Annotated in this window: 46 protein-coding genes, 2 tRNA genes and 3 pseudogenes (1 of these 51 only partly in view); 28 read left to right on the plus strand and 23 right to left on the minus strand. The window is 73.7% G+C overall.

Annotated elements, in window-relative coordinates:
• Together AC07DA_RS18275 and AC07DA_RS18280 are read left to right on the plus strand one after the other, a co-directional pair.
• A protein-coding gene (locus AC07DA_RS18275; RefSeq protein WP_479129173.1) for a thiolase family protein crosses the window boundary here: on the plus strand, positions 1 to 1,048 show its 3' portion. Its footprint begins 140 nt before the window's first position; 1,048 of the gene's 1,188 nt are visible here — the last part of the coding sequence; its start codon lies beyond the left edge, outside the window; its stop codon occupies positions 1,046 to 1,048.
• A gap of 76 nt (positions 1,049 to 1,124) precedes the next feature.
• Positions 1,125 to 1,898, plus strand: a complete 774-nt coding sequence (locus AC07DA_RS18280) for a sulfite exporter TauE/SafE family protein (RefSeq protein ID WP_479129174.1) — start codon at positions 1,125 to 1,127, stop codon at positions 1,896 to 1,898.
• On the opposite strand, the pseudogene AC07DA_RS18285 reads toward AC07DA_RS18280, so the two are convergent.
• Positions 1,884 to 2,684 (minus strand): annotated as a pseudogene (locus AC07DA_RS18285) (HAD-IIA family hydrolase). The gene AC07DA_RS18280 and the pseudogene AC07DA_RS18285 overlap by 15 nt on opposite strands.
• A 341-nt stretch (positions 2,685 to 3,025) precedes the next feature.
• Here AC07DA_RS18285 and AC07DA_RS18290 point away from each other — a divergent pair.
• A complete protein-coding gene (locus AC07DA_RS18290) occupies positions 3,026 to 3,772 on the plus strand; it encodes a cobalt-precorrin-6A reductase (protein WP_479129175.1) in 747 nt (248 codons plus the stop codon).
• A gap of 46 nt (positions 3,773 to 3,818) precedes the next feature.
• On the opposite strand, the pseudogene AC07DA_RS18295 reads toward AC07DA_RS18290, so the two are convergent.
• The 3 genes and pseudogenes from AC07DA_RS18295 to AC07DA_RS18305 form a co-directional block, all read right to left on the minus strand.
• Positions 3,819 to 4,075: pseudogene (locus AC07DA_RS18295) on the minus strand (MFS transporter); the annotation flags it as partial.
• 6 nt (positions 4,076 to 4,081) lie between these two features.
• A complete protein-coding gene (cobF, locus tag AC07DA_RS18300) occupies positions 4,082 to 4,852 on the minus strand; it encodes a precorrin-6A synthase (deacetylating) (RefSeq protein WP_479129176.1) in 771 nt (256 codons plus the stop codon).
• A 254-nt stretch (positions 4,853 to 5,106) separates the two neighbouring features.
• Positions 5,107 to 5,640 carry a DUF309 domain-containing protein gene (locus tag AC07DA_RS18305; protein WP_479129177.1) on the minus strand — a complete coding sequence of 178 codons (534 nt, stop codon included), beginning with the start codon at positions 5,638 to 5,640 and terminating at the stop codon, positions 5,107 to 5,109.
• Between the two features lie 98 nt (positions 5,641 to 5,738).
• Between AC07DA_RS18305 and AC07DA_RS18310 the strand changes: the two genes are divergently transcribed.
• A tRNA-Pro gene (locus AC07DA_RS18310) sits at positions 5,739 to 5,812 on the plus strand.
• 82 nt (positions 5,813 to 5,894) lie between these two features.
• Here the strand turns inward: AC07DA_RS18310 and AC07DA_RS18315 are convergent.
• Positions 5,895 to 7,085, minus strand: a complete 1,191-nt coding sequence (locus AC07DA_RS18315) for an FAD-dependent monooxygenase (RefSeq protein WP_479129178.1) — start codon at positions 7,083 to 7,085, stop codon at positions 5,895 to 5,897.
• A gap of 240 nt (positions 7,086 to 7,325) precedes the next feature.
• Between AC07DA_RS18315 and AC07DA_RS18320 the strand changes: the two genes are divergently transcribed.
• From AC07DA_RS18320 to AC07DA_RS18330, 3 genes are all read left to right on the plus strand, one after another.
• On the plus strand, positions 7,326 to 7,988 hold the full coding sequence (locus tag AC07DA_RS18320) for an NUDIX domain-containing protein (protein ID WP_479129179.1): 663 nt from the start codon (positions 7,326 to 7,328) through the stop codon (positions 7,986 to 7,988).
• Between the two features lie 88 nt (positions 7,989 to 8,076).
• Positions 8,077 to 9,060, plus strand: a complete 984-nt coding sequence (locus tag AC07DA_RS18325; RefSeq protein WP_479129180.1) for an aldo/keto reductase — start codon at positions 8,077 to 8,079, stop codon at positions 9,058 to 9,060.
• 70 nt (positions 9,061 to 9,130) lie between these two features.
• On the plus strand, positions 9,131 to 9,958 hold the full coding sequence (locus tag AC07DA_RS18330) for a DUF427 domain-containing protein (protein ID WP_479129181.1): 828 nt from the start codon (positions 9,131 to 9,133) through the stop codon (positions 9,956 to 9,958).
• A gap of 539 nt (positions 9,959 to 10,497) precedes the next feature.
• On the opposite strand, the gene AC07DA_RS18335 is transcribed toward AC07DA_RS18330, so the two are convergent.
• The 6 genes from AC07DA_RS18335 to iolC form a co-directional block, all read right to left on the minus strand.
• The gene (locus AC07DA_RS18335; RefSeq protein ID WP_479129182.1) at positions 10,498 to 11,283 is read right to left on the minus strand and encodes a GntR family transcriptional regulator; all 786 of its coding nucleotides are present in this window, start codon (positions 11,281 to 11,283) and stop codon (positions 10,498 to 10,500) included.
• 21 nt (positions 11,284 to 11,304) lie between these two features.
• Positions 11,305 to 12,798 (minus strand): CoA-acylating methylmalonate-semialdehyde dehydrogenase, encoded by a 1,494-nt coding sequence (locus AC07DA_RS18340; RefSeq protein ID WP_479129183.1) that lies wholly within the window; start codon positions 12,796 to 12,798, stop codon positions 11,305 to 11,307.
• A gap of 68 nt (positions 12,799 to 12,866) precedes the next feature.
• A complete protein-coding gene (gene iolD, locus AC07DA_RS18345) occupies positions 12,867 to 14,741 on the minus strand; it encodes a 3D-(3,5/4)-trihydroxycyclohexane-1,2-dione acylhydrolase (decyclizing) (RefSeq protein ID WP_479129184.1) in 1,875 nt (624 codons plus the stop codon).
• On the minus strand, positions 14,738 to 15,631 hold the full coding sequence (gene iolB / locus AC07DA_RS18350; RefSeq protein WP_479129185.1) for a 5-deoxy-glucuronate isomerase: 894 nt from the start codon (positions 15,629 to 15,631) through the stop codon (positions 14,738 to 14,740). Before iolB ends, iolD begins: the two co-directional genes overlap by 4 nt.
• Positions 15,632 to 15,645: 14 nt before the next feature.
• The gene (locus tag AC07DA_RS18355) at positions 15,646 to 16,524 is read right to left on the minus strand and encodes a Cgl0159 family (beta/alpha)8-fold protein (RefSeq protein WP_479129186.1); all 879 of its coding nucleotides are present in this window, start codon (positions 16,522 to 16,524) and stop codon (positions 15,646 to 15,648) included.
• A 13-nt stretch (positions 16,525 to 16,537) separates the two neighbouring features.
• Complete coding sequence (iolC, locus tag AC07DA_RS18360; protein WP_479129187.1) at positions 16,538 to 17,515, minus strand: 5-dehydro-2-deoxygluconokinase; 978 nt, start codon at positions 17,513 to 17,515, stop codon at positions 16,538 to 16,540.
• Positions 17,516 to 17,837: 322 nt separating this feature from the next.
• On the opposite strand from iolC, the gene AC07DA_RS18365 reads away from it, so the two are divergent.
• From AC07DA_RS18365 to AC07DA_RS18385, 5 genes are read left to right on the plus strand one after another with little or no spacing between them, the layout of a single operon-like run.
• Complete coding sequence (locus AC07DA_RS18365) at positions 17,838 to 18,857, plus strand: sugar ABC transporter substrate-binding protein (RefSeq protein ID WP_479129188.1); 1,020 nt, start codon at positions 17,838 to 17,840, stop codon at positions 18,855 to 18,857.
• Positions 18,857 to 19,933 (plus strand): ABC transporter permease, encoded by a 1,077-nt coding sequence (locus AC07DA_RS18370; RefSeq protein ID WP_383336071.1) that lies wholly within the window; start codon positions 18,857 to 18,859, stop codon positions 19,931 to 19,933. Before AC07DA_RS18365 ends, AC07DA_RS18370 begins: the two co-directional genes overlap by 1 nt.
• A gap of 5 nt (positions 19,934 to 19,938) precedes the next feature.
• Positions 19,939 to 20,850: an ATP-binding cassette domain-containing protein gene (locus AC07DA_RS18375; RefSeq protein WP_479129189.1), complete on the plus strand. Its 912-nt coding sequence runs from the start codon at positions 19,939 to 19,941 to the stop codon at positions 20,848 to 20,850.
• A 1-nt stretch (position 20,851) separates the two neighbouring features.
• Entirely contained in the window at positions 20,852 to 21,754 is a 903-nt protein-coding gene (locus tag AC07DA_RS18380) for a sugar phosphate isomerase/epimerase family protein (RefSeq protein ID WP_479129190.1), read from the plus strand.
• A gap of 19 nt (positions 21,755 to 21,773) precedes the next feature.
• Positions 21,774 to 22,802: a Gfo/Idh/MocA family protein gene (locus AC07DA_RS18385; protein WP_479129191.1), complete on the plus strand. Its 1,029-nt coding sequence runs from the start codon at positions 21,774 to 21,776 to the stop codon at positions 22,800 to 22,802.
• Positions 22,803 to 22,983: 181 nt separating this feature from the next.
• Here the strand turns inward: AC07DA_RS18385 and AC07DA_RS18390 are convergent.
• The 4 genes and pseudogenes from AC07DA_RS18390 to AC07DA_RS18405 all read right to left on the minus strand — a co-directional run.
• Positions 22,984 to 23,804: pseudogene (locus AC07DA_RS18390) on the minus strand (Gfo/Idh/MocA family protein); the annotation flags it as partial.
• A 20-nt stretch (positions 23,805 to 23,824) separates the two neighbouring features.
• Positions 23,825 to 24,829, minus strand: a complete 1,005-nt coding sequence (locus tag AC07DA_RS18395) for a Gfo/Idh/MocA family protein (RefSeq protein ID WP_479129192.1) — start codon at positions 24,827 to 24,829, stop codon at positions 23,825 to 23,827.
• A gap of 48 nt (positions 24,830 to 24,877) precedes the next feature.
• Entirely contained in the window at positions 24,878 to 25,654 is a 777-nt protein-coding gene (locus AC07DA_RS18400) for an SDR family oxidoreductase (RefSeq protein ID WP_479129193.1), read from the minus strand.
• Between the two features lie 8 nt (positions 25,655 to 25,662).
• Positions 25,663 to 26,820: a phytanoyl-CoA dioxygenase family protein gene (locus AC07DA_RS18405; protein WP_479129194.1), complete on the minus strand. Its 1,158-nt coding sequence runs from the start codon at positions 26,818 to 26,820 to the stop codon at positions 25,663 to 25,665.
• A 110-nt stretch (positions 26,821 to 26,930) separates the two neighbouring features.
• Between AC07DA_RS18405 and AC07DA_RS18410 the strand changes: the two genes are divergently transcribed.
• A complete protein-coding gene (locus AC07DA_RS18410; protein ID WP_479129195.1) occupies positions 26,931 to 27,962 on the plus strand; it encodes a LacI family DNA-binding transcriptional regulator in 1,032 nt (343 codons plus the stop codon).
• A gap of 125 nt (positions 27,963 to 28,087) precedes the next feature.
• Here the strand turns inward: AC07DA_RS18410 and AC07DA_RS18415 are convergent, their stop codons facing one another.
• Complete coding sequence (locus AC07DA_RS18415) at positions 28,088 to 29,251, minus strand: Gfo/Idh/MocA family protein (RefSeq protein ID WP_479129196.1); 1,164 nt, start codon at positions 29,249 to 29,251, stop codon at positions 28,088 to 28,090.
• A 111-nt stretch (positions 29,252 to 29,362) separates the two neighbouring features.
• Between AC07DA_RS18415 and AC07DA_RS18420 the strand changes: the two genes are divergently transcribed.
• The 3 genes from AC07DA_RS18420 to AC07DA_RS18430 all read left to right on the plus strand — a co-directional run bounded on the left by AC07DA_RS18420 (position 29,363) and on the right by AC07DA_RS18430 (position 31,450).
• Positions 29,363 to 30,379: a LacI family DNA-binding transcriptional regulator gene (locus AC07DA_RS18420; RefSeq protein ID WP_479129197.1), complete on the plus strand. Its 1,017-nt coding sequence runs from the start codon at positions 29,363 to 29,365 to the stop codon at positions 30,377 to 30,379.
• A gap of 632 nt (positions 30,380 to 31,011) precedes the next feature.
• Positions 31,012 to 31,332, plus strand: coding sequence for a hypothetical protein (locus AC07DA_RS18425; protein ID WP_479129198.1), 321 nt, complete (start codon positions 31,012 to 31,014; stop codon positions 31,330 to 31,332).
• Between the two features lie 44 nt (positions 31,333 to 31,376).
• Positions 31,377 to 31,450 (plus strand) — tRNA-Pro (locus tag AC07DA_RS18430).
• A gap of 79 nt (positions 31,451 to 31,529) precedes the next feature.
• Here the strand turns inward: AC07DA_RS18430 and AC07DA_RS18435 are convergent.
• The gene (locus AC07DA_RS18435) at positions 31,530 to 31,739 is read right to left on the minus strand and encodes a hypothetical protein (protein WP_479129199.1); all 210 of its coding nucleotides are present in this window, start codon (positions 31,737 to 31,739) and stop codon (positions 31,530 to 31,532) included.
• The gene (locus AC07DA_RS18440) at positions 31,732 to 32,439 is read right to left on the minus strand and encodes a DsbA family oxidoreductase (protein ID WP_479129200.1); all 708 of its coding nucleotides are present in this window, start codon (positions 32,437 to 32,439) and stop codon (positions 31,732 to 31,734) included. Before AC07DA_RS18440 ends, AC07DA_RS18435 begins: the two co-directional genes overlap by 8 nt.
• 355 nt (positions 32,440 to 32,794) lie before the next feature.
• Between AC07DA_RS18440 and AC07DA_RS18445 the strand changes: the two genes are divergently transcribed.
• Positions 32,795 to 34,000, plus strand: a complete 1,206-nt coding sequence (locus AC07DA_RS18445) for an IS701 family transposase (RefSeq protein WP_479129201.1) — start codon at positions 32,795 to 32,797, stop codon at positions 33,998 to 34,000.
• Here the strand turns inward: AC07DA_RS18445 and AC07DA_RS18450 are convergent.
• The 3 genes from AC07DA_RS18450 to AC07DA_RS18460 all read right to left on the minus strand — a co-directional run bounded on the left by AC07DA_RS18450 (position 33,988) and on the right by AC07DA_RS18460 (position 38,790).
• Positions 33,988 to 35,952 (minus strand): helix-turn-helix domain-containing protein, encoded by a 1,965-nt coding sequence (locus AC07DA_RS18450; RefSeq protein ID WP_479129202.1) that lies wholly within the window; start codon positions 35,950 to 35,952, stop codon positions 33,988 to 33,990. The two genes, AC07DA_RS18445 and AC07DA_RS18450, sit on opposite strands and share 13 nt — an antisense overlap.
• Before the next feature lie 338 nt (positions 35,953 to 36,290).
• The gene (locus AC07DA_RS18455; protein WP_479129203.1) at positions 36,291 to 37,541 is read right to left on the minus strand and encodes an MFS transporter; all 1,251 of its coding nucleotides are present in this window, start codon (positions 37,539 to 37,541) and stop codon (positions 36,291 to 36,293) included.
• A 175-nt stretch (positions 37,542 to 37,716) separates the two neighbouring features.
• Positions 37,717 to 38,790 carry an alkene reductase gene (locus tag AC07DA_RS18460; RefSeq protein WP_479129204.1) on the minus strand — a complete coding sequence of 358 codons (1,074 nt, stop codon included), beginning with the start codon at positions 38,788 to 38,790 and terminating at the stop codon, positions 37,717 to 37,719.
• A gap of 146 nt (positions 38,791 to 38,936) precedes the next feature.
• Between AC07DA_RS18460 and AC07DA_RS18465 the strand changes: the two genes are divergently transcribed.
• The 11 genes from AC07DA_RS18465 to AC07DA_RS18515 all read left to right on the plus strand — a co-directional run bounded on the left by AC07DA_RS18465 (position 38,937) and on the right by AC07DA_RS18515 (position 55,787).
• The gene (locus AC07DA_RS18465) at positions 38,937 to 41,570 is read left to right on the plus strand and encodes an ATP-binding protein (protein ID WP_479129205.1); all 2,634 of its coding nucleotides are present in this window, start codon (positions 38,937 to 38,939) and stop codon (positions 41,568 to 41,570) included.
• A gap of 102 nt (positions 41,571 to 41,672) precedes the next feature.
• Positions 41,673 to 42,656, plus strand: a complete 984-nt coding sequence (locus tag AC07DA_RS18470; protein ID WP_479129225.1) for an NADPH:quinone reductase — start codon at positions 41,673 to 41,675, stop codon at positions 42,654 to 42,656.
• A gap of 104 nt (positions 42,657 to 42,760) precedes the next feature.
• On the plus strand, positions 42,761 to 43,300 hold the full coding sequence (locus AC07DA_RS18475) for an SRPBCC family protein (protein WP_479129206.1): 540 nt from the start codon (positions 42,761 to 42,763) through the stop codon (positions 43,298 to 43,300).
• A gap of 89 nt (positions 43,301 to 43,389) precedes the next feature.
• Complete coding sequence (locus AC07DA_RS18480) at positions 43,390 to 44,958, plus strand: class I adenylate-forming enzyme family protein (RefSeq protein WP_479129207.1); 1,569 nt, start codon at positions 43,390 to 43,392, stop codon at positions 44,956 to 44,958.
• A 132-nt stretch (positions 44,959 to 45,090) separates the two neighbouring features.
• Positions 45,091 to 46,494, plus strand: a complete 1,404-nt coding sequence (locus AC07DA_RS18485) for a nitrate/nitrite transporter (RefSeq protein WP_479129208.1) — start codon at positions 45,091 to 45,093, stop codon at positions 46,492 to 46,494.
• Positions 46,487 to 48,580: a molybdopterin oxidoreductase family protein gene (locus AC07DA_RS18490; RefSeq protein WP_479129209.1), complete on the plus strand. Its 2,094-nt coding sequence runs from the start codon at positions 46,487 to 46,489 to the stop codon at positions 48,578 to 48,580. Before AC07DA_RS18485 ends, AC07DA_RS18490 begins: the two co-directional genes overlap by 8 nt.
• Before the next feature lie 8 nt (positions 48,581 to 48,588).
• A complete protein-coding gene (locus tag AC07DA_RS18495; protein WP_479129210.1) occupies positions 48,589 to 49,980 on the plus strand; it encodes an FAD-dependent oxidoreductase in 1,392 nt (463 codons plus the stop codon).
• On the plus strand, positions 49,977 to 51,233 hold the full coding sequence (locus tag AC07DA_RS18500) for an FAD-dependent oxidoreductase (protein ID WP_479129211.1): 1,257 nt from the start codon (positions 49,977 to 49,979) through the stop codon (positions 51,231 to 51,233). Before AC07DA_RS18495 ends, AC07DA_RS18500 begins: the two co-directional genes overlap by 4 nt.
• 122 nt (positions 51,234 to 51,355) lie before the next feature.
• Positions 51,356 to 52,921: a carboxylesterase/lipase family protein gene (locus AC07DA_RS18505; RefSeq protein WP_479129212.1), complete on the plus strand. Its 1,566-nt coding sequence runs from the start codon at positions 51,356 to 51,358 to the stop codon at positions 52,919 to 52,921.
• A 52-nt stretch (positions 52,922 to 52,973) separates the two neighbouring features.
• Positions 52,974 to 54,827: an asparagine synthase (glutamine-hydrolyzing) gene (gene asnB / locus AC07DA_RS18510; RefSeq protein ID WP_479129213.1), complete on the plus strand. Its 1,854-nt coding sequence runs from the start codon at positions 52,974 to 52,976 to the stop codon at positions 54,825 to 54,827.
• A 99-nt stretch (positions 54,828 to 54,926) separates the two neighbouring features.
• Entirely contained in the window at positions 54,927 to 55,787 is an 861-nt protein-coding gene (locus AC07DA_RS18515; RefSeq protein ID WP_479129214.1) for an arylamine N-acetyltransferase family protein, read from the plus strand.
• Between the two features lie 65 nt (positions 55,788 to 55,852).
• Here AC07DA_RS18515 and AC07DA_RS18520 read toward each other — a convergent pair whose 3' ends face one another.
• Positions 55,853 to 56,374: a shikimate kinase gene (locus tag AC07DA_RS18520; RefSeq protein WP_479129215.1), complete on the minus strand. Its 522-nt coding sequence runs from the start codon at positions 56,372 to 56,374 to the stop codon at positions 55,853 to 55,855.
• The coding region (locus AC07DA_RS18525) for a chorismate synthase (RefSeq protein ID WP_479129216.1) at positions 56,371 to 56,850 on the minus strand (480 nt) is incomplete at its 5' end. The genes AC07DA_RS18525 and AC07DA_RS18520, both read right to left, overlap by 4 nt.

Genomic DNA, 56,850 nt, shown 5'->3' on the forward strand with positions numbered 1-56,850 from the left:
CCGCGTCGACGACGTCTACTGGGGCGCCGCCAACCAGGCGGGCGAGGACAACCGCAACGTCGCCCGCATGGCCGTCCTGCTCGCGGGCCTCCCCGAGTCCGTACCCGGCGCCACCGTCAACCGCCTGTGCGCGTCCGGGCTGGAGGCCGTGACCACGGCCGCCCGCACCGTCGCCGCGGGCGAGGCGGACGTCGTCGTCGCGGGCGGCTCCGAGTCCATGAGCCGCGCCCCCTTCGTCCTGTCCCGCCCCGACGAGGCCCTGCCGCACCGCGTCGAGACCGTCGACACCCGCCTGGGCTGGCGCCTGGTCAACCCGGCCATGAAGGACCTGCACGGCCTGCTGTCCATGGGTGAGACGGCCGAGGAGGTCGCCGCCCGGTACGGCATCCCCCGGGAGCGCCAGGACGAGTTCGCCCTGCGCAGCCACCAACGCGCCGCCGACGCCCGCAAGAACGGCCACTTCGACGACGAACTGCTGCCCGTCGAACGCCCCGACGGCGTGGTCGTCGACACCGACGAGTGCGTCCGCGAGGACACCTCCTACGAGAAGCTGGCCCGGCTCAAGCCGGTCTTCCGGGAGGGCGGCACGGTCACCGCGGGCAACGCCTCCCCGATGAACGACGGTGCCGCGGGACTGCTCCTGGTCAGCGAGGAGGCCCTGAACGACCTGGGCCTGGAATCCCTCGGCCGCTACGTCGCCGGTGGGTCGGCCGGCGTCCACCCCGACGTCATGGGCATCGGCCCGGTCCCCGCCACGCGCAAGGTCCTGGCCCGGGCCGGATGGGACGTCGGCGACGTGCAGGAGGCCGAGTTCAACGAGGCCTTCGCGGCCCAGGCCCTGGCCTGCGTCGACCAGCTCGGCATCGACCCCGACCTGGTCAACCCCAGCGGCGGCGCCATCGCCCTCGGCCACCCCCTGGGCTGCTCCGGCGCCCGGATCCTCACGACGCTGCTGCACCGCATGCGGCGCACGGGCGCCGGCAGGGGACTGGCCACCATGTGCGTCGGCGTCGGGCAGGGCAGCGCCGTCCTGGTCGAACGTCCCTGAGCGACCCCGCCAGCAGGCCCATCAGGCGAGACGCCGCTGAACCCACGGGTTCGTTGCCCATAGCATCGGTGTCCGCATGAACACCATGACGCTCTGGCACATCACCGGCTGGGAGTTCGCCGCCCTGGCCTTCGCGGCCCTGCTCGTCGGCTTCTCGAAGACCGCCGTGAGCGGGGCCAACACGGTCAGCCTCGCCATCTTCGCCGCGGTGCTGCCCGCCCGCGCCTCCACCGGCGTGCTGCTGCCGGTGCTGATCGCCGGTGACCTGCTCGCCGTCGCCACCTACCGGCGGCACGCCCACTGGCCCACGCTGTGGCGGCTGTTCCCGGCGGTCGCCGCGGGCGTCGTCGTCGGCACGGTGTTCCTGATGTGGGCGGACGACGCGATCGTACGGACCTCCATCGGCGCGATCCTGCTGCTCATGGCGGCCGTGACGGTCCGGCCCAGGCGCACGGCGGACGCGGAGGAGGAGCCGGAGTCGGTCACCACCCGCTCCGGCCGTCTCAAGGCCCGCTCCTACGGGGTGCTGGGCGGCTTCACCACCATGGTCGCCAACGCGGGCGGCCCCGTGATGTCGATGTACCTGCTGTCGGCCGGCTTCCGCAAGCTCGGCTTCCTCGGCACCTCCGCGTTCTTCTTCCTGATCGTCAACGTCTCCAAGCTGCCCTTCAGCGCCGGTCTCGGCCTGATCGACGGCCGCTCCCTCCTGCTCGACCTGGCGCTCGTGGTGTTCGTCGTGCCGGGAGCGCTGCTCGGGAAGTGGGCGGTCGACAGGATCAACCAGCGCCTGTTCGAGCAGCTGGTCATCGCCGCCACCGTCGTGGGCGGGATCCAGCTACTGCTGCGCTGAACCCCGCAGCAGGGCGGGAAGGTCCGCGAACGCGTCGACGACGTGGTCGGGCGTGCCGTCGGCGGCGTCGAGCGTCTTCTGCCGGAACTTGCCGGTCCGCACCAGGACGCCGGTGATCCCGGCCCGCTGGGCCGCCAGGACGTCGGACTCGACGTCGTCCCCCACCATCACGGCCTCGTCCGCGCCGACGCCCAGCCGGGCGAGGGCCGCCTCGAAGAACGCCCGGGCCGGTTTGCCCGTGATCTCGGCCTCCACCCCGCCGCCCGCTCCAGGCCCGCCAGGAACGTGCCGGAGTCCAGGCGCAGCCCCTCGGCCGTACGCCAGTACAGGTTGCGGTGCATCGCCACCAGGCGCGCCCCGCACTGCAGCTGCCCGAAGACCCGGTCGAGCGCCTCGTACCCCGAACTCGGGACCCGCCCCGCCCACCAGCACCACGTCCGGCACGGCCCCGCCGTCCGCCGGATCGACCACGGTCACCCCCTCCAGGTCCGCCGCGATGTCGCCGCTGTTCAGCAGGGCGCACCGGGCACCGGGACGGTGCGCGGCGAGATGGGCGGCGGTGGCCGCGGGCGCGGTCAGGATGTCCTCGGCGGACACCGGGAACCCCGCGTCCGCCAGCGTCCCGGCGATCGACGCGCGCGTCCTCGACGTCGTGTTCGTCACCAGCAGGACCGCGAACCCGGCCTCCCGGACCTCCCGCAACGCCGCCACCGCACCAGGCAGCGGCCGCCACGAGACGGTCAGCACCCCGTCGACGTCCACCAGCACGGCACGTACGGGCTCCATGCCAGGACGATAGCCACTCAGGGCCGCGCCCGCCGGGTGGCACCTACCGGTCTGCGGCCCGCCGGGTGGTACCTACCGGTCTGCGGCCTGCCGGTTGGTGCCTCTGGCCTGCGGCCTGCCGGTTGGTGCCTCTGGCCTGCGGCCTGCCGGTTGGTGCCTCTGGCCTGCGGCCGTCCGGTTGGTGCCTCCGGTCTGCCGCCTGCCGGTCGGCACCCCCGCCCGCCACCTACCGGTCGGTACCTCCGGCCTGCCGTCCGCCGGTCGGCACCCCCGGTCCGCCACCCGCCGGCCAGCACCCCCGGCCCGCCGCCCGCCGCGCGGGACCTCGTACGCTCGGCGCCGTGATCCCTCACGTCCTGATCCTCGGCGGTACGGCCGAGGCCCGCGCCCTGGCCACCGCGCTGTCCGCGCGCCCCGGTGTCCGCGTCACCACCTCCCTGGCGGGACGGGTGGCACGCCCGGGGGCGGTGGACGGGGAGGTGCGCGTCGGGGGCTTCGGCGGGGCCGAGGGGCTGGCCGGGTGGCTGCGGCGGGAAGGGGTGAGCGCGCTCGTCGACGCCACGCACCCCTTCGCCGAGTCGATCACGGCCAACGCGGCACGGGCCGCGGCCGCGACCGGCGTGCCGGCGGTGGTGCTGCGCCGCCCGGGGTGGCGGCCCGGCCCGGGGGACCAATGGCACCCGGTCCCCTCACTGGAGGCGGCGGCGGACCTGCTGCCCCGTCTCGGCCGCCGGGTGTTCCTGACCACCGGGCGCCTGGGCCTCGCCTCGTTCGCGCACCTGGCCGGCCTGCACTTCGTGGTGCGGTCGGTGGATCCCCCCGAGCCGCCGCTGCCGCCCGACACCCGCGTGCTGCTGGCCCGGGGCCCGTTCACCGTGCCCGGCGAGACGGCCCTGCTGCGCGGGCACCGCATCGACGTCCTGGTGACCAAGGACAGCGGGGGAGCGGCCACGGCGGCCAAACTGACCGCGGCCCGGGACCTCGGGCTGCCGGTCGTGGTGGTCGGACGGCCGCCGCTGCCGGACGGCGTGACGGCGGTGCCCGACGTGGAGAGTGTGCTGCGACGGCTCGGGTTCGGCGCGTCCTGAAGAGAGCGGGAGACCGCCCCGGCGGGCCCGGAGCCCGCGGCAGGGGTCAGACCGTACTGGTCGCCAGGGTCTGCGCCGGCCGCACCGGCAGGCCGTGGCTCAGGTCCTCCACCGGCAGCCGTTTCGCGATCCCGCCGACCGCGACGCGCAGGTCGCCGTCCGACGGGCGGCCGACGTCCCGCCCCAGCCGGTCCTCCAGCCACGCCGCCCAGGCCCTGCCGATCCCGCGGCCTCGCGGGCGCCCGCCTCCGTGTGGGAGAGCAGTGAGCCGCTGCGGCTGAGGAACCCCTCCTCGACCATCCGGACGGGTCAGCCGCGGGGATGCCGGCGCAGCAGATACGTGTCCATGATCCAGCCCTTGCGCGCGCGGGCCTCGGCGCGCAGCCGCTCGATGCGGGGGGCGGCCTCGGCGATCGGACCGGAGGCCAGGATCTCGTCCGGGGTGCCGATGTAGGCGCCCCAGTAGATGTCGACGTCCTCGTCCGCGTAACGCCGGAACGCCTGGTGGGCGTCGAGCATCACCACCACGTCGTCCACGCCCTCCGGGAAGCCCTCCGCGAGCCGCCGGCCCGTGGTGATCTGCACCGGCCGGGCGACGCGGTTCAGGCCCGTGCGGTGCCGGGCGACGAGCGCCGAGACACTGCTGATGCCGGGCACGACGTCGTACTCGAACGCCACGGCGCCGCGCTCCAGCACCTCCTCCAGGATCGCCAGGGTGCTGTCGTACAGCGAGGGGTCGCCCCACACCAGGAACGCGCCGGTCTGCTCCTCGCCGAGTTCCTCCGCGATCAGCCGCTCGTAGATGTCGGCCCGGGCGCTGCGCCAGTCCCCGACGGCCGGGGAGTAGGCGGCGCCGCCGGCCCGCCGGTCCCGCTCCGGGTCGCGTGCCTCGACGACCCGGTACGTGCCCTCCTCGACGTGCGTGCCGAGCATGTCCCGCCGCAGCGCGGTGAGGTCCGACTTCACCTCGCCCTTGTCCAGGATGAAGAACACGTCCGTGCTCCGCAGCGCCCTGACGGCCTGGAGGGTGAGCTGGTCGGGGTCGCCCGCGCCGATACCGATGACATGAATCTTTCGCACGCCCCGAGTCTGCCGCACGGGCGCGGGCGGCCTTCCACCGCGTCCCGGTCGCATCGCCCGGGAGGGAACGGCCGCGCGCGGGCGGGGCCGGCCGGGGCTGATGTCCCGGGGGTGGAGACCACGCCCGGGCCGGTGTTGCGCGCCCGGGCTGGGTGGTGGTGTGCGTCTGGCTGCCGTTTCCGTTCCCGTGCCTGAGCCGCTGTCCCGTGTCCGGCTCGCTGCGTACACGGGGCCCGGCGTCCCGACGCCGGGCGTCAGCCGTCCGCACCCCGCAGCCGAGGGGCCCGGCGCTCCGGGTTCACGGCCCGGCCCTCCCGCTCGACGTCCCCGGCCAGGGTCCGCGCCCAGGCGGCCACCGCCGCGACGTCGATGCCGTGCGGCCGGGGCCGGTCCGAGCCGGACACCCACGCCTCCGTCGCGCTCGCGCCGCGCCGCAGCAGCCGGACGCCGCCCGTGAGGTTGCCGCGCGCGGCGTGCGTGAGGCCCACGGCGAGCTGGGCCAGACCGCGCCACAGCTCCCGTTCCTCCTCGGGGCCCGACTTCCACGCGTCCTCGAAGACCTCGTGCGCGTGGAACGGTTTCCCCTCGTCCAGCAGCCGTTGTGCCTCGGCGACGGTCTCCTCGGGCGTGCGCACCACGCCTTCCGGCTGCCGGGGCACGCCGTCCGCGCCGTAGGGCAGGGGACGGCCCAGACCGTCCCGCGGCCGGGCGTTGCGGGCCCGGCCCTCCGCGTCGCGGTCCCGCGCGCCGCCCGGCCGGTCCTGGTGGGTCTCTCCTGTGCTGCCCATGGGCCGATTGTCCCGCCCGGGCCGCTTTCGGCGCGGCCAGGGGTGTGGGGTAAAGTGCTGTTCGCGCGATCACGCGGCTCACCGCGGGTGGCGCGCACCGGGACGTGGCGCAGCTTGGTAGCGCACTTGACTGGGGGTCAAGGGGTCGCAGGTTCAAATCCTGTCGTCCCGACGGTGCGGAAGGTCCCCGCGGGCGGATGCCCGCGGGGACCTTCCGCGTGGTGCTCCGTCCCCGGACCGCCCGGCGCGGGTGATCAAGGCACCTGGTGCCCGTACAGCCAGTCCAGCCGGCGGTGGTACACCGAGGGGGCCAGCTTCCCGAGGAACCACAGGGGCACGTGGGCGAAGCGGCCCTCTTCGTGGAAGCGCTGCCCGTTGCGCCGTGATCCGGCCTGGACGCGCGCGGTGCGCGGGCGCCTGGCGGCGGAGTACGAGCGCAGCGCCCGTGGCACGTCGTCGGTGTGCTGCAGCCGGTGGGCGAGGACCCGGGCGTCCTCCAGGGCCATGCCGGCGCCCTGCGCCAGGTAGGGCAGCATCGGATGGCACGCGTCACCGAGGAGAGCGACGCGCCCGTCGACCCAGTCCTCCAGCGGGGCACGGTCGAACAGCGCCCAGCGGAAGTGCGCGTCCGCCTCCCGCAGCGCGGTGGTGACCGTCGGGTGCCAGCCCGGGAAATCCGCCAGCGCGTCCTGCCGGGTGCCCCGCTCGGTCCAGGACTCGCCCCGCCACGCGTCGCGCTCCACCACCGCCACCAGGTTGGCCAGGGCCCCGCCGCGCAGCCGGTAGGTGATGGCATGCCGCCGCTCGCCCACCCAGAGGCACGCCGTGGGCGGGGGCACGTGACGCCCCAGGCGCTCGACCGGGACGGTGACCCGCCAGGCGACATGGCCGGTGAACCGGGGCTCGCCGGCCCCCAGCATCCGCTCGCGGACCACCGAGTGGATCCCGTCCGCGCCGACGAGCAGACTCCCGGTGACCCGGCGGTCCGCGTCGAGCACCGCCGTCACACCCCGCGGCCCCTGCTCGTAGCCCCGCACGGCCGCGCCGGTGCGCAGCGTGATGTCCAGGCCGTCGCCGGTCGTCGCGGCCAGCAGGGCGTCCAGCAGGTCGGCCCGGTGGACGTGCAGGTAGGGGGCGCCCCACCGCCGTACCGCCGTTTCGGCCAGCTCGACGCGGAAGACACGCCGGCCGGAGCGGCCGAGCCGCATCTCGACCGCCTCGGGCCGGAACGCCGTGGGCAGCAGCCGGTCCAGCACGCCGAGCGAACCCAGCACGCGCACCCCGTTCGGACTGAGCTGGATGCCCGCGCCGACCTCCCCGACGGACGACGCCCGCTCCAGCACCGTCACCCGCCATCCGGTGCGGCCGAGGGCGAGCGCGGCGGCCAGTCCGCCGACGCCGGCCCCCACCACCAGCGCGTGCCGCGCGTCCCGCCGAGCTGCCATGGGTCCTCCCCGTGAGGCCGTCGGATCACCGCCGCCCCACGGGGACACCCGCGGGGGACGGGCTCCCACTGTCTCCCGCCGCACGGGCCGGCGGGCAGTCCCCGACGCGTCAGACCGGGCGCGACCCGCACCCACGGGCCCCGCGACGGGCGGGAAACGCGCGGCGCCGGGCCGCCCCGGGATGGTAGAAGCGGACATGACCTCTTCGATCTTCCCGTCCCGCCGCCCGGCCGGTGCCCGATGACCGCCGGCATCGACACCCCGGACCGCAGGGGCCGTACCGGACTCGACCGCACCGGCCGCGACCTCACCGGCAACCCCCGCGTCCGAGTCCGCGACGTGAAGCTCCTGTCCAGCCACTGGTACGTCGAGCGGTCCACCACCTTCGACTTCCGGCACGCCGACGGCACCTGGAGCACCCAGGAACGCGAGACGCACGACCGCGGCAACGGCGCCACCATGCTGCTCTACGACACCGCGCGCGAAACCGTCCTGCTCACCCGCCAGTTCCGCTTCCCCGCGTACGTCAACGGGCACCCCGACGGAATGCTCGTGGAGACGCCGGGCGGCCTGCTCGACGACGAGGACGAGCACCCGGAGATCGCGGTGCGGCGCGAGGTCGTGGAGGAGACCGGCCACACCATCGGCGAGGTCCGGCACGTCTTCGACGTCTACATGAGTCCCGGCTCGGTCACCGAACGCGTCAGCTTCTACGCCGCCGCCTACGGCCCGTCGACCCGCACCCACGAGGGCGGCGGCCTCGGCGAGGAGGGGGAGGACATCGAGATCCTCGAACTGCCCTTCCGCCGGGCCCTGGAGATGATCCGCACCGGGGAGATCGCCGACGCCAAGACCATCATGCTGCTGCAGTGGGCGGCCCTGGAGGGGCCGTTCGCCCGCTGACGCCCCGCGCCCTTGACTTGGAGCGCGCTCCAACAGGAAGACTCCCGTGCGTGCCCCGAGACCCGGGGCGCGCACGGGAGGAGCAGCCATGAAGTACCGCACGATCGGCACGGACCCGCGCACCCGCCGCGAGGTGAGCGTGCTCGCGCTCGGCGCCATGCTGTTCGGCTCGGTGACGGACGAGGCGACGTCCTTCGCCCTGCTCGACCGCTACGTCGAGGCCGGCGGCACCTTCGTCGACACGTCCGACAACTACGCCTTCTGGGTCGACGGCGGCCAGGGCGGCCAGAGCGAGGAACTGCTCGGGCGCTGGCGGCGCAGCCGCGGCGTCGGCGACGAGATCGTCGTCGCGACCAAGCTCGGGGCCCGTCCCCTGGCCCCGGGCACGAGTTACACCGACAATCCCGAGGGCCTGTCGGCGAAGGTGATCCGCGAGTCGGCGGAGCGCAGCCGCGAGCGGCTCGGCATGGAGAAGCTGGACCTGCTGTACGCGCACATCGAGGACCAAACCGTCCCGCTGCAGGAGACCGTCGAGGCCTTCGGCGCACTCGTGGCCGAGGGCACGGTGGGACTGCTCGGCGTCAGCAACCACGCCACCTGGCGCGTCGAGCGGGCCCGGGCCCTGGCCGCCGCGGCCGGACTGCCCGGCTACGAGGTGCTCCAGTACGCGCACACCCACCTGCGCCCCCGCACCGACGTGCCCGACGACCTCTTCCCGGACGGCAGCCTCGGCCACGCCGGCCCCGACCTGCTCAGCTACCTGCGGGCCGAACCCGGCCTGACCCTGGTCGCGTACTCGCCCCTGCTGAAGGGCGCCTACAGCCGCCCTGAACGGCTCCCCGCCGACTTCGACCACCCCGGCACCCCCGCCCGGCTCGCGGTACTGCGCGAGGTGGCCCGGGAGACCGGCGCGACCGTCAACCAGGTGGTGCTCGCCTGGCAGATCGGCGGTGACCTGCCGATCGTCCCGCTGGCCGGGGTCTCCACCATGGCCCAGCTGGAGGAGAACCTGGCCGCCGTGGACCTGGAACTGACCGGGGAGCAGCGGGCCCGGCTCGACGCGGCGCACTGACAGCCGTGGGACCGTGGAGGGGAACGGACCTCCGGATTCCCGGACCTCCTGCCCGAAGGAGACACCGGCCATGACCACCCATCCGGCCCACCCCGCCGCCCGGTCCCTCACCACCACCCCCGAAGGCCTCCTGTGGGAGCCCAGCGAGCGCTGGGTGCGCGGCCGCACGGGCGACGTCACCGTCGTCGACAGCCGCCACCCGGTGCTCGTCTGGGAGCCCGGCCTGCCCGTGCCCCAGTACGCCTTCCCGCGCGCGGACGTCCGCACCGACCTCCTCCGCCCGGCGGCCGACCCGCCCACCGGCACCCACACCGGCTCCCGGGTCTTCTACGACCTGGTCGCCGACGACGGCGAGGTACGCCCGAACGCGGCCTGGAGCTTCCCCTCCGACGACCTGGCCGGCCACATCGTCTTCGAGTGGTTCCGGCGCGCCGACACCGGCCTCGACCACTGGTACGAGGAGGAGGAAGAGATCTTCGTCCACCCCCGTGACCCCTACAAGCGCGTGGACGCGCTGCCCAGCAGCCGCCACGTCCGCATCGAGATCGGGGGCCGGGTCGTCGCGGACACCCACGCCCCGGTCCTGCTGTTCGAGACGTCCCTGCCGACCCGGTACTACATCCCTCCCGAGGACGTCCGCCTGGACCTGTTCGAGCCCACCGACCACCACACCGGGTGCCCCTACAAGGGCACCGCCTCGTACTGGTCCTGGCGCGGCGCGGGCGACGTGCCGCCCGGCGTCGTCTGGAGCTACCCCGACCCGCTGCCCGCCGTGGCGGCGATCCGGGGACGCCTCGCCTTCTTCAACGAGGTCGTGGACATCACGCTGGACGGGGAGCGGCTGGGGCGGCCGGAGACGCCGTTCACTGGGATGTTGCGGAAGGGGGGCCGCCGGTGACGGCCGAACCTGGCGTCGCCCTGGTTTGACGGCAGGTACCAGCGGAGCAGGGCGGCGGTCCTGACGTTCGACGACGGGTCCGCAGACTTCCTGAGTGCCGCGCTTCCTTAACTCACCGGACGAGGTGTTCCCGCGACCCTGTACATCACGACGGGTGCGGTGCGTACGCCGGGCACGGCGGCCGGAGAGAGCCCACTGCCACCGGGGACACGTCGTCCGAGCGCAGGCACCGGCCCGGCAGGCCGGGACGGTCGTGCGTGGCCACGATCACGCTGACGTCGGGCCGGCCGGGCGCACGCCGGACGCCTCTGTGGGGCCCGGGCCGACCGGGGCGCGTCGCCGCCCTGCCGTGTCCCGCTCGGTACCCCGTAGTCGTGCTCGGCGGTGCGAGCCAGGGCCTGCCACAAGGAGTCCGGGTCTGCGGCCTCGGCGGTCGCCTTCCCAGAGGGTGACCGTCCACCCGCACAAGGGCCGGCTCTGTCCCGCGCGGACCGACGCGCTCGTGACCGCCCGGTGCCGCCCGGTCCATGTCGACGCGGTCAAGCCCTCACCAGCAACTGGAAGTCGAACGTGTAGCGCGACGCCGGATAGATGTGCCTGCCGTACTCCACCGCCCGCCCCGTGTCGTCGTACGCCGTCCGCTCCATCGTGAGCAGCGCCGCCCCCTCCCGCTCCTCCAGGCGGGCCGCCTCCTGCGGTGTCGCCGCGCGGGCGCCGACCGTCTGGCGGGCGCTGTGCAGGGTGATGCCGGCCGAGCGCATCATCCGGTACAGGCCCGTCGACTCCAGGCGGGCGGCGTCGAGGGAGAGCAGGGAGACCGGCAGGTGGTTGCGCATCAGGGCGACCGGACGGCCGTGGGTGCGGCGCAGCCGTTCCAGGGCCGCGACCTCGCTGCCCTCGGGCACGCCGAGCGCGGCCGCCACCTCGCAGGAGGCCGGGACGACCTCGTTGCGCACGACCTGTGTCGTCGGTCCCTGCCCGGCGGCCTCCAGGTCGTCGTAGAGGCTGCTCAGTTCCAGGGGGCGCCGGACCCGGCTGTGCACCACCTGCGTGCCCACCCCGCGCCGCCGGACCAGCAGCCCCTTGTCGACGAGGGACTGGATGGCCTGGCGGACGGTGGGGCGGGACAGGCCGAGGCGTACGGACAGGTCGACCTCGTTGCCCAGGAGGTCGCCCGGGGCGAGGGCGCCGTGCTCGATCGCCGCCTGGAGCTGCTGCGCGAGCTGGTGGTACAGCGGCACCGGACTGCCCCGGTCCAGGGCGAAGTCCAGCGAGGCGAGCGCGGGGGCGGCCGCCGTGCGGGCCCGGTCACCGGTCCTCGCCATGGATGAACCCCCCTCCGGGCGTCAGGAGTTGCTCGGGAAACCGAGGTTGATGCCGCCGTCGGACGGGTCCGGCCAGCGGGTGGTGATGACCTTGCCCTGGGTGTAGAAGGCGATGCCGTCGTTGCCGTAGACGTGCAGGTCGCCGAAGAGGGAGTCCTTCCAGCCGCCGAAGGAGTGGTAGCCGACCGGGACCGGGATGGGCACGTTGACGCCGACCATGCCGGCCTTGACCTCCAGCTGGAAGCGGCGGGCCGCGCCGCCGTCCCGGGTGAAGATCGCGGTGCCGTTGCCCCAGCGGGAGTCGTTGATCAGCCTGATGGCGTCGTCGTAGGTCTCGGCGCGGACCACGCACAGCACCGGGCCGAAGATCTCGTCGCGGTACGCGTCCGCCGTCAGCGGCACCCGGTCCAGCAGGGAGACGCCGAGGAAGAAGCCGTTCTCGTGCCCGTCGACCGACAGGCCCGTGCCGTCGACGACGACCTCGGCGCCCTGCTCGGCGGCCGACGCCACGTAGGAGGCCACCTTGTCCCGGTGCTCGCGGGTGATGAGCGGGCCCATCTCCGAGGCCGGGTCGGTGCCCGGGCCGATCCTCAGGTTCCTCGCCCGTTCGGCGATCCTGCCGACCAGTTCGTCCCCGGTGTCGCCCACCGCGACCACGACCGACACGGCCATGCAGCGCTCGCCCGCCGAGCCGTACGCTGCGTTGATCGCCTGGTCGGCGGCGAAGTCCAGGTCGGCGTCGGGCAGCACCAGCATGTGGTTCTTGGCACCGCCGAGGGCCTGCACCCGCTTGCCGTGCTCGACGGCCTTGAGCTGGATGTACTTCGCGATCGGGGTCGAGCCGACGAAGGAGACCGCCTCGACGTCCGGGTGTTCCAGAAGGCGGTCCACGGCCGTCTTGTCGCCCTGCACGATGTTCAGCACACCGTCCGGCAGGCCCGCCTCGGCGGCCAGTTCGGCCAGGCGGAAGGAGGCCGACGGGTCCTTCTCCGACGGCTTGAGCACGAAGGTGTTGCCGCACGCGATGGCGAGCGGGAACATCCACATCGGCACCATGGCCGGGAAGTTGAACGGCGTGATGCCCGCGACCACGCCGAGCGGCTGGCGGATGGAGGCGACGTCGACCCGGGAGGACACCTGGGTGGACAGCGCGCCCTTCAGCTGCACGCTGATGCCGCAGGCCAGCTCCACGATCTCCATGCCGCGCGCGACCTCGCCGAGCGCGTCGGAGTGCACCTTGCCGTGCTCGGCGGTGATCAGCCCGGCGATCTCGTCGCGGTGGGCGTCCAGCAGCTCGCGGTACTTGAACAGGATCGCGGTGCGCCTGGCGAGCGAGGAGGCTCCCCAGGACTCGAAGGCCGCCTTGGCGGAGGCCACCGCGGCGTCCACCTCCTCGACGGTCGCGAAGGCGACCTGCTTCTCCTGGGTGCCGGTGGCCGGGTCGTAGACGGGGCCGAACCGGCCGGAGGCGGACTCGACGGGCTTGCCGTCGATCCAGTGGGTGATGGTCTTCATGGTGCGCAAGGGCCTTTCGGGGAGCCTGAGTCCAGCGGGAGCGGTGGGGAGTTCGAGGGTCGGCGGGTTCACAGGTGGCGGCGGCGGCCGGCCACCTGGCGGTCGTAGCGCTCGCGCGCCTCGACGGCGGCCTCGCGGGAGGCGGTCTCGGCCACCGGCACGTCCCACCAGGCCTCGGCCGGGGGAGCGGTGGGCGCCGGGTCGGTCTCGACGTACACGCACGTCGCCCGGTCGGAGGCGCGGGCCGCTGCCAGCGCCTCGCGCAGCTCGCGCACGGTCTTGGCGCGCAGCACGTCCATGCCGAGGCTCGCGGCGTTCGCGGCGAGGTCGACGGGGAGCGGGGCGCCGGTGAAGGTGCCGTCGGCGGCCCGGAAGCGGTAGGCGGTGCCGAACCGCTCGCCGCCGGTCTCCTCGGACAGGCCGCCGATGGAGGCGTAGCCGTGGTTCTGGATGAGGACGACGTTGAGCGGCAGGCCCTCCTGGACGGCCGTGACGATCTCCGTCGGCATCATCAGGTACGTGCCGTCGCCCACCAGCGACCACACCGGCGTGCCCGGGGCGGCCTGCTGGACGCCGATGCCGGCCGGGATCTCGTAGCCCATGCAGGAGTAGCCGTACTCCAGGTGGTACTGGCGCGGACCGCGCGAGCGCCACAGCTTGTGCAGGTCGCCGGGGAGCGAGCCGGCCGCGTTGATCACCACGTCGTCGTCGCCGACGGCGGCGTCCAGTGCGCCGAGCACCTGCGTCTGGGTCGGGACGACGCTGTCGTCACCGGCGCGGTAGGCGGCCTCGACGACCTCGTCCCAGCGCTGCTTGCCGGCGCGGTACTCGGCGACGTAGTCCTCGCCGACCCGGTGGCCGGAGAGCGCCTGAAGGAGCTGTTCGAGGCCCGTCCGCGCGTCGCAGACCAGGGTGCGCGCCGCCAGCTTGTGCGCGTCGAGCCCGGTGATGTTGAGGTTGAGGAACCGCACGTCCGGGTGCTGGAAGAGCGTGCCGGAGGCCGTGGTGAAGTCGGTGTAGCGGGTGCCGACGCCGATGACGAGGTCGGCCGTGCGGGCGAGGTCGTCGCTGACGGCCGTGCCGGTGTGGCCGATGCCGCCGAGGTCGGCGGGGTGATCGTGGCGCAACGAGCCCTTGCCCGCCTGGGTGGAGGCGACCGGGATGCCAGTGGCCTCCACGAACGCCTTCAGCGCCGCCTCGGCCTCGCTGTGGTGGACGCCGCCGCCCGCCACGATCAGCGGGCGTGCGGCGGACCGGATCGCCTCGACGGCCGCGGACAGCTCCACCGGGTCGGGCGCGGGGCGCCGTACGGACCAGACGCGCTCGGCGAAGAACTCCTCCGGCCAGTCGTACGCCTCGGCCTGCACGTCCTGGGGCAGGGCGAGGGTCACCGCACCGGTCTCGGCCGGGTCGGCCAGTACGCGCATCGCCTGGAGCGCCGAGGGGATCAGCGCCTCGGGGCGGGTGACGCGGTCGAAGTAGCGCGAGACCGGGCGGAGGGTGTCGTTGACCGACACGTCGGCCTCGACCGGGTGCTCCAGCTGCTGCAGCAGCGGGTCGGCGGAGTGGGTGGCGAAGTAGTCGCCGGGCAGCAGCAGCACCGGCAGCCGGTTGATCGTCGCGAGCGCGGCGCCGGTGACCAGGTTGGTGGCGCCCGGGCCGATCGAGGTCGTCACCGCCTGTGCGGACAGGCGGTTGAGCTGGCGGGCGTAGCCGACCGCCGCGTGCACCATGGACTGCTCGTTGCGGCCCTGGTGGAACGGCATCACGTCCTCGCCCGCCTCCAGCAGCGCCTGGCCGACCCCGGCGACGTTGCCGTGGCCGAAGATGCCCCAGGTCCCCGCGATCAGGCGGCGGCGCACGCCGTCCCGCTCGGTGTACTGGGCGGACAGGAACCGCACCAGGGCCTGGGCGGTGGTCAGTCGGCGGGTGCGGGCGCTCATCGGGAGGTCTCCGGGGCGGTGTAGAGGGGGAGCCGGGGGTCGACCGGCTGGTCCGGCCAGGTGTCGCGGACCCAGGCGTGGTCGGGGTGGTCACAGATCAGCCAGGCGCGCTCGGCCTCCGGGCCCGCCATGACATTGAGGTAGTACATGTGGTGGCCGGGCGTGGCCATCGACGGGCCGTGCCAGCCGTCCGGGATCAGCACGACGTCCCCGTCGCGGACCTCGGCCAGCACGTCCGTGTCCCGGCCGGGGCCGGAGGGGGTGACGCGCTGGTAGCCGAGGCCGGGGACGCCGTCGTGGCGGGCGAACTCGAAGTAGTAGATCTCCTCCAGCACCGACTCCTCGCCCGGCCGGTGCTCGTCGTGCTTGTGCGGCGGGAACGACGACCAGTTGCCGCCCGGGGTGATCACCTCGACCGCGATGAGCCTGTCGCACTCGAAGACCCCGGCCGCGCCGAAGTTGTTGACCTGCCGCGAGCAGCTGCCGGTGCCGCGCAGCTCGACGGGGACCTCGGAGGCCGGGCCGTAACGGGCGGGCAGGCGGCGCGAGCAGCGCGCGCCGGTCAGCGCGAACCGGCCGCCCGCCGCGGACGTCACGGTCGCGCGGGCGTCGCGCGGCACGTAGGCGAAGTCGCTCACCGCGCTGAACACGTCGGGCCGGCCGTGGAGCGCGAAGGTGTCCCGGCCGGAGCCGTCGGCGGAGGCGACCGTGCAGGCACCGCTCAACGGGACGACGATCCACTCGCTGTCACCGGTGTCGAAGGTGTGGGAACCGCCCGGCGGCAGCTCCAGCACCCGCAGGCTGGAATGGCCCCAGCCGGCCTTCTCGGGCGTGACGTCGACGACGTAGGGGCCGCCGAGCGCCTTGCCGGCGGGAAGGTGGTAGGTCATGGCATCCTCCGGGGTCACAACAGGCCGACGGCCGTGTCCACCGCTTCTTCCACGCTGCCCTCGGCCGGGTAGAGCAGCGACCGTCCGACGACCATGCCCTGGACGGTGGGCAGGCGCAGGGCCTTGCGCCAGCGCTCGTAGGCGCCCTCCTGGTCGTCGCCGACCTCGCCGCCGAGCAGCACCACCGGCAGCGTGGAGGTCTCCAGGACCTCGGCCATGTCGTCCGGGTCGTCGGTGACGGGGAGCTTCAGCCAGGTGTAGGCGGAGGTGCCGCCCAGGCCGGAGGCGATGGCGATCGACTTGGTGACGGCCTCGGCGGACAGGTCGTTGCGGACCCTGCCGGCCACGCGCCGGGAGAGGAACGGCTCGACGAACAGCGGCAGGCGCTGGGCCGCCATGGCGTCGATCGCCCGCGCCGTGGACTCCAGCGTGGTCAGTGAGCCGGGGTCGTCGTAGTCGATGCGGACCAGCAGCTTGCCCGCGTCGAAGCGCAGCCGGGCGATGTCCTCGGCGCGGTGGCCGGTGAAACGGTCGTCCATCTCGAAGGCGGCCCCGGCGAGACCGCCGCGGTTCATCGAGCCCATGACGACCTTGTTCTCCAGCACGCCCAGCAGGAGCAGGTCCTCCAGGATGTCGGCCGTGGCGAGCACCCCGTCGACGCCGGGCCGCGACAGCGCGGTGCACAGGCGCTCCAGCAGGTCCGCGCGGTTGGCCATGGCCAGGCGCCGGTCGCCGACCCCCAGGGCGCCGCGCGCCGGGTGGTCGGCGGCCACGATCATCAGCCGGCCGCTGTCGCCGATCAGCGGGCGGCGCGCCCGGCGGGCGGCCGCCTCGGCGACGGCCTCGGGGTGCCGGGCTCGCACCGTGGCGAGGTCGGGGATGCCGATGTTCAAGGAAGGCTCCGTTTCAGTGGCTCGGGCTCGGCGTCGGCACACCGGCGAGGAGGTCCTCGACCTCGGACGCGGTGGGCATCGCGGAGGAGCAGGCGAGGCGGGAGGCGACGAGGGCCCCGGCGGCGTTGGCGTGGCGCATGGTGCGCTCCAGGTCCCAGCCGGAGAGCAGGCCGTGGCAGAGCGAGCCGCCGAAGGCGTCACCGGCCCCCAGGCCGTTGACCACCTCGACCGGCACGGGTGGTACCTCGGCCCGGGTGCCGTCCCGGTGCACCGCGAGGACGCCCCTGGGTCCCTGCTTGACGACGGCCAGCTCCACGCCCGCCTCCAGCAGGGCGTCCGCGCAGGCCCGCGGTTCGCGCACGCCGGTGGCGATCTCGCACTCGTCGAGGTTCCCGACCGCGACCGTGGCGTGGCGCAGGGCCTCGCGGTAGTGGGGGCGGGCCTCTTCCGGGTCGCGCCAGAACATCGGCCGCCAGTCGAGGTCGAAGACGGTGGTCCCGGCTTTGTCGCGGGCCTCGAGGGCGGCGAGGGTGGCCGACCGGCTCGGCTCCTCGCTCAGGCCCGTGCCGGTGATCCAGAAGACCCGGGCGCCGCGGATCGCGGAGAAGTCCAGTTCGTCGGTGCGGATCTCCAGGTCGGGGGCCTTGGGGCGGCGGTAGAAGTACAGGGGGAAGTCGTCCGGCGGAAAGATCTCGCAGAAGGTGATCGGCGTCGGGTGCGCGGAGACCGGCGTGACCCAGCGGTCGTCGACGCCGAAGCCCTTCAGCTCCTGGTGCAGGTACGTGCCGAAGGGGTCGTCGCCGGTGCGCGTGATCACCGCCGTGCGGCGTCCGAGCCGGGCCGCCGCGACCGCCACGTTGGCCGCCGAACCTCCCAGGAACTTCCCGAACGTCTCCACGTCGGCCAGGGGGACACCGGTCTGGAGGGGATACAGGTCGACTCCGATGCGGCCCATCGTGATGACATCGAAATACTGGGCTGGCCCGGCCATGCGTGACCTCCTGTGGAAGCTGGGGATGCGGGCCCCGGGGCGCCCTGACACGGTGGGGGCGTGGCTGAACGGGACCTGCCGCCTCCCAGGTGTAGGTCCCGGAGGGCGGTGCTGTCAATACTTTGTACTTACATTCGGACCTGCTCGTGAAATGATGTCTTAACAAAGTATTGACAGCGGGCGCGGCAGGGGCTTGTATCCCGTGCCATCGCAACAGTCGGTTTGCGGCATCATGATCCGGACTCCGTAAGGCTCCGGGACCACGGATCCCTTCGTGATCCCTCCCTTTCCCCCGCAGTAGCACAGTGAGGTGCCAGGAAAGATGGACCGCTCTTCTCACCCCCGCTCTCGCAGGTTCGCGCCCGTCGTCGCCGTCGCCGCGGCAGCGGCCCTGACCCTCGCCGGCTGCTCCAGCAGTTCCGGGGGCAAGAAGTCCGAGGAAGGCGGCGCGAACGCCTCGGCCGGCAAGGCGAACACGCCCCGCATGACCGTCGCCCTGGTCACCCACCAGGCGCCCGGTGACACCTTCTGGGACACCGTCCGCAAGGGCGCCGAGGCCGCGGCCGCCAAGGACAACATCAAGCTCATCTACTCCGCCGACCCGAACGCCGGCAACCAGGCCAACCTGGTCCAGAACGCGATCGACCAGAAGGTCGACGGCATCGCGGTCACCCTCGCCAAGCCGGACGCCCTCAAGAGCGTCGTCGGCAAGGCCGAGAAGGCCGGCATACCCGTGGTCGGCCTCAACTCCGGACTGAGCGACTGGAAGGACCTCAACCTGCTGGAGTTCTTCGGCCAGGACGAGTCCGTCGCGGGCGAGGCCTTCGGCAAGAAGCTGAACGAGGTCGGCGCCAAGAAGGTCCTGTGCGTCATGCAGGAGCAGGGCAACGTCGGTCTGACCCAGCGCTGCGACGGCGTCGCCAAGACCTTCGAGGGCCAGGTCGACCCGCAGAACGTCAACGGCACCGACATGCCGTCCGTGAAGTCGACGATCACCGCCAAGCTCAAGCAGGACCCGTCGATCGACTACGTCGTCACCCTCGGCGCCCCCTTCGCGCTGACCGCGGTGCAGTCGGTCGCCGACGCCGGCAGCAAGGCGAAGATCGCCACCTTCGACCTCAACAAGGACCTGATCAAGTCCATCAAGGCCGGCGACATCCAGTTCGCCGTCGACCAGCAGCCCTACCTGCAGGGCTACCTGGCCGTCGACGGCCTGTGGCTCTACAAGAACAACGGCAACTACAGCGGCGGCGGCGAGCAGCCCGTGCTGACCGGCCCGGCCTTCGTCGACAAGTCCAACGTCGACAAGATCGGGGAGTTCGCCGCGAAGGGCACCCGGTGATGAGCATGACCCAGCAGGCCACGCCGGCGGTGGACACACCGCCGGCCCCCGGCCCCAAGCAGTCCGACGGCCGGACCCGGCAGCGCCCGCTGGCGCTGCGGCTGCTCGCCCGGCCCGAGGTCGGCGTCTTCCTCGGCGCCGTCGCCGTGCTCGTGTTCTTCCTGTTCGCCGCGCCGCCGGTGCGCGACGGAAGCTCGATGGCCAACATCCTCTACCAGTCGTCGACCATCGGGATCATGGCGCTGCCCGTGGCCCTGCTGATGATCGGCGGCGAGTTCGACCTGTCGGCCGGTGTCGCCGTCATCACCTCCGCGCTGACCGCGTCGATGCTGAGCTACCAGCTCACCATGAACGTCTGGGTCGGCGTGATCGTCGCCCTGCTCGTCTCCCTCGCGATCGGCGCCTTCAACGGCTGGCTGCTGGTGAAGACCGGACTGCCGAGCTTCCTGGTCACCCTGGGCACCTTCCTGATCCTCCAGGGCGTGAACCTGGCGATCACCAAGCTCGTCACGGGCAACGTCGCCACCGACGACATCAGCGACATGGACGGCTTCGCCCAGGCGCAGAAGATCTTCGCCTCGACCTTCGAGGTCGGCGGCGTCAACGTCAAGATCACCGTCGTGTGGTGGCTGGTCTTCGCGGCCCTGGCCACCTGGGTGCTGCTGCGCACCAAGTACGGCAACTGGATCTTCGCCGTCGGCGGCAACAAGGACTCGGCGCGAGCCGTCGGCGTCCCCGTCACCTTCACCAAGATCTCCCTGTTCATGCTGGTCGGCTTCGGCGCCTGGTTCGTCGGCATGCACCAGCTGTTCTCCTTCAACACCGTGCAGTCCGGCGAGGGCGTGGGCCAGGAGCTCATCTACATCGCCGCGGCCGTCATCGGCGGCTGCCTGCTCACCGGTGGCTACGGCTCCGCGATCGGCCCGGTCTTCGGCGCCTTCATGTTCGGCATGGTGCAGCAGGGCATCGTCTACGCCGGCTGGAACCCCGACTGGTTCAAGGCCTTCCTCGGCGTGATGCTCCTCGGCGCCGTCCTCATCAATCTGTGGGTCCAGCGCACGGCTACCCGGAGGTGACCGCGATGACCAGCAACGAAACCGGCACCCACGGTGCCGTCCTGCAGGACACCCCGCCCGAGGGCGGCCGCCCCCTCGTCGAACTGCGCGGCGCGGGCAAGTCCTACGGCAACATCCGCGCCCTGCACGGCGTCGACCTGGAGGTGTACCCCGGCAAGGTCACCTGCGTCCTCGGCGACAACGGCGCCGGCAAGTCCACCCTCATCAAGATCATCTCGGGGCTGCACCAGCACACCGAGGGCGAGTTCCTCGTCGACGGCGAACCGGTGCGCTTCTCCACCCCGCGCGAGGCCCTCGACAAGGGCATCGCCACGGTCTACCAGGACCTCGCGGTCGTCCCGCTGATGCCGGTGTGGCGCAACTTCTTCCTCGGCTCCGAGCTGACCAAGGGCCCCTGGCCCGTGCGGCGTCTCGACATCGAGCGGATGAAGAAGACCGCCGACGAGGAACTGCGCAACATGGGCATCGTCCTGGACGACCTGGAGCAGCCCATCGGCACGCTCTCCGGCGGCCAGCGCCAGTGCGTCGCCATCGCCCGCGCCGTCTACTTCGGCGCCCGCGTCCTCATCCTGGACGAGCCCACCGCCGCCCTCGGCGTCAAGCAGTCCGGTGTGGTGCTGAAGTACATCGCCGCCGCCCGCGAGAAGGGCCTCGGCGTCATCTTCATCACCCACAACCCCCACCACGCCTACATGGTCGGCGACCACTTCAGCGTCCTGCGCCTCGGCACCATGGAACTCTCCGCCTCCCGCAGCGACGTCTCCCTCGAAGAGCTGACCAACCACATGGCCGGCGGCGCCGAACTCGCCTCGCTCAAGCACGAGTTGGCGCAGGTCCGCGGCGTCGACGTCGACGGGCTCCCCGAGGAGGGGGACCTCACCGCTCCCGTAGTCACGTCCTCGGAAGGAAAGTCCTGACATGGCCCTCGCGCTCGACCGCATACGGGTCGGCTCCGCCCCCGACTCCTGGGGCGTCTGGTTCCCCGACGACCCCCAGCAGGTGCCCTGGGAACGCTTCCTCGACGAGGTCGCCGAGGCCGGCTACTCCTGGATAGAACTCGGCCCCTACGGCTACCTGCCCACCGACCCGGCCCGGCTCACCGACGAGGTGACCCGGCGGAACCTCAAGGTCTCCGCCGGCACGATCTTCTGCGGGCTGCACCGCGGCCCCTCCGAGTGGGACTCCACCTGGGAGCAGGTCAGCCGGGTCGCCGCGCTGACCCAGGCCATGGACGCGAAGCACCTGGTCGTCATCCCCTCCTTCTGGCGGGACGACAAGACCGCCGAGATCCTTGAGGCCCCGGAGCTCACCACCGAGCAGTGGCGCGACCTCACCACGGGCATGGAGCGCCTCGGCCGCGAGGTGAAGGACAAGTACGGCCTGGACATCGTCGTCCACCCGCACGCCGACACCCACATCGACACCGAGGAGCACGTCGAGCGGTTCCTCGACTCGACCGACTCCGAGCACGTCAACCTCTGCCTGGACACCGGGCACTACGCCTACTGCGGCGGCGACAGCGTCAAGCTCATCGAGACCTACGGCGAGCGCATCGGCTACCTGCACCTGAAGCAGGTCGACCCGGAGATCCTCGCCGACGTCGTCAAGAACGAGATCCCGTTCGGCCCCGCCGTCGCGCGCGGCGTGATGTGCGAACCGCCGGCCGGCGTTCCCGAGCTGGGCCCGGTCCTGACGGCCGCGCAGAAGCTCGGCGTGGACCTGTTCGCCATCGTCGAGCAGGACATGTACCCCTGCGAGCCGGACAAGCCGCTGCCGATCGCGGTGCGCACCCGCAAGTTCCTGCGGTCCTGCGGCGCCTGACGAATCCGAGAGGACGGCCATGACGGAGCGCACCCCCCGCACGGACCTGGGTGTAGCGGTCATCGGTACCGGACGGATGGGCGCCGACCATGTGCGCCGCATCCACGAAGTCACCAGCGGAGCCCGGGTGGTGGCCGTCGCCGACGTCGACGCGGAGCGCGCGAAGGCCGTCGCCGCCCGCGTCGACGGCTGCACCGCCCACACCGACCCGGCCGCCGCGCTGGCGGCGGACGGCGTCGACGCCGTCCTGATCGCCTCCCCGGGCCCGGCCCACGAGGCCACCCTGCTCGCCGCCTTCGAGCGCGATCTGCCCGTGCTGTGCGAGAAGCCGCTCACCCCCGACGCGGCCTCCGCCCTGCGCGTCCTCGAAGCCGAACTGCGCCTCGGCCACCGCCGCGTCCAGGTCGGCTTCATGCGCCGCTACGACCCCGAGTACGCCAGGCTGAAGGCCCTGCTGGCCACCGGCCAGCTGGGCCGCCCGCTGATGCTGCACAACCGGCACCGCAACGTCGCCAGCCCGCCCTTCTTCACCAGCTCCATGCTCGTCACCGACTCCGTCGCCCACGAGGCCGACGTGACGCGCTGGCTGCTGGGACACGAGATCACAGCGGTCACGGTTCTGCGCCCCACCCCCTCCGACAACGCCCCGGACGGCTTGCAGGACCCGCAGTTCGTCGTCTTCGAGACCGACGGCGGCGCCCTCAGCGACGTCGAGATCTTCGTCAACTGCGGCTTCGGCTACCAGGTGCAGGCCGAGCTGGTCTGCGAACGCGGCACCGCCCGCATCGGCGACGGCCACGCCCTGGTCACCCACATGGCCGGCCGCTGGGGCGGCACCGTCACCCAGGACTGGACGGAACGCTTCGAGACGGCCTACGACCGCGAGGTCCAGGCCTGGGTCGACGCCACCCGCCGCGGCGAGGTCACCGGCCCGAGCGCCTGGGACGGCTACGCGGCGGCGGCGGTGTGCGAGGCCGGGGCACGGGCGCTGCGGGACGGCGGCCGGGTGGAGACCGACCTGGTGGACCGGCCCGCGCTGTACGCGTGAGCGGGGGCCCGGGGCGTGACCCCGGGCCCCCGCGGCGTGCCCGGTCTCAGACGGCGGTGCGCGGCCTGGGCTCCAGCCCGGCCCTCGGCACCCGCTCGTCGTACACGTACCAGCTGGAGGCGGTCGCCGCCCGGGTGCGCGAGGGGGCGTCCGTGCCGCTGGACGCGGACGACGCGGTGTGCTCGGTGCGCTCGCCCCCGGCCGTACGGACCACGACCCGGTCGTCCAGGTGCGGCAGGACGAAGTTCGGAGCCGTCGCCTCGCCCCGGGAGCCGACGAGGCGGATGCTCATCTCCAGCCCGTCGTACGCCATGTGGCAGCGGGGCGTGCCGGTCGCTCCGCCGGGGAACTCCAGCTCGGCGTCCAGCCACTCGTCGACACCGGGGGCGCCCGCCCGTTCCCCGGCCCGGGCCGCCACCGGGCGGGGCGCGCCGACCGCCCAGGGCGCGAGCACGCGCAGGGCGTGCAGGCCGTAGCAGCCCAGGTCCATCAGGGCGCCGCCGGCCGGCGGCAGCGACCAGCGCGGGTCGGAATCCGGCGGCGCGGCGATCGCGACCCTCGCCTCCACGTGCCGCAGTTCCCCCAGTTCGCCTGAGGCCAGCAGGTCGTGCAGACGGCGGGTGACCGGGTGGAAGAGACAGTGGAAGGCCTCCATGAAGACCGTCCCGGCCTTCTCCGCGGCCGCCCGCACCTCAGCCGCCTCCTCGGCGTTGCTCGCCGACGGCTTCTCCGACAGCACGTGCTTGCCCGCCGCGAGGGCGGCGAGGTTCCACGGGCCGTGCAGGCCGTTGGCGAGCGGGTTGCAGACGACGTCGACCTCCGGGTCGGCCACCAGCTCGGCGTACGAGCCCGCCACCCGCTCCACCCCGTGCGCGACGGCGAACGCCTGGGCCCGCGCGCGGTCGCGGGCGGCCACCGCGACCAGGCGGTGGCCGGTGGCCCGGGCCGGGCCGGTCAGGGAGCGTTCGGTGATCCGCGCGGCCCCCAAACGCCGATGCGCAGCGGCTCCCGGCCCGGCCCGCTTACGCCTGCCGCACCTCCGCGATCGTGACGGGGCGGTGCTCGTGCAGCGACAGGGTGCACGCGTCGGCGATCCAGCCCGCCTCCAGCGCGTCCTCGATCGTGCAGGGGGAGGGGCGGGTGCCCGCCACGACCTCGGTGAACGCGGTCAGTTCGGCCCGGTAGGCCGCGGTGAAGCGGTCCATGAAGAAGTCGTGCGGGGTGCCCGCCGGGAAGGTCACGCCCGGCTCGACCGAGCGCAGCGGAAGCTTGTCCTCCAAGCCCACGGCAATGGAGTCCTGGAAGCCGTGGATCTCCATGCGGACGTCGTAACCGCGGGCGTTGTGCCGGGAGTTGGAGACCACGGCGAGCGTGCCGTCGTCGAGGGTGAGGATCGCGCCGGTGGTGTCGGCGTCGCCCGCCTCCTTGATGTACGCGGCGCCGCGGTTGCCGCCCACGGCGTACACCTCGGTCACCTCGCGGCCGGTCACCCAGCGGATGATGTCGAAGTCGTGCACCGAGCAGTCGCGGAAGATGCCGCCGGAGGCGGCGATGTACGCGGCGGGCGGCGGCGCCGGGTCCAGGGTGGTCGAGCGGACCGTGTGCAGGGTGCCCAGCTCGCCGCTGCGCACGGCGGCACGGGCGTTGACGAAACCGGTGTCGAAGCGGCGGTTGTAGCCGATCTGGATCGGCACGTCCGTGCCCTGGACGGCCTTGAGCACCTCGACGCCCTCGGCCATGGTCCGGGCCACGGGCTTCTCGCAGAAGACCGGAACCCCGGCCTCGACCCCGGCCAGGATCAGCGCCGGGTGGGCGTCCGTGGCGGCCGCGACGACGATCCCGTCGACCCCGGCGGCCAGCAGCGCCTCCGGCGAGTCCACGACGTCGGCCCCGAACCGCTCGGCGGCGGCCTTGGCGGCGCCGGCGAACGGGTCGGTCACGACGAGGGAGTCGACCGCGTCGAGACCGGAGAGGGTCTCGGCGTGGAAGGCGCCGATGCGGCCGAGGCCGAGGATTCCGATACGCATGGGGTGTTGCTCCTAGGGAGAGGCGGGGGGTTTCTTGCGGGAGGGGTCTCAGTCGAGTCCGCCGAGCACGTTCTGGTCCCAGTCGATCACCGACCCGGTGACCACGCCGGAGCGGTCCGACAGCAGGAAGACGACGAAGTCGGCGATCTCGTCCGGCTGGCCCAGCCTGCCCATGGGCAGCTTCGCCGCCGCTTCCTCGCGCCAGTCGTCCCCGGCCCCGTGGAAGGTCTTCTGCGTGGCGTCCTCGCCCTCGGTCGCCGTCCAGCCGATGTTGAGGCCGTTGACGCGCACCCGGTCCCAGCGGTGGGCGTGCGCGGCGTTGCGCGTCAGGCCGATCAGCCCCGCCTTGGCGGCGACGTACGGCGCCAGGAAGGGCTGCCCCCCGTGCGCCGACGACGTGATGATGTTGACGATCGTGCCGGGCGCCTCGCGCGCCACCATGTCCGCGACGGCGGCCTGCATCGCGAAGAACGGCGCCTTGAGGTTGATCGCGATGTGCTGGTCGAACAGCTCCGGCGTGGTGTCGAGCAGCGTGCCCCGGGACGTCAGCCCGGCCGAGTTCACCAGGCAGTCGACCCGGCCGTACGTCTGCACCGTCCGGGCCACGGAGGCCTTCGCCTGCTCGGCGTCCGCCAGGTCGGCGCGGACGAACACGGCCTTGCCGCCCGCGGCCGTCAGCTCGGCCACCAGGGCCTCGCCGGGACCGGGGCGCCGCCCGGTGACGGCCACGACCGCGCCCTCGCGGACCGCGGCCCGTGCGATGGCCGCACCGACGCCCTGGCTGCCGCCGTTGACCAGCACGACCTTGTCGTCGAGAAGTCCCATCGAATTCCTCAGCTCTCCCGCCGCCCGGCGGCGGCTCGCAGTTCCGTCCGGAACGCCTGGGGCGTCCACTCCTCGCGCAGCGCCCGCCGCATCAGGTCCGCCTGGGAGGGCGGGGCCAGACCCTCGGCCGGCGGGTCGCTGTCGAGGTTGGTCGGGAAGGGGTAGCCCTCGGCGCTCGCCGCGACCACGTTGTCCAGCCACGCCTGGTCGGCGCCCTCGGCCTTGCGCCTGAGCAGGACGGGGTACACGGCGTTCGCCACGGCCTGCCGGTCCACCGTCTCCATCGCGCGCCCGAACGCCGACGACACCTGCAGCAGGTTGGCCATGCGGCGGATGTCCGCCGAGCGGTTGGTGCCCGCGGCGTGGAACAGCGCCGGGTTGAAGAACACCGCGTCGCCCTTGGCCAGCGGCACCTGCACGTACCGCGCCTCGAAGTACGCCCGGAACTCCGGCAGCCGCCAGGCGAGGTAGCCCGGCGCGTACTTCTGCGAGTGCGGCAGGTACATCGTCGGCCCGGAGTCCACGGGCATATCGCAGTGCGCGACCGCGCCCTGGAGGGTCAGCACGGGGGAGAGGCGGTGCACGTGCGCCGGGTAGGCGGCCGCGGTCTCGTTCGACAGGAAGCCCAGGTGGTAGTCGCGGTGCACGGTCTGCGCCGCGCCGCCCGGGTTGACCACGTTGAGCTGGGAGGTGACCTGGTAGCCCGGGCCCAGCCAGGCCGTGCAGACCAGGGCGAGCACGTCGTTGGCGTAGTAGTCGGCGAACGCCTCGGCGTCGTAGAGGGCCGCCTTCTCCAGCGCGTTCCACACCCGGTCGTTGGCGCCCGGCCTGGCGAAGTGGTCGCCGGCCGTCGCGCCGGAGGCACGCTGTTCGGCGATGAGCCCCTCGAACACCGCGGTCGCCCGGTCGACGACCTCCGGGTCGGGGAAGGCCCCGCGGAACACGACGATGCCCGGGCCGTCGGCCAGGGCCCGCACCAGCTCGGCCTGGACCACGCGGTCGCCCTCGAGCAGGCCGCAGTCGTAGACCGGCACGTTCCGCTCGACGGCGGAGGCGTGCGGATAGTCGGCGGGGTCGGTCGCCTGCTCGACCAGCGCGCGGAACGCGTCGAGGTCGCAGTCCTGTTCGGACAGCCAGGCGCGGTGGTGTACGGACGTGAAGGACATCGTCGTCCCCTTCGGGGGTCACAGAGCGACGCAGCCCTGTCATTCTTGTCAGTACAAACCCCTCGAACAACCAGCAGCGAGCCATCAAAAACCCCTCAAGGAGCCGGCACGTGGGCCACCCCTTCCCGATCCGTGAGATCGCACGTCAGGCGGGCCTGAGCGAGGCCACCGTCGACCGCGTCCTGAACGGCAGGGGCGGCGTGCGCGAGAGCACCGCGCGGGAGGTCCACCAGGCCATCGCCGACCTGGACCGGCAGCGCACGCAGGTCCGGCTCGTCGGGCGGACGTTCATGGTCGACCTCGTGATGCAGGCGCCCGAGCGGTTCACCACCGCCATCCGGGCCGCCCTGGAAGCCGAGCTGCCGGCGCTGCACCCGGCGGTGCTGCGCTCCCGCTTCCACTTCCGCGAGACCGGCCCGGTCGGGGAACTGGTGCGGACCCTGGACCGGATCGCCCGGCGCGGCTCGCAGGGCGTGATCCTCAAGGCGCCCGACGTGCCCGAGGTCACCGCCGCGGTCGGCCGGCTCGCCGCCGCCGGTATCCCGGTCGTCACCCTGGTCACCGACCTGCCGTCCAGCGCCCGCCTCGCCTACGTCGGCATCGACGACCGGGCGGCGGGCGCGACGGCCGCGTACCTCATGGGGCAGTGGCTGGGGGAGCGGCCGGGCAACATCCTCACCAGCCTCAGCAGCGGCTTCTTCCGTAACGAGGAGGAGCGCGAGATGGGCTTCCGCAGCGCGATGCGGGCCCGGCACCCGGAGCGCACGCTGGTCGAGATCGCCGAGGGGCAGGGCCTGGACGCCACCCAGTACGACCTGGTCCGGGCCGCCCTGGAACGCGACCCGGACATCCGCGCCGTCTACTCGATCGGCGGCGGCAACATCGCCACCCTGCGCGCCTTCGACGACCTGGGCCGCGACTGCGCCGTGTTCGTCGCGCACGACCTCGACCACGACAACACCCGCCTGCTGCGCGAGCACCGGCTGTCGGCCGTGCTCCACCACGACCTGCGCCAGGACGTGCGCGAGGCCTGCCACACGGTCATGCGCGCCCACGGCGCCCTGCCCCCGGCCGGACCGACCCTGCCGTCGGCGATCCAGGTGGTGACGCCGTACAACATGCCGCCCCAGGCGGCCGTGTGATCCGCAGGCGGGAGACCGGCGGCCGGCTTCGTGCCCCGTCCCCGTCATGCGGGCGTGGCCGGTCCTCTTCCGGCGCGGGTCCCGCACGGCCGGCGCCTGCGGACCCGGGCCCTGACGGGCCGGTGTCACGCCGGCCCGCCCACCTCCGCCCAGGTGCCGCTCGCCGCCGAACGCGCCATCGCGTCCAGTGCGGCCGCGCTGTGCACGGCGTCGGCGAGCGTCGCCCCGTGGGGAGTGCCCTCGGCGACCGACCGCAGGAAGCGGTACGCCTCGATGACCTTCAGGTCGTCGTAGCCCATGGCGTTCGCCGCGCCCGGCTGGAACGCGGCGAACTCGCCGTGCCCCGGGCCGACGTACACCGTGCTCACGGACTGGTCCTGGTACGTCGTGCCGCGGCTGATCCCCAGCTCGTTCATGCGCCGGAAGTCCCAGAACACCGCTCCCTTCGTGCCGTGCACCTCGAAGCCGTAGTTGTTCTGCTCGCCGACCGAGACCCGGCAGGCCTCCAGCACCCCGCGCGCCCCGGAGGCGAAGCGCAGCAGGCAGCTGACGTAGTCCTCGTTCTCGACCGGGCCGAGTTCACCGCCCGCGGCGCGGCTGTGGCCCGCCGTCGCGCCGGTCGGCCGGGCCCGCTCCGGCAGGAAGATCGCCGTGTCGGCCGTGAGGGACGTGATGTCGCCCAGCAGGAACCGGGCCAGGTCCGCCCCGTGCGAGGCCAGGTCGCCCAGCACCCCGCTGCCCCCGCGTTCCCTCTCGTACCGCCAGGTCAGCGCGCCTTCGGGATGGGCCGCGTAGTCGCTGAACAGCCGCACGCGGACGTGCGTGACCGTGCCGAGTTCCCCGGAGGCGATCAGCTCGCGGGCCGCCTCCACGGCCGGGGCGTTGCGGTAGTTGAAGCCGACCGCGCCCTGCACGCCCGCCTCGGCCACCGCGTCCGCCACCGCGCGGGCGTCCTCGGCGGTCAGGCCGACCGGCTTCTCGATCCAGAGGTGCTTGCCCGCCCGGGCCATGGCGACGCCGATCTCGCGGTGCAGGAAGTTCGGCGCGGTGACGCTGACCGCCCGCACCCGGGGGTCGGCGGCCACCTCGCGCCAGTCCCGGGTGGTGGAGGCGAACCCGAACTGCGCGGCGGCCTCCTCCGCCCGGCCCGGCACCTCCTCGGCGACCGTCACCAGTTCCGGGGCGAGGGGCAGCTGCGGGAAGTGGTGCCGCACCCGCGCGTAGGCCTGGGTGTGCACCCGCCCCATCCAGCCGAATCCGACGACGGCGACGCCGAGCGTGTCCACCATGAGAGCCCCTCTTTGGACCGTTCCAGAACCTGTCCAGGCCACCCTGGGCGCGGTTTCCCGACGCTGTCAACCCTTTGACAAGCCCGCACCCCCCATGGAACGGTCCATGTCATGAGACCGCCGACCATCCGTGACGTCGCCGAACGGGCCGGCGTCTCCAAGTCGCTGGTCTCGCTCGTGCTGCGCGGCTCGGACCAGGTGCGCCCGGAGAAGCGGGACGCCGTGCTCCGGGCCGTCCGGGAGCTGGGCTACCGGCCCAACGCCGCCGCGCGCAGCCTCAGCGAACAGCGCACGCGCACCGTCGGCGTCCTCCTGAACGACCTGCGCAACCCCTGGTTCGTGGACCTCCTCGACGGCCTGAACTCCCTGCTGCACGCCCACGGCCTGCACATGCTGCTGGCCGACGCCCGCCTGAACCGCCGCACCGGGCAGGATCCGGCCGACCCGCTGCTGGACCTGCGCGTCGACGGCCTGGTCGTGGTGGGCACCCTGCCCGACCCGGCGGCCCTCGGCGCGGTCGCCGAGCGGATGCCGGTCGTCCTGGCCGGTGCCCGCGAGCCGGTGCCGCCCGGCGTGGACCAGGTCGCCGGCGACGACGAGCGGGGCGCGCGGCTGGTCACCGAGCACCTCATCGGCCTGGGCCACCGCCGCATCGCCCACCTCGCCGGTTTCGGAGCCGTCGGTGAACTGCGCCGCCGCAGCTTCGAGGCGACGATGCGCGCGCACGGCCTGGCCGACCGGGCCGTCGTGGAGGCCGGCGACATGACCGAGGAGGGCGGCTACCGCGCGACCGTCCGCCTGCTGAACCGCCCGGACCGGCCCAGCGCGCTCTTCGCCGTCAACGACATCGCCTGCGTGGGCGCCCTCTCCGCCGCGGAGGAGCTCGGACTGCGCGTCCCGCGCGACCTCTCCCTCGTCGGCTACGACGACACCAGCCTGTCCCGGCTGCGCCACCTGTGGCTCACCACCGTCGACAACGCCGGCCACGACGTCGGCCGCCGGGCGGCCCGCTTCCTCCTCGACCGGCTGGAACGGCCCGGGGGAGAGGGACGGCTCCACCTGGCCGCGCCGACGCTGCGGATCCGCGGCACGACCGGGCCGCCGGCCGGCCCGCCGTCCGGCGGCTGAGGGACGCAGGCCCGGCCGCGTCGGCGTCCCCGGCGAGGGCCTCCCTCGGCCACGCGCCCCCCGTCAGCCCGGGCGGGCCCGTGCGGACCGGCACGACCGGGGGACACCGCGAGGCGGCACCGCGGCCGCCGCGGTCCGACGGCACCACCCATATGACGATCACTCCCTCGCACGGCGAGAGCCGGGGAACCCGGCCCCGCCCTTCGCCTTCCGCCGTCCGCGCCCGCGCCTTGCCCGTCCTGTCCGACCGCGGCGGCACCGGCCGCTTCCGCGCCACACCCGGGCCGTGCCGCGGCGGTCGGCTGGCCGCCGTCGGCCAAGGACGAGCAGGGCTCCGGCGCCCTGGTGCCTTTGGGGCCGGCTCCACGGTCTGCGGCGGCCCGGCCCGGCCCCGGTCCGCGGTGGACGGCGGACGACCGGGGACGGCGTGGAGCGGATACGCGGCGGCGTGCACTGATCGCGCGCGCCGCCGCATGCGGCGCGCACGGACAGCGGTCGGCGCGTCAGCGCTCGGCCGGTGTCCCGTCCCGCCGTACGCCCTGGCCGGACGCGCCCGTGGAGCCCGCTTATGGTGTGCGGCATATGCCCGGGAGCGGATGCCCGGGCGTCCCAGAGGCGAAGGGGGCCACGGGGTGGACGAGGTGGGGGACCGGCGTGTCCGGCGGGCCGAGACGGCCGGGGGTGCCGTCATCGCACTCCTCGCCGTGGCGGCCTGCGCCGGACACGCCACCAAGGCGGAACTGCCCTGGTGGGCCGTCCTCGCGGTCGCCGTGTCGACGGCGGGGCTCGCCGGCTGGACCGGCGCGCGCATGGGCGGCAGGCGCTGCCCCCATGACGCGGGCACGCCGCCCGGCGGGCAACTGCCCGCCCGCGCCGCGTCCGGTGCCACAGGCCCTGAGCCCGTGCCCGTCCCGGGACCCGCGGGGCTGAACTCCCCTTCCCGTATGCGGTAGGGTCGACCTGCGCGATCACGCGGTTCACCCCGCACGAGGCGCATCGGGACGTGGCGCAGCTTGGTAGCGCACTTGACTGGGGGTCAAGGGGTCGCAGGTTCAAATCCTGTCGTCCCGACTTGCTGAGACAGCAGGCGGAAGGCCGTACCTCGGAATGCCGGTACGGCCTTCCGCTCGTCTCCGGGCCCACGCGTCCGTCAGCGGTCGCGGATCCCCAGCGCCACCAGCCGCCGGTCCGGTTCCGGCCCGGCCGCGGTCCCTCGCGCACCGGATCCGGGCAGCTCGTGGGGGAGCCCTTCCGCGATCCGCTCCAGGTACGCGCGCACGGACACCCCCGCGGCCGCGGCCGCCGCCGCGAAGCGGTCGTAGGCCGCCGCCGAGACGCGCAGCTCCCTCGTCTCAGACACCGGCCGGCCGCCCCCCCTCCGCCAGCAGGTCGAGCAACTCCCCGGCCCACGACGGGTCATAGCGGTCGAGGCGCGGCACACCCCCCTCGTCGGGAGCCTTCGTCCACTCGACGTGCGCGCCGGGATTGTGGGCCGCGTACCCGCCGGGCGCGAACAGGTGAGGGCTGCCCTGGACGCCGGGCCCCTGGGCGACGCGGAACTGCTCGTAGATCTCGGCGCGGCCGGCTCCGCGCTCCAGGGCCCGGCCCAGGGCCTGTTCGTCGACGTGCTCGCACCGCGCGGCGACGGCGAGGATCTCGGAGGGGATGCTGACGCACCGGCTCTCGACGTAGAACGCGTGCCGCAGCCCGGCGTCCAGTTCGTCGCTGCCGCGCAGGCCCCCGACGGACGGGTCCTTCGCGGCCTGCACCGCCTCCATCGCGGGCAGCATCGTCGACGGGTAGTCGTACTCCCGCCCCGCCCACAGGCGCCAGCCGAGGTCGGGGAGGTGCGCGGAGATCACCACGATCTCGGGCTCCACGATGAACTTGGGCGTGGGCTGGTGGTTGAACAGCTCCAGCGGGAACGCCCGGTGGTCGATCAGGAGGTCCTGCCCCCGTTCCCGGGCCGTGGTGCGCAGCGTGTGCAGGGCGAGGGTGGCCCACGGACACCCCAGATCCGACCAGACGGTGACGGGTCGTGGCTCCGGGGCAGCGCTCATGGTGTCCTCCTCGGTAGCGGGACCACACAGGGGTCCCGTCCTGTGTGCGGCGGCACGGAACTCCATGGTGACGCGCCTGCGGCACCCGGTGCCCGGCGCCGGTGACACTCTGTCAACTCCCTTGCGCACGGCTCTGCGGGCGGCGCCCCGGGGTCCGGGTGGTGGTCCGGACACCGCCCGCGCGGAGCGCCCCCGGCCGGACGGCCCGGGGGCGGGGGAGGCGATGGTGGCCCCGCCACCGCCACCCGTCACAAGTCCTGTGCTCCGTGTACCTGGGACCGTCGCCCCACCTGCCGCACAGTGGACGGGCAGCCCTTCGGATCGTCTTCGTCTACTCCCGATGGAGGGTCCGTTCATGAGTGTGGTCGCGCTGAGCCCTGACCGAGCGCAGAGTCCGACCATGCACGAGCCGTCGTACGCGTCCCCGTGCAACGTGTCGTTGCCGGAGATGTGTTCACTTCTGTTCGCCTCCTTGCCGCGCAGCGACCAACGCCGCAAGGGCATGGAGTACATACGTGGTCTACTGGAGGTGAGGGGACGCAAGTCCATACGCAACATCGCCGCGCTTGTCGGGGGACAGGCGACGGAACAGAGCCTGCACCACTTCATCAGCGACTCGAGCTGGGAGTGGGGACCGGTGCGCCGGGCACTGGCCCGGTACGTGGTGAGTGTGGCCCCGCCACAGGCGTGGGTGGTGCGGCCGATGGTCATCCCCAAGGCCGGACGGCACTCCGTCGGAGTGGAACGGCGCTTCTTCCCGGAACACGGTCAGATGCTCAACGCGCAGCAGGCCGTGGGGGTGTGGGCGGTCGGCGAGGAGACGAGCGTGCCGGTCAACTGGCGGCTGCAGCTCTCCCCGTCCTGGTTCGCCGACGACCGCCGGCGCCGTGCGTCGATCCCGGACGACGCGACGGCGGAGACCCTCGGCGAATGCGCGCTCCAGGCCTTCCTCGAGGCGGCGGCGTGGCGGTTGCCGCCCCGCCCCGTGGTGATGGACGCCCGCGGCGGTGACGTCGCCGCGACCGTGCCGAGGCTCCTCGACCGGGGCATGCCGATGATGCTCAGGGTGGACGACTCCCTGCGCCTGTCGGTGACGGACCCCGCGCTGAAGGGCTTCGGCGCCACCCCGAGGCCGGTGCGCCTGATCATGAGCGCGTGCCGGGGCCTGCAGCGGCCGGTGGTGTGGCCCGACGACAGCGGGACGGGCAGGCGCTGCGGGCTCGTCACCGCCGTACGGGTGGCACTGCCCGGTGCCGCGAGCCGCCGGACCGGGTCGTCGGACCTGCTCCTGCTCGGAGTGGGCAACGACGACCGGCGCCGGCCGCGGGAGGTGTGGCTGACCGACCTGACGTCGGTTCCGCCCGCGTCCCTCATGCGGCTGCGGGGGATGGTCCGCCGGGTCGACCGGGACTTCGCCCAAGGGGCCGACCAGGTGGGGATCCGCGACTTCGCCGGACGCTCCTACCGCGGCTGGCACCGGCACGTCACCCTCGCGTCGGCCGCGCACCTCCTCGCGGCCCTGGGCGACACCGATGACGGCGAACTCGACTACGCGTCCTGATCCCGTACCGCGTCCCCGGCCCGCTCCCCGCGCCCGCGCAGCACCCGCCGTATCCGGGACATCCGGAGCGCGAGCTGGATCTCCAGGGCGCGTTCCGGCCGCTGCCAGTCGGAACCGATGAGGTCACCGATGCGCTCCAGCCGGCGGGCCACGGTGTTGGGGTGCACGTGGAGCTTCTCGGCCGCGTACGTGGGGCTCCCACCGGTGTCGAAGTAGGCGTCCATCGTGCGGACCAGCTCCGTCAGGCGCTGCTCGTCGTAGTCGAGCACGGCCCCTATGGTGCCCTGAATGAACCTTTCGGCGTCCACCTGGTCCGACAGCAGCAGACCCACGAACCCCATCTCGTGGGCCGAGGCCGACGTCCCGGTGGCGCCGAGCGCGGTCATCGCGTCCAGGCAGCGTGCCGCTTCCCGGTACCCGTGGAGGACCGCGGCGGGGTCCGACACGGGTCCGGAGCCGCTGACCGTGGGCGGATCGCCGGGCAGGGACGACAGCTCGTCGTGCACCGTCCGGGCCGCGGCGCCCGGGTCGGTGCCCGGCAACAGCAGCACGATGTCGCCCTCGTGCGTCGTCTGCAGACCGTTCATACGGCGCGCGCAGGACGACGCCCGAGTCACGGCGTGCGCCCGGGCCTCCCCGTCGGTACGGGCGAGCACGACCACGTGCGGCTGGTCCAGGCCGATGCCGAGACGGCGGGCGCGCCGCTCCAGCACGTCCCGGGGCCGCGGGACACTGACCAGCAGGTCCCCGAGCAGTTCGTCCCGGAACTGCCCGTCCACGACCACGCCGCCGCCCTCCTGGAGGGACAGCAGCACCGCGGCGGCCCGGGCCGCGTGCCGCAGCAGCTCCGCGGTGTCGCCGGTCAGCACGGGACCGGCCTGCGCGTACAGGGCGCCCAGGTGGTGGCTGCCGGCCAGCACGGGCACGGACCAGACGCCGTCGCCCAGCAGGGCGGGCGAGGGGTCCAGCAGGGTCTCCGCGTCCTTCGCGGCGCGGGCGAGCTCCTCGTGGGCGCGTTCCGGCAGGTCCCCGGAGGTGGCGATCGCCGTGCCGCGCGGACCGCACAGCAGCACGGGAGCACCCAGTCTGAGGTGGCACTCCTCCACCAGCAGCTGCGGATCACAACCGCCGAGCACCAGGTCGAGCAGCGACCCCTGCGCCTCCACCAGCCCCCGCGCGTCGGCCAGTTCGGCCTCCGCGCGCAGTACCCGCTCCCGCAGCGCCGACATCTCGGCCACCGTCTCGTCCAGGTACACCGCCCGGTCCAGTGCCACACCGCCGATCTCGGCGAGCATGTTCGCCAGCGCTATCTCGTCGGCGGAGAAATGGCGCACACTGCGGTCCGCCACGTGCAGGGACCCCGCGGTGGGGGCGGCACGGCTCAACGGCACGGCGAGGACGGCGTGCAGTCCCTCCGCGCTGATCCACCGGTCGAGCTCGTCGGCGTGGTGGAAACTGTCGTCCGTCAGGTAGTCGGAGGTCCACAGCGGCGCACGGTGCGCCAGTACGGCGGCGGCCAGTCCGGCCCCCCTCGGTAATCGCAACCGCGTGTTCAGCATCGTGACGTGACCGTCCAGCGCGTGCAGCCGGAGCGCCCCGTCGTCCTCGGGGGCGGGCAGCGTCACCCAGGCGACGTCGGCGCCGAGCAGCAGCCGCGCCCGGCGGGTGATGATCTTGAGGGTGTCCTCGACGGTGTGCGGACTGGCCAGGTCGGAGGCGGTGTCGACGAGCGTGGCGAGAGCGGCGCTCCACTGCTGACGCCGCTCCAGCCGGGCCTGGACGCCCAGGGCCAGCCGCTTGGTCCGCTCCACCCGGCGCAGGTCGGCGCCGGTCACCCCCTGCCTGCGGGCCTCGTCGACCACCGTCTCGAAGCGGCTCGCCGGCCCTTCACCGGCCAGGAGGTCCACCAGGGCCAGCACGGCCGCCACCGCTTCGTCCTTCTTCTGCGACACGAGGCCCTCCGGTGTCTCGTTCCCCAACCGCCGGCAGTGACGGTGCACGACGGCCGAGTCGCGCGGACCAGGGCCCACCGAGCGCAACAGGAGGACTCCCGCGCGCATTCCGCGGACCGGGCCCGCGAACCGGGAGCCGCAGCCTCTCCCCCCACATGGTCACCTGGTGGCCTGCGGACCGGAACGGTGCCGGCCCACGACCGGGCAGGCGGACAGTCCTTGCGCGAACCCCCTGGGCGATTATGCCAGTTGGCGCATGTAGAGGTGCTTTGGGAAACGTGGTGTGCGCCGTCACACCCACGCGGTGTGACGGCGCACCCGGACCGGACGCCGGCGGCTCAGAGCGCCAGGAGCGAGACGATGGCGGGACCGAACGCCGCGCCGAGGAGATAGGACAGGTTGAACATGCCGATGGCCTGGGGACGTTGGTCGTCGGGCACGGACGAGGTGGCGTGCACCGCGAACGCTCCCTGGCCCGAGGCCGCCGCGATCGACGTCAGGGCCTGAGCGGCCAGCAGGACCGCGGCGGAGGTGCCGAGGACCGCCAGCACCGTGCCCAGCACGGCGAGACCGGCCAGCGCGGTGATCACGACCCGGCGTCCCGTCCGCGCCGAGACCGCGACGACGAACCAGGACAGGGCGCCGCCCAGCAGCAGCGGCCACACCATGGCGACGCCGATCTCACTGGTGGACCACGACGTGTGGTCCTCCAGCCGCTCCGGAATCGCGTACATCATGCCGAAGTTGACCACCGCCAGGCACAGCGCGAGGCCCGACGGGACCAGGAAGCCCGGGGCGCGGACCAGGGCGGCGGGGACGAAGCCCCGCGGCCGCGCGCGCAGGTGGGCCGCCAGCAGCCCCGCGGCGAGGACGGAGCACACACCGGCCACCAGCGGCTGGTGCGGCACGAACACCAACGCGGTGACCAGCGCGGTCAGCAGCACCGCGCCCCGCGGGTCGAACGGCTCCCGGGTGACCGGAGCGCCGTGCGCGCACCGGACCACGGCGAAGGGCACGGCCACCGCGCTCAGCACCGGCAGTGCGAGCGTGGCCTGCCAGGACAGCACGTCGTTGACGAGGGAACCGGCCAGCGGGGCCGTCGAGCCCACCACGGCGAGCGAGGCGGTGACCAGTCCCATGGCGCGGGGCGAACCGGCGAGGCTCATGGCCGTCGCCGTGAGGCCGGCCGTGCCCAGGCCCATCAGGGCGGTGCCCAGGACGAGGACCGGCAGGACGGCTATGCCGGCCACCAGGCCCGCGCCCAGCAGGACGAGCAGACCGCACACGGTGAGCGCGGCACGCGCCCCGCGGCGGTCCAGCAGCCCGGCCAGCAGGGGCGTTCCGACCGCTATGCCCCAGCCGAACGCGGTCACCGTCCAGGTGGCGGCGCCGGTCGAGACGCCGAGGTCCCGCGCGGCGTCGTCCAGGACCAGGGCCGGGCCCGCGATGCCGAAGGAGAGCGGGCCGGCCATGAGGGCCAGCCAGAGGGCCGCGGGTCCGTGGAACGGGCCGCGGGCATCGGATGCGTGAGGTTTCCCGCCCGGCGCGGCGGGATGCGGGGCGCCGGACTCGGCGAGTGAGTTGCTCATCTGTGCTCCCTGAGCGGTCGGTCGTCGCTGGACCACCCTGGCCCGGACCGGCGGTGCAGCCCTTCGGGGGAAAAGGAGCCGGCCGGGCCAGGGAGCGGGGGGACGGGCGGGACGGGAGCGGGGCGGGGCGGGCAGGACGCCCACCGCGTGCCCCGCTGCCGCCTGCCCGGTCCGATCAGCCGTCCAGCGTCGGGTAGTCGGTGTAGCCCCGGTGGTCGCCTCCGTAGAAGGTCTCCGGGTCGGGGGTGTTGAACGGGCCGCCGGCCTTGATCCGCTCGGGCAGGTCGGGGTTGGCGAGCCACAGCGAGCCGATGCTCACCGCGTCGCAGAGTCCCTCCTCCAGGACCGTCTGCGCGGCCTCGGGCGTCACCGCGGCCTCCTCGCCCGTGGCGTGCGGGTTGAGGATCAGCACACCGGGCCACTCCTTGCGGATCAGCCGCGTCACGTCACGGGCGCCGAACTCCATGAGGTGGACGTAGGCCAGGTTGAGCGGCGCCAGGGCGCGGACCAGCGCCTGGTACAGCGCGGCCGGGTCGCGTTCCTCGATGCCGTTGGCCGTGTTGCCGGGGGAGAGGCGGATGCCGACCCGCTCGGGGCCGATCGCGTCGCTGACCGCCTGGGCGACCTCCACGGCGAAACGGATGCGGTTGTCGATGCCGCCGCCGTAGGCGTCGGTGCGGAGGTTGGTGTTGTCGGCGAGGAACTGGTGGATCAGGTAACCGTTGGCTCCGTGCAGTTCCACCCCGTCGAACCCGGCGTCCATCGCGCACTTGGCGGCCGCGATGTGGTCCTCCACCGCCCGGGCGATGTCCTCCAGGTCCATGGCCCGGGGCGTCGGGTGGTCCAGCATGCCCTCCGGCGTGTACATCCGCCCGCCCGAGGGCACCGCCGAGGGCGCCACGGGCAGCGCGCCGTCCGGGTAGAGGCTGGGGTGCCCGATGCGGCCGGAGTGCATCACCTGCACGAAGATCCGGCCCTGCTTCTCGTGCACCGCGTCGGTCACCCGGCGCCATGCCTCCACCTGCTCGGGCGTGTGCACGCCCGGGGTGTCGATGTATCCCTGCCCGATCACGCAGGGCTGCGTGCCCTCGGTGATGATGAGACCCGCTCCGGCGCGCTGGGCGTAGTACTCCGCCGCCAGCGGGGTCTGCACGCCGTCCCTGGCCCGGCTGCGCGTCATCGGCGCCATGACGAGCCGGTTGGGCAGCGTCAGCTTGCCCAGGGACAGCGGTTCGAAGAAGTGGCTCACGATCTCCTCCATCGGGGAACCGGCTTGTTCCACACCGTAGGAAGGGGGACGGCCGGTCCGAATCAGTAAGATTTCTGAAACCGGATACGTACTTCGGGACGGCTTGCCCACCGGTGGGCCGCATCACGGGGAGTGGGGGCACCGACGTGCTGTACGGCAGGTCCACCGAGCTGGCGGCGCTTGAGGATCTGGCCGCAGGGGCCCGCGAGGGACGCAGTGGTGCCCTGGTCCTGCGGGGCGAGGCGGGCATCGGGAAGACCGCCCTGCTGGACCGGGCGGCTAAGTCGGCCTCGGCGTCCGGCATGCGGGTCCTGCGGGTCACCGGGGTCGAACCGGAGGCGGACCTCGCCTTCGGCGGGCTGGTGCAGTTGCTGTGGCCGGTGCAGGACCGGCTGGACGCCCTGCCCGAACCCCAGGCGGAGGCGCTGCGGGCGGTGCTCGGAACGGGCAGCACGCGGACGCAGGACCGGTTCCTGACCGGGCTGGCCGTACTCACGCTCCTGGCGGACCTGGCCGAGCAGGGGCCGTTGCTGTGCCTCGTGGACGACGCCCAGTGGCTGGATCAGGCCACCGCCGACGCGCTGCTCTTCGCCGCCCGGCGGCTCGCCGCCGAGCAGGTGGCCATGGTGTTCGCGACCCGGGACGAGGGGTTCGCCGCGCCCGGTCTCACCGAGCTGCGGCCCTCGCGGCTGGACACCGGCGACGCGGTGAGCCTCCTCGCCGACCTGGGCCTGGCCCCCGCCCTGCGGGACCAGGTCATCGCCGAGTCCGCCGGCAACCCGCTGGCGCTCATCGAGTTCGGGGCCGCCCGCCGCGACGACCCCGGCAGGTTCACGCCGTTGACGGTCGCCGACCGCGTGTTGTCGTCGTACCGCACCCAGATCGCCGCACTCCCCGAGAAGACGCGGCTGGCGCTGCTGTTCGCCGCGGCCGAGGGGCGGGGCGACCTGCCGCTGCAGATGAAGGCGGCCCGGACGCTGGGCGTGGGCCTGGAGGACCTGGAGGACGCCGAGCGGGCCGGCCTGATCCACGTGACCGAGAGCAGCGTGGTGTTCCGCCACCCGCTGATCGGGACCGCCGCCTACCAGGGGGCCGTGCTGGCCCGGCGCATCGCCGTCCACCAGGCGCTGGCCGACGCCGCGGAGGACCCCGACTGCCGGGCCCGGCACCTGCCGCTGGCCACCACGTCACCCGACGACGCGGTCGCGGCCGAGCTGGTCGCCGCCGCCGAGCGGGCCACCGACCGCAGCGCCTACGCCGCGGCCTCGCTCCTGCACCAGCAGGCCGCCCGGCTCACCCTCGACCGCCGTGCCCAGGCGCACCGGCTCACGGACGCCGCGACCTGCGCGCTGAACGCCGGGCACGCGGGCCAGGCCCGGGGCCTGGCCGAGCAGGCCGAGCAGGCGGCCGCCGAACCGGAGGACCTGGCCCGGCTGGCCTCCGTGCGGGCCGCCGTGATGTTCGAGTCGGGAGACCGGCGGGAGGCCGCCCGCCTGCTGCTGCGCCGGACGGACGCGGCCGGTCCCGTCCTGGGCCGGTCCCTGCTGCGCACCGGCGCCACGTACGGCTGGTTCGCCGGCGACGCGGACTCGGTGCGGGAGGCCGCCCGGCGGCTGGCGTCCTCGGGGGAGGCCGACCCGATGGTGGAGGGCATGGCGTGTCTCGTCGACGACGACTACGCCCGCGGCCTGCCCCTGCTGGAACGCGCCGTCGCCGCCGGCCGGGACGGCTCGGACGCGGCGCGGACCCGCGCCCTGCACAGCGCGATCCTGCTCGGGGACGACGCCACCGCCATGGAGCTGGCCACCGCCGAGGTGGCCCGCTGCCGCGCCCGGGGACTCATCGGCGCCCTGCCGCAGGCCCTGCACCTGCTGGCGGAACGCCAGGTGCTCGCCGGGGCGCACCGGGACGCCGAGGCGTCGGTGGCCGAGGCCGTGGAGATCGCCCGCGACACCGGGCTGCGCGAGCGCGTCGCCTGGCTCAACGGCGTCCCGGCGCGCATCGCGGCGATCGAGGGCGACGAACAGCGCTGCCGCGACCTCACACGCCACGTGCCCGAGGTGGGCGGACCCGCCCGCGCGAGCGCCCTGAGCCTGCTGGAACTGGCGCGCGGCGCCTACGAGTCCGCGCTCGGCCGGCTGGAGGCCGCCGCCGGCCCGGGGCCGCAGCGCCACACGGCACTGGCCATGGCCATGGTCGCCGATCAGGTGGAGGCCGCCGTACGGCTCGGGCAGCACGAGCGGGCCGAGCGGCCGGCGCTCGCCTTCGAGGAGTGGGCGCGGGCCGGCCGGCAGCCGTGGGCGCTGGCGGTGGCCCACCGGTGCCGGGCCCTGGTCGACGGACGCGAGGAGGACTACCGGCGGGCGGTCGGGCTGCACGAACAAGCCCGGCGTCCCTTCGAACGGGCCCGCACCGAGCTGCTGTACGGGGAGTGGCTACGCAGGGCCCGGCGGCGCAGCGAGGCGCGTGCCTCGCTCCGGTCGGCCCTGGAGCACTTCGAACGGCTGCGCGCCGCGCCCTGGGCGGAGCGGGCCCGGGCGGAGCTGCGGGCGGCGGGCGACGCGACGACGGGCGCCAAGGCGACCGCGGAGAACGTCCTCGACCGGCTGACCCCGCAGGAACTGCAGGTCGTCCGGCTGGCGGCCGACGGCAACAGCAGCCGGGAGATCGCGGCCCAGCTGTTCCTCAGCCGCAGGACCGTCGAGCACCACCTGTACAAGGCCTATCCCAAGCTGGGTGTCGGCTCCCGGCGGGAGCTGGCCCGTCTCAACCTGGTCTGACGGTCGGATCTGACAGACACGGCCCCGATCTGACAGATCCGCGAAGGCTTCGGCCCGCTCGCGGACGCGACCCGGTCCGGTTTGCCAGAATCCGTGACCATGATGCGTGCTGCCTACATTGAACAGCTCGGATCTCCGGACGTCATCCGTTACGGTGATCAGCCCACGCCCGAACCGGGGCCCACCGACGTCCTGGTGGACGTCACGGCCGTCTCCGTCAACCACGTCGACACCTTCGTGCGCTCGGGTGCCTGGCGGACCCCGCTCGCCTTCCCCTTCGTCATCGGCCGGGACCTCACCGGCACCGTCGCCGCGGTCGGCGCCGGCGTCCACCGGTTCCGGCCCGGCGACCGGGTGTGGTGCAACAGCCTCGGCCACGACGGCCGCCAGGGGGCCGCCGCGGAGCGGGTCGTGGTGCCCGTGGACCGGCTGTACCGCCTGCCGGAGGGTGCCGACCCGTACGAGACCGTGGCGCTGGCGCATCCGGCCGCGACCGCCTACCTCGGCCTGTTCACCCACGGGCGGCTCCGCGCCGGCGAGACCGTCGTCGTGGTCGGCGCGGGCGGGAACGTGGGGAGCGCCCTGGTGGTGATGGCCGCCGCCGCGGGCGCGCGGGTCGTCGCCGTCGCCTCCGCGCGGGACGCCGCGTACTGCCGCGGCCTCGGCGCCGGCCACGTGGTCGACTACCGGGATCCCGACGTGCCCGGACGCATCCGCGCCGCCGCCCCCCAGGGCGCCGACCTGTACCTCGACGCCTCCGGCACCAACGACCTGGAGACGGCGGTGGACCTGCTCGCCGGCCGCGGGCGGATCGTGCTGCTCGCCGGGCTGCGCTCCCGGCCCGTGCTGCCGGTGGGACCGCTGTACCTGAGAGACCGTTCGATCCACGGCTTCGCCATCTCGCACGCTACCGCCGACGAACTCGCCGAGGCCGCCAGTGCCATCAACCGGCTGGTCGCCGACGGGAGCCTGCGGCCCCGGGCGATCGAGCGGCTGCACCTGGGCGACGCCGCCGAGGCACACCGCCGGCTGGAGGAGGGAAAGGTGCACGGAAAGCTCGTCCTCGACGTGGCCGCCACGGTCTGAGGCGAGCGGGGCGTACGGCGCCGGTGAAATGCGGGAATTCGGACCTGACAAATGAGAAAGCCGCTCTTTGACCGGCGTCGGACGGCCTCGACAGAATTCTGCACATGAACTCAATCATCGACACCTCGCCGCTGTTCGAGCTCAGGGCCGACATTCACATTTCCGCGAGCCCGCTCGAGGTCTACTCCGTCGTCAGCGACCTGCCGCGCAGTGCCGAATGGAGTCCCGAATGCCGGGGCGGCACGTGGGTGTCCGGCGAGCCCTCCACCGTCGGCGCCGTCTTCCGGGGCGAGAACCTGCGCAGCGAGGACGTGGTGGCCTGGGCCCCCCTGGTGCGCGGCGTCTGGCACACCGAGTGCCGCATCACCGCCGCCGAGCCCGGCCGCACCTTCCAGTGGATGATGCTCACCCACGCCCGCGAGGACCAGGAGAGCATCTGGGGCTTCGACATGGCGCCCGACGGCGACGGCTGCGTGCTCACCCACCACTTCCGCATGGGCCGGGCGACCGCCGGCATCCACAAGATCGTCGCCGACCTGGACGAGAACGACCGCAAGCGCTTCGTCGCCGACTGGACCGCCAAGCTCGAACAGGACCTCGACGCCACGCTGAAGCGCATCAAGGACGTCATCGAAAAGCGGTGACAATTCCCCGGTGATCCGTACGGGAGCCTGAATTCAAACGGCCCGCCGCACGGCTGAGGAACAGTCACGGCGGAGGAGAGGGTGGGCAGATGTTTCTCCAGCGCATCGGAAACAAGGGAATTCGGCTGGGCACGCTGTTCGACCGGGCGGCGGCCCGGTACCCGGCGAATTCCGTGATTCTCGACCATGATCTCGACGTGGCTCCGGAGCGCGGGCGCCGCATGACGCTGACGGAGGTCGCCGACCTGGTCGACGACCTGGCCTCGCGGTTGTGGGCGGCGGGTGTCCGGCCCGGGGAACGCGTGGTCGTCCACAAGACCAACGGGTTCGACATCACGCTCATGGCCTGCGCCACGGCCAGGATCGGCGCCGTCCCGGTCCTGCTGTCCCCGAAGCTCGACGGCGCCACCGTGTGCGAGCTGGTGCGCCGCGTGGACCGCCCCTACCTGGTGACCGACCAGGACAAGCTGGACCACCACCTGCCCGCCGACATCTTCGGCCTGACCCGGCAGGTGCTCCTCGCCTCCGGCAGCCACGAGGAGGCCGTCGAGCTCGCCTCGCTGGCCGGCTCGGCCCGGGTCGAGCCGGTGACCATGCCCCCGGACCACCCGACGCTGGTCACCCACACCTCCGGGACGACCGGAACGCCGAAGCTGGCGGTGCACACCGGGCGCACCTTCCAGGCGCGCTACCGCCCCCAGGGGACGGTGGCGTCCCTGGTGAGCCGCAAGGAGCCGGTGGCCATCCACGTGTCGTTCGTGCACTCGCGGATGTTCACGGCCATGCCCATCACGATCCTCCAGGGACACCCGATGATCATCCTCCGGGACGACGACCCGGAGGTCGTGGCCGAGGTGTTCCGGCAGGCCCCACCGGGCCTGATCGAGGCGCACCCGAACACGTTCCTGCGCTGGGAGGTGCTGGTCGACGACCCGCGCCGGCCGCTGGCGAACGTCAAGTACTTCAGCAGCACCTTCGACGCCATCCACCCGCGCACCGTGCACCTCATGCTCACGGCGTCACGGCGCGAGTCGCCGCAGTTCGTCCAGATGTACGGGCAGAGCGAGGTCGGTCCGATCGCCGGGCGCACCTACTCGAAGAAGCGCGGCGCGGACGCCGACGGCCGCTGCGTGGGCTCCCCGTTCCCCGGCATGACCGGTGTCCGTGTGGTCAGCCGCGACGGCAGGCGGCCCACCAAGTCCAACCCCGGCTACATCGAGGTGCGTTCCGACGGACGGATCGTCACCTACCTCGGCGAGCACCAGCGCTGGGAGAAGCAGGCCGACGGCGAGTGGTGGCGCATGGGCGACCTGGGCTACCGCACCAAGTGGGGCTGCCTGCACCTGCTCGACCGGGAGGTCGACGAGATCGAGGGCATCGACAGCACCCTGGAGATCGAGGACACCCTCTTCGCCCGGATACCGGAGCTCGTCGAGGTCATCATCGTCCCCGACGAGGACGGCAGGCCCCTGCCCGTGGTGTGCACCCGCGACGACAAGCCGCTCGACCTGGCGGCCTGGAAGCGAGCGGTGGCCGGCCTGCCCGCGATGGCGGAACCCGTGCAGTGGAAGCTCGACGACCTGCCGCAGACCGCCACCACCAAGATCAAGCGGCTGGAGCTGGCCCGGCTGCTGAAGGCGGAGCGGGCGGGAGCGTAAGCCCGCTCCCCGCGCCGCCCCCTCCCGGGGCGCGGGCCCATCGCCCCCCGTGGGCCCGCGCCCCCGTCACCCCCCGTACGGCGGCCCGACGCCACGCGCCGGGCCGCCGTCCCCAGCCGAGGAGCTGCCCCGATGACGGCACTGCGCGCCTCCCGACGCCGGATCGAGCACTGGGATCCGGAGGACGAGGAGTTCTGGGAGCGCACCGGCAAGCACGTCGCACGACGCAACCTCGTCCTGTCCGTCCTCTCCGAGCACATCGGGTTCTCGATCTGGAGCATGTGGTCGGTCCTGGTGCTGTTCATGTCCCCGGCCATCGGTCTGGGCTTCGCGCCGAGCGAGAAGTTCCTGCTGGTGGTCACCCCCACCCTGGTGGGCGCGCTGCTGCGTCTGCCCTACAGCCACGCGGTGACCCGCTTCGGCGGGCGCGACTGGACCGTCTTCAGCTCGGCCCTGCTGTTCGTACCGGCCCTGCTGGCGCTGTACTTCGTCCAGCGGCCCGGCACACCCCTGTGGGTGTTCCTGCTCATCGCCGCGACCGCGGGCGTCGGCGGCGGCAACTTCGCCTCCTCGACCACCAACATCGCCCTCTTCTTCCCCCGGCGGCACCAGGGCTGGGCACTCGGCCTCAACGCCGGCGGCGGCAACCTGGGCGTCGCCGTCATCCAGCTCGTCGGACTGCTGGTCATCGCCACCGCGGGCGACACCCACCCCGCCTACGTGATCGCCGCCTACCTGCCGCTGATCGCGCTGGCCGCCCTGCTCGCGGCGCTCGGCATGGACAACGTCGACACCGGCCCGGCCACGTCCGGCGTGCTGCGCGAGGCGGTGGGCGACCGGCACACCTGGTGGATCTCGCTGCTGTACCTCGGCACGTTCGGCTCGTTCATCGGCTACGGCTTCGCCTTCGGGCTCGTCCTGCAGAACCAGTTCGGCTCCACACCGCTGGAGGCCGTCGGCTACACCTTCCTCGGGCCGCTGCTCGGCTCGCTGTCCCGGCCGCTCGGCGGCCTGCTCGCCGACCGCTTCGGCGGAGCGCGGGTCACCTGCTGGAACTTCCTCGCCATGGGCGCCGGCACCCTCCTGCTGCTGGTGGCCTCGGCGCACGACTCCCTCGCGCTGTTCGTGGCCGTCTTCACGGTGCTGTTCGTCCTCAGCGGCCTGGGCAACGGGTCCACCTACAAGCTGATCCCGGTGGTCTTCGCCGGGCAGGCGGAGGCCGCCGTCACCGCCGGCCACGACGCGACCGAGGCCTTCGCCCGCGCCCGGCGCCTGACCGGCGCGGTCATCGGCATCGCCGGTGCCGTCGGCGCCCTCGGCGGCGTCGTCGTCAACCTGGCCTTCCGGGTGTCCTACGGCAGCCAGGGCACGGGCGAGCCCGCCTTCTGGTTCTTCCTCGCCTTCTACGCGGTGTGCGTGACCGTCACCCGCCGGGTCTACCTGCGCTCCCCGCACGGCACCCCGCCGGGCGGCGGGCGGGACCCGCGGCGGGCCGGGCGCGGGGCCGCCGAGCCGTCGGAGGTCAGCCGTGCCTGACACCGCGCCGCGCGGCAGCGTGGCCACGCACTGCCCGTACTGCGCCCTGCAGTGCGGCACCCGCCTCGGCCACGACGCCCGGGGCACCGTGGTGGAGCCCTCCGACTTCCCCGTCAACGACGGCAGCCTGTGCCAGAAGGGCTGGACCGCGCCCACCCTGCTCGACGTCCCGGACCGGCTGCGCCGCCCCCTGGTGCGGGGCGCGGACGGCCGACTCGCCCCGGCCGACTGGGACACCGCGCTGGACACGGTCGCCGCGCGGCTGCGGCGGATCCGCGACGAGCACGGGCCGGACGCCCTGGCGGTGTTCGGCGGGGGCGGCCTGACCAACGAGAAGGCCTACCTGCTGGGCAAGTTCGCCCGGCTCGCCCTCGGCACCAGCCAGATCGACTACAACGGCCGGTTCTGCATGTCCTCGGCCGCCGCGGCCGGGAACGCCGCCTTCGGTCTGGACCGCGGGCTGCCGTTCCCCGTCGCCGACCTCGACGCGGCGGACACGATCCTGCTCGCCGGCGCCAACCCCGCCGAGACCATGCCCCCGCTGATGCGGCACCTGCGCAACGCGGACCTGATCGTCATCGACCCCCGCCGCACCAAGACCGCCGAACGGGCCGCCCTGCACCTGCAACCGGTGCCCGGCACCGACCTCGCGCTGGCCCTGGGCCTGCTGCACATCGCCGTGAGCGACGGCTGGTGCGACAAGGAGTACGTCCAGGAACGCACCACCGGCTTCGACGCGGCCTGGCGGCGCGCCGTCACCTGGTGGCCCGAGCGCGTCGAACAGGTCACCGGCGTCCCCGTCGCCGAACAGCGCGCCGCCGTCGAACTGCTGGGCGAGGCGCGCCGGGCCTACGTGCTGACCGGCCGGGGCGCCGAGCAGCACAGCAAGGGCGCCGACACCGCCGCGGCCTTCATCAACCTCGCCCTCGCCCTGGGGCTGCCCGGGGTCGCCGGAAGCGGCTACGGCTGCCTGACGGGGCAGGGCAACGGGCAGGGGGGCCGCGAGCACGGGCAGAAGGCCGACCAGCTGCCCGGCTACCGCATGATCACCGACCCGGAGGCCCGGGCCCACGTCGCCCGCGTGTGGGACACCACCCCGGACGCCCTGCCCGGCCCCGGCCGCAGCGCCTACGAGCTGCTCGACGCGCTCGGCACCGAGGGCGGCCCGCGCGCCCTGCTGGTCTTCGGCTCCAACCCGCTCGTGTCCGCGCCCCGTTCCGCCCACGTCGCCGAGCGACTGGCCGCCCTCGACCTGCTGGTGGTGGCCGACTTCGTGCCCTCGGAGACCGCGCGCACGGCCGACGTGGTCCTCCCCGTCGCCCAGTGGGCGGAGGAGGAGGGCACCCTGACCAACCTGGAGGGCCGGGTGCTGCGCCGGCGCCGGCTGCTGCCCCCGCCGAAGGGCGTGCGCACCGACCTGGAGGTCCTGCACGGCCTCGCGGTCCGGCTCGGCGAACCGGCCCACCGCTACCCGACCGCGCCGCGCCAGGTCTTCGAGGAACTGCGACGCGCCTCGCGGGGCGGCAAGGCGGACTACTCCGGCATCAGCTACGAGCGCCTGGACGCGGGGGAGGCCCTGCACTGGCCCTGCCCCGAACGCCCCGGCGGACCACCGCATCCGGGGACGCCCCGCCTCTTCCTCGACGGCTTCGCCACCCCCGACGGGCGCGCCCGGTTCGCCGAGGTCGACCACCGCGACCCGGCCGAGACACCCGACGCCGACCACCCCCTGTACGCCACCACCGGCCGCGTCCTCGCCCACTACCAGTCCGGCGCGCAGACCCGCCGCGTGCCCGAACTCAACGCCGCCGCCCCCGAACCGTTCGTCGAGATCCACCCCGACACCGCCGAGCGCGCCGGGCTGCGCGAGGGCGGCACGGCCCGCGTCACCTCGGCCCGCGGCACCACGGTCGCCCGGGTGCGGCTGGTCGGCAGCATGCGTACCGACACGGTGTTCCTGCCCTTCCACCACCCCGGCACCGGCCGGGCCAACCTGATCACCAGCACCGCCCTCGACCCCCGCAGCCGGATGCCCGAGTTCAAGGTCTGCGCCGTGCGCATCGAACCCGGCACCGACGCGTCGTGAGGCCCGCCATGCCCGACTCGCACCACGTCCTCGTCGTCGGCCACGGCCCCGCGGCCCACCGGCTCGTCGAGCGGCTGTCCCGGCTCGGTCACCCGGGCCCGGTCACCGTCCTCGGCGCCGAGCCGCGGCCGGCCTACCACCGGCCCCTGCTGACCTCCGTCCTCGACGGCACGCTCACCGCCCGGGACCTGGAACTGCCCACCCCGCCCGACGGCGTGCGCGTCAGACCCGGCGTCACCGCCACGGCCGTCGACCGCGCCCGCCGCCTGGTCAGCACCGGCACGGGCGAGACGCTCCGCTACGACCGGCTGGTGCTGGCCACCGGGGCCCGGCCCCGCGTCCCGCGGCTGCCCGGTCTGCTCACCGCGGACGGCCGGTGCACCGAGGGCGCCACCACCCTGCGCACCCCCGACGACGCCGAACGGCTCGCGGACGGGCCCGTGGTGGTGCTCGGCGGCGGCGTCCTCGGCACCGAGGCCGCCCTGGCGCTGCTGCGCGCCGGCCGCGACGTCACCCTCGTGCACCCCGGACCGCACCCCCTGGACGACCGGCTCGACGACACGGCCGGAGCCCTGCTCGCCGGTCACCTCCGCTCCGCCGGCGCCCGCCTGCGCCTGGCACGCGCCGCCGTGGAGTACCGGCCCGGCAAGCTGGTCCTCGACGACGGCGAGGTCCTGCCGGCCGACGCGCTCGCACTGTGCACCGGCGCCGCGCCCGAGACCGCGCTCGCCCGGCGGGCCGGACTGACCGTGCGCGCGGGGGTGGTCGTCGACCGGCACCTGCGCACCAGCGACCCGTACATCCACGCCATCGGGGACTGCGCGGAGTTCGGCGGCGAGGTCCCCGGTCTCGTCACGACCGCCTGGGACCAGGCCGACACCCTCGCCCGGATCCTCACCGGCCACGACACCCACCACCGCGCCGCCCGTCCCGTGCTGCGGCTGAAGGCGCCCGGCTTCGACCTGGCCTGCCTCGGCCCTCCCGAACCGCCGGAGGCCGACCGGCACGTCACGCTGTCCGACCCCGCCCGCGGCCGCTACGCCGCTCTCGCCCTCGCCGGGGAACGCGTCGCGGGCGCCGTCCTCGTCGGACTGCCGCGCGCCACCGCCGCGCTCACCCAGCTGTACACGCGTGACCTGCCGGTGCCGTCCGACCGGCTGCACCTCCTGCTGGGCACCGCGGCCGGCGCACGACCCGCCCGCGTCGGACTGCCGGACGCGGCGGTGCTCTGCCACTGCAACCACGTCACCAAGGCCGCCCTGCTCCGCGCCTGGCACGACGGCGCCCGCGACCTGGCCGCGATCGCCGCCGCGACCCGGGCCACCACCGGCTGCGGAGGCTGCGCGGACGACGTGCGCCTGGTCCTCGCGTCCGCGACCGGAGGGAACGGCGACCCATGACCCGCACCCCGCGCACCCTGGTCGTCGTCGGGCACGGCATGACCGGCCACCGCCTCGTCGAGCACCTGCGGGCCCACGACCGGCACGGCACCTGGCGCGTCGTCGTCCTGGCCGAGGAGCCCCGCCCCGCCTACAACCGGGTCGCCCTGTCGTCCTACCTGGAGGGCAGGAGCGCCGCCGACCTCACCCTCGCCGGCCGCGACTTCCTCACCGACCGCCTGGTGGAGCTGCGCACGGCCGCCCCGGTGACCGGCATCGACCGCCGCACGCGTACCGTCACCACCGCCGACGGCACGGTCACCCGCTACGACGCCCTGGTGCTGGCCACCGGGTCACGGCCGTTCGTGCCGCCCGTCCCGGGCCACGACCTGCCCGGCTGCTTCGTCTACCGCACCTTCGACGACCTCGACGCCCTGCGTGCGGCGGCCCGCGAGGGCGGCACCGGTGTCGTGGTCGGCGGCGGCCTGCTGGGCCTGGAGGCCGCCAACGCGCTGCGCCTGCTCGGCGTACGGCCCCACGTCGTGGAACTCGCGCCGCGTCTGATGCCGGTGCAGCTCGACGACGGGGGAGCGCGCGTGCTCACCCGGCTCGTCACCGGTCTCGGCCTGCGGGTGCACTGCGGCACCGCCGTCCGCGAGGTCCGCGCCGCCGCCGACGGGCGGGTCGGCGGGGTCACGCTCACCGACGGCACCGCGCTCGACGCACGGCTGGTGGTGTTCTCCGCGGGTGTGCGCCCCCGCGACGACCTGGCCGGCCCCGCCGGGCTCGCGACGGGCGGACGCGGCGGCTTCCTCGTCGACGGTCTGTGCCGCACCCCGGACCCGGCCGTGTGGGCCGTCGGCGAGTGCGCGGCCGTGGAGGGCCGTACCTACGGGCTGGTGGCACCCGGCTACCGGATGGCCGAACTGGTCGCCGACCAGCTGCTCGGCCGCCCCACGACCCCCTTCGCCGACCCCGACACCGCTACCAAGCTCAAACTCCTCGGCGTCGACGTGGCCAGCTTCGGCGACGCCCACGCCGAGACCGAGGGCGCCCTGCAGTACGTCCTGCGCGACGACAGCGCCGGCACGTACGCCAAGCTCGTCCTCGACCCGGAGGGACGGATCCTGCGCGGCGGCGTGCTCGCCGGGGACGCCTCCGCCTACCGCACGCTGCGCGCCCTGACCGGCCGGGAACTGACCGCCCCGCCCGACCGGTTGCTGTCGGCACCGGGCCACGGCGGCCGTCCGCCCCGCGCGGCGGACGCGGCCTGACTTGACGGAGTAGCGGCCGCCGGTTGGCGGCCGGCCCGGCACGGGAGCGACGATCACTGTGCTCCATGGTGCGTGCCGCGCCGCCCCCGACAACGCCGAGGCGGGAAGTGAGGGTTCACCAGATGCCCAGTCGCACAGTGGTCGTCCGGACGACGGCGGGACGAGTGGCGGGGGAGCGGACCGACGGACTCACCGTCTTCCGGGGCGTGCCCTACGCGGCTCCGCCGGTCGGCGCGCTGCGGTTCTGCTCGCCCCGGCCGCCCGAGCCCTGGCAGGGCGTGCGGGACGCCACCGCGTTCGCCACCCCCTCCCTCCAGGGCGACTACCTGCCCGACAGCGGCGAGGACAGCCTGTACGCCAACGTGTGGACCCCGGACGTGGACGGCCGCCTGCCGGTCCTCGTCTACGTCCACGGCGGCGGCTGGATGCTCGGCGCGGGCAGCGAGCCCGACTACGACGGGGCGCGCACCGCCGTCCACGGCCGGCTGGTCGTCGTCACCTTCAACTACCGTCTGGGCGCGTTCGGCTGGGGACTGCACGAGGAACTCACCGACCCGGACACGGGCTCCTGCGCCAACTGGGGCCTGCAGGACCAGGCCGCGCTCGTGCGCTGGGTCCGCGACAACGCGGCCGCGTTCGGCGGCGACCCGGACAACATCACCGTCGCCGGCACCTCGGCGGGCGGCTCCAGCACCTGGCAGCTGGCCCTGCTGCCCGAACTGCGCGACACCATCCGCAGGATCGTCCCGATCAGCGTCAAGCACGTGTGGGAGCCCGCCAGTTCCACCACCCCCGAGGAGTCCCGCCGGGTCTACGAGCACCTCGCCCGCGCGTTCGGCACGACCGTGCCCGGACTGCGCGCCGTACCGGCCGCCGAACTGCGGGACGCCTGGGACGAGGTGTACGCGGCCCGCCCCACCGAGCGGTTCGTGCACGGCGGCCGCGAATACCGGGGGCCGGTCGTCGACGGGCGGTGGATGCGCGGCTACGACCACGCGCTGCCGACGCCGGGCCTGCCCATGATGCCGATCTACTGCCGCACCGAGGGCTCCTTCTTCACCACCGGACCCGGATACCCCTACCAGGGGCCGCACCCCCGCGACGAGGCGGGGCTGCGCGCCGCCGTCCGGGAGGTGCTCGAGAAGGGCGCGGCCAAGGTCACCGACGAGCAGGTGGAGGACTGCATCGCCCACTACCGCCGGGCGTCCGAGGCGGAGGGCCTGCCCCGGGACCCGGTGTCGCTGTGGACGCAGGTGTGGGGCGACGGGCTGTTCCGCTACCAGATCGTCCGGCTGGCCGAACGGCACGCCCGCGAGGGCGACCCCACCACCGCGCCGCAGTACCTGATGGAGTTCGCCCACCCGCTCAGACCGCCGTACGCCGGCACCACCCCGCACGAGGCCGTCGCGAAGTTCCTCTTCGGCACCTTCGCGCTGCCCGTCAACGCACCCGCCTACGGCGACGGACCACTGGAGCGGCGGATCTCCGACACCCTGATCGACCTGGTCGCGTCCTTCGCCCGAGGCGGGACACCGAGCAGCGCGCACACGCCCGCCTGGCCGGTGTTCGGCCCGGACCGGCCCAGCGTGATGGTCCTCGGCGGCGAGCGGGTGGCACGCATCGGCACGGTGTCGGCGCAGGCCCACCTGGCGTACTGGGACCGCGCCGGCTGGGTGCCGCGGCCCTGACACCCCCTGCCCGGCCATACACCACGACAGCAACGAAAGGACTGGGACTTCGATGTGCGGACTCGCAGGCTGGGTCGCCTACGACCACGATCTGTCGGCGCACGGCGGTACGGCGTCGGCGATGACGGAGACGCTGGCGTGCCGGGGACCCGACGACCGCGGCGTGTGGATCGCGCCGCACGCGATCCTCGGGCACCGCCGCCTCTCCATCATCGACCTGGAGGGCGGACGCCAGCCCATGCACGTCACCGGCGAGAGCGACGGCCTCCCCGTCCTCGTCTACACCGGCGAGGTGTACAACTACCGCGAGCTGAAGGAGGAACTCGCCGGCCTCGGCCACGCGTTCCGCACCTCCAGCGACACGGAGGTCGTCCTGCACGCCTACCTGGAGTGGGGCGAGCACTTCGCCGAACGCCTCAACGGCATGTACGCCCTCGCCCTGTGGGACCCGCGCACCGAGGAACTGCTGCTGGTCCGCGACCGCATGGGCGTCAAGCCGCTCTTCTACTACCCGACCCCCGACGGCGTCCTGTTCGGCTCCGAGGCCAAGGCCATCCTGGCGCACCCCGACGCCGAGGCGGTCGTCGACCGTGAGGGCCTGGCGGAGATCTTCGCCATCATCAACACCCCCGGCCACGCCGTCTTCAAGGGCATGCACGAGGTCGTGCCCGGCACGGTCGTGCGCTTCCACCGCGGCGGCCACACCACCCGCACCTACTGGCAGCTGGAGGCCCGCCCGCACACCGACGACCTCGACACCACCGTCACGCGGATCCGCGAACTCCTCGAGGACATCGTCGAACGCCAGCTCATCGCCGATGTGAAGGTCGGCACCCTGCTCTCCGGCGGCCTCGACTCCAGCGCCATCACCGCGCTCGCCGCCAAGGTCTTCCGCGACCAGGGCAAGCAGGAACGCATCAAGGCCTTCTCCGTCGACTTCAAGAACAACGAGGAGAACTTCCGCGGCAACGGCATCTGGATGGACCCGGACACCCCGTACGCGGTCGACGTCGCCCGGCACTCCGGCGCCGAGCACGTCATCGTCGAGCTGGAGAACCACCACGTCCTGGACGAGGACGTGCGCGCGCGGGTGCTGCGCGCGCAGGACCTGCCCATCTCCACCGGCGACATGGAGCACTCCCTCTACCACCTGTGCAAGGCCCTCAAGGAGCAGGTGACCGTCGCCCTGTCCGGCGAGACCGCGGACGAACTCTTCGGCGGCTACAACTGGTTCTTCGACAAGGAGGCCGTGGAGGGCGACACCTTCCCCTGGTACGACGCCTGGCGCCGGCTCGGCGGCCTGGACACCATGAAGGAGATCGGCCTCTGGGACCGGCTCGGCCTCGACGAGTACGTCGCCAAGCGGTACGCCGAGGCCCTCGCCGAAGTGCCGCGCCTGGAGGGCGAGTCCGCGCAGGAAGCGCGGATGCGGGAGCTGTCGTACCTCAACATCAGCCGCTGGGAGAACTTCCTGCTGGACCGCAAGGACCGCATCAGCATGGCCGCGAGCCTGGAGGTGCGGGTGCCGTTCACGGACCACCGGCTGGTGGAGTACGTCTTCAACGTGCCGTGGGCCATGAAGACCTTCGACGGCCGCGAGAAGAGCCTGCTGCGCGCCGCCGCGAGCCACGTCCTGCCCGAGTCGGTGCTGGAACGCAAGAAGAGCCCCTATCCCTCCACCCAGGACGTGGAGTACGTGCGCGCCCTGCGCGCCAAGGTCGAGGCCCTGCTCGACGATTCGCCCGTGCTCGACCTCGTGCCGGCCGAGGGCATCCGCAAGCTGCTGGACAAGCCCGTCGAGTCCTACGCCGGTCTCGGCGGCCTGTGGGGCATGCGGGCCGTGATGGAGCGCCTGGTCGAGTTCGACGCGTGGGTGAAGGAGTACGACGTCCGCGTGGAGTGGTGACACGCCCCCGGCACGGCGTGCGGCGCGCGGCACCCGGACGGGCCGCGCGCCGCACGCCGTGCGATCCCACCTCCCTCTCGCGCCGGCGGAAGGACGCTCATGGACACCTCATCAGACCTGCCCCTCGTGGTCGACGACTCCCCCGAGTGGGGCAGCAAACGGCTCGACCTCGACGCCTACCTCGCCCGCATCGGCTACCACGGACCGCGCCACGCCTCGCTCACGGTGCTCCGCGCGCTCCACCGCGCCCACCGGGACTCCGTCTGCTTCGAGAACGTCGACATCGCCCTGGGGCGCACGGTCTCCCTCGACATCGACGCCGTCCAGCGCAAGATCGTCCAGGCGGGCCGGGGCGGCTACTGCTACGAGACGAACCTGCTGTTCGCCGCCGCCCTGGACCGCTTCGGCTTCCCGGTCACCCGGCTCCTGGTCCGCATCCGCGAGGGCAGCGCCAAACGCCGGTTCCGCTCCCACACGGCCCTGCTGGTGCGGGCGGACGACACGGTGTGGCTGGCCGACCCCGGCTACGGCTACGCGTCGCTCATCGAGCCCCTCGCCCTCCGGCCGGGAGCGGAGAGCACGGTCGCCGGCTGGTCGTGGCGGCTGACGACCGAGGACGGCCACTGGCTCCTGCAGTACCTGCGGCCCGAAGGCTGGTTCGACATCTACGCCTTCCGCACCGAACCCCAGTACGCCGTCGACTTCGAGGCCGCCCACTACGTCAGCTCGACCCGTCCCGGCTCGCCGTTCGTCGGCCAGCTCGTGGTCCAGCGGGCCAACGACGAGGAACGCCACCGGCTGAAGAACAACGAGTTCGTCACCGAGTACCGCGACGGCGAGCAGCGGGTACGCCTGCTGAGCCCCCAGGAGGCCGTGGACACCGTGCGCACCACCTTCGGGCTCCCGCTCACCCCCGAGGAGCAGCGGCTGCTGCACGACTTCCTCGCCGCACGGCGGTGACGGCCGGCCGCACGGACATGCGAGAACTCCCCGCCTCACGGACGGGGAGTTCTCGCATGGGGGCTTCAGGCCCGCGCCGCTCGTGGGGCCAGCGCCGCCAGCACGGCCTCCGCGACGCGCTCCGGGGTGCACCCGCTGGTGTCGACGACCGCCCGGGCGACCCCGGCGTAGAGCGGACGGCGTGCCACGGCCAGCGCACTCCACCGCCGGTGCGGATCACCGGCCAGCAGCGGCCGGCCCGGGTCATGGCCGATCCGCCGGACCGCCTCGCCGGCGTCCGCGTCGAGGAAGACCACCGGCAGCCCGGTCAGCAGCGCCCGGGTCCCCGGATCGAGGATGGCGCCGCCGCCGAGGGCGAGCACGCCGTCGTGCTCGGCGAGCGCCTTGCGCACGGCGTCCTTCTCGACCGCCCGGAAGACGGCCTCGCCCTCGTCGACGAAGATCTCGGCGATGGACCGGCCCCGCGCGGCGACGATGTCGTCGTCGGTGTCCCGGTAGGACACCCCGAGCCGCCCGGCCAGCAACTGCCCGACGGTGGACTTGCCCACACCCATCGGGCCGACCAGCACGACCAGCGGCCCGCTCATCGGATGGCGAGGTGGTCGAGGTACGAAGTGACGTTGCGGCGGGTCTCCGCCACACTGTCGCCACCGAACTTCTCCGCCACCGCGTCCGCCAGCACCAGCGCCACCATCGCCTCGGCCACGATCCCCGCGGCCGGGACCGCGGAGACGTCGGAACGCTGATGGTGGGCCTGCGCGGCCTCACCGGTGGTGACGTCCACCGTCTGCAGAGCACGCGGCACGGTGGCGATCGGCTTCATCGCCGCCCGCACCCGCAGCACCTCACCCGTGGTCAGACCGCCCTCGGTGCCACCCGAACGGCCCGAGGTACGCCGGATGCCCTCATCGGTCCCCACGATCTCGTCGTGCGCCTTGGACCCCGGCACCCGGGCCAGCTCGAAGCCGTCGCCGACCTCGACACCCTTGATCGCCTGGATGCCCATCAGCGCACCCGCCAGCCGGGCGTCGAGCCTGCGGTCCCAGTGCACGTGCGAACCCAG

Source organism: Streptomyces sp. NPDC044921 (assembly GCF_056432865.1).

Bases quoted from the DNA above. Each gene is read 5' to 3' on its own strand.
- AC07DA_RS18340 (WP_479129183.1), bottom strand. From the start codon at position 12,798: ATGAAGACCATCACCCACTGGATCGACGGCAAGCCCGTCGAGTCCGCC.
- AC07DA_RS18475 (WP_479129206.1), top strand. From the start codon at position 42,761: ATGAACTCAATCATCGACACCTCGCCGCTGTTCGAGCTCAGGGCCGAC.
- AC07DA_RS18380 (WP_479129190.1), top strand. From the start codon at position 20,852: ATGGCCCTCGCGCTCGACCGCATACGGGTCGGCTCCGCCCCCGACTCC.
- AC07DA_RS18420 (WP_479129197.1), top strand. From the start codon at position 29,363: ATGAGACCGCCGACCATCCGTGACGTCGCCGAACGGGCCGGCGTCTCC.
- AC07DA_RS18515 (WP_479129214.1), top strand. From the start codon at position 54,927: ATGGACACCTCATCAGACCTGCCCCTCGTGGTCGACGACTCCCCCGAG.
- AC07DA_RS18485 (WP_479129208.1), top strand. From the start codon at position 45,091: ATGACGGCACTGCGCGCCTCCCGACGCCGGATCGAGCACTGGGATCCG.
- AC07DA_RS18330 (WP_479129181.1), top strand. From the start codon at position 9,131: ATGACCACCCATCCGGCCCACCCCGCCGCCCGGTCCCTCACCACCACC.
- AC07DA_RS18505 (WP_479129212.1), top strand. From the start codon at position 51,356: ATGCCCAGTCGCACAGTGGTCGTCCGGACGACGGCGGGACGAGTGGCG.
- AC07DA_RS18365 (WP_479129188.1), top strand. From the start codon at position 17,838: ATGGACCGCTCTTCTCACCCCCGCTCTCGCAGGTTCGCGCCCGTCGTC.
- iolB (WP_479129185.1), bottom strand. From the start codon at position 15,631: ATGACCTACCACCTTCCCGCCGGCAAGGCGCTCGGCGGCCCCTACGTC.
- AC07DA_RS18320 (WP_479129179.1), top strand. From the start codon at position 7,326: ATGACCGCCGGCATCGACACCCCGGACCGCAGGGGCCGTACCGGACTC.
- AC07DA_RS18335 (WP_479129182.1), bottom strand. From the start codon at position 11,283: ATGGCGAGGACCGGTGACCGGGCCCGCACGGCGGCCGCCCCCGCGCTC.
- AC07DA_RS18395 (WP_479129192.1), bottom strand. From the start codon at position 24,829: ATGCGTATCGGAATCCTCGGCCTCGGCCGCATCGGCGCCTTCCACGCC.
- asnB (WP_479129213.1), top strand. From the start codon at position 52,974: ATGTGCGGACTCGCAGGCTGGGTCGCCTACGACCACGATCTGTCGGCG.
- AC07DA_RS18440 (WP_479129200.1), bottom strand. From the start codon at position 32,439: ATGAGCGCTGCCCCGGAGCCACGACCCGTCACCGTCTGGTCGGATCTG.
- AC07DA_RS18280 (WP_479129174.1), top strand. From the start codon at position 1,125: ATGAACACCATGACGCTCTGGCACATCACCGGCTGGGAGTTCGCCGCC.
- AC07DA_RS18370 (WP_383336071.1), top strand. From the start codon at position 18,857: ATGAGCATGACCCAGCAGGCCACGCCGGCGGTGGACACACCGCCGGCC.
- AC07DA_RS18445 (WP_479129201.1), top strand. From the start codon at position 32,795: ATGAGTGTGGTCGCGCTGAGCCCTGACCGAGCGCAGAGTCCGACCATG.
- AC07DA_RS18480 (WP_479129207.1), top strand. From the start codon at position 43,390: ATGTTTCTCCAGCGCATCGGAAACAAGGGAATTCGGCTGGGCACGCTG.
- AC07DA_RS18495 (WP_479129210.1), top strand. From the start codon at position 48,589: ATGCCCGACTCGCACCACGTCCTCGTCGTCGGCCACGGCCCCGCGGCC.
- AC07DA_RS18325 (WP_479129180.1), top strand. From the start codon at position 8,077: ATGAAGTACCGCACGATCGGCACGGACCCGCGCACCCGCCGCGAGGTG.
- AC07DA_RS18305 (WP_479129177.1), bottom strand. From the start codon at position 5,640: ATGGGCAGCACAGGAGAGACCCACCAGGACCGGCCGGGCGGCGCGCGG.
- AC07DA_RS18315 (WP_479129178.1), bottom strand. From the start codon at position 7,085: ATGGCAGCTCGGCGGGACGCGCGGCACGCGCTGGTGGTGGGGGCCGGC.
- AC07DA_RS18470 (WP_479129225.1), top strand. From the start codon at position 41,673: ATGCGTGCTGCCTACATTGAACAGCTCGGATCTCCGGACGTCATCCGT.
- iolC (WP_479129187.1), bottom strand. From the start codon at position 17,515: ATGGCCGGGCCAGCCCAGTATTTCGATGTCATCACGATGGGCCGCATC.
- AC07DA_RS18385 (WP_479129191.1), top strand. From the start codon at position 21,774: ATGACGGAGCGCACCCCCCGCACGGACCTGGGTGTAGCGGTCATCGGT.
- AC07DA_RS18520 (WP_479129215.1), bottom strand. From the start codon at position 56,374: ATGAGCGGGCCGCTGGTCGTGCTGGTCGGCCCGATGGGTGTGGGCAAG.
- AC07DA_RS18455 (WP_479129203.1), bottom strand. From the start codon at position 37,541: ATGAGCAACTCACTCGCCGAGTCCGGCGCCCCGCATCCCGCCGCGCCG.
- AC07DA_RS18500 (WP_479129211.1), top strand. From the start codon at position 49,977: ATGACCCGCACCCCGCGCACCCTGGTCGTCGTCGGGCACGGCATGACC.
- AC07DA_RS18375 (WP_479129189.1), top strand. From the start codon at position 19,939: ATGACCAGCAACGAAACCGGCACCCACGGTGCCGTCCTGCAGGACACC.
- iolD (WP_479129184.1), bottom strand. From the start codon at position 14,741: ATGAGCGCCCGCACCCGCCGACTGACCACCGCCCAGGCCCTGGTGCGG.
- AC07DA_RS18405 (WP_479129194.1), bottom strand. From the start codon at position 26,820: ATGTCCTTCACGTCCGTACACCACCGCGCCTGGCTGTCCGAACAGGAC.
- AC07DA_RS18415 (WP_479129196.1), bottom strand. From the start codon at position 29,251: ATGGTGGACACGCTCGGCGTCGCCGTCGTCGGATTCGGCTGGATGGGG.
- AC07DA_RS18400 (WP_479129193.1), bottom strand. From the start codon at position 25,654: ATGGGACTTCTCGACGACAAGGTCGTGCTGGTCAACGGCGGCAGCCAG.